The 57,671-nt window shown below is 47.6% G+C and carries 53 protein-coding genes and 3 riboswitches (1 of these 56 running past the window's edge); of the genes, 24 read left to right on the top strand and 29 right to left on the bottom strand.

From position 1 onward, the window contains the following. The first annotated feature begins 44 nt into the window (after positions 1 to 44). The gene (locus tag AADZ70_RS13830; protein WP_016937504.1) at positions 45 to 239 is read left to right on the top strand and encodes a YwbE family protein; all 195 of its coding nucleotides are present in this window, start codon (positions 45 to 47) and stop codon (positions 237 to 239) included. A 36-nt stretch (positions 240 to 275) separates the two neighbouring features. Here the strand turns inward: AADZ70_RS13830 and AADZ70_RS13835 are convergent, their stop codons facing one another. Next, positions 276 to 1,463: a class I SAM-dependent rRNA methyltransferase gene (locus AADZ70_RS13835; RefSeq protein ID WP_342007202.1), complete on the bottom strand. Its 1,188-nt coding sequence runs from the start codon at positions 1,461 to 1,463 to the stop codon at positions 276 to 278. Positions 1,464 to 1,547: 84 nt separating this feature from the next. Here AADZ70_RS13835 and AADZ70_RS13840 point away from each other — a divergent pair, with 84 nt between their 5' ends. Continuing rightward, a complete protein-coding gene (locus AADZ70_RS13840) occupies positions 1,548 to 1,931 on the top strand; it encodes a VOC family protein (protein ID WP_032875731.1) in 384 nt (127 codons plus the stop codon). 27 nt (positions 1,932 to 1,958) lie between these two features. Here the strand turns inward: AADZ70_RS13840 and celB are convergent, their stop codons facing one another. Then, the gene (gene celB / locus AADZ70_RS13845; RefSeq protein ID WP_342007203.1) at positions 1,959 to 3,293 is read right to left on the bottom strand and encodes a PTS cellobiose transporter subunit IIC; all 1,335 of its coding nucleotides are present in this window, start codon (positions 3,291 to 3,293) and stop codon (positions 1,959 to 1,961) included. A 161-nt stretch (positions 3,294 to 3,454) separates the two neighbouring features. On the opposite strand from celB, the gene AADZ70_RS13850 reads away from it, so the two are divergent. Beyond that, positions 3,455 to 5,203: a S8 family serine peptidase gene (locus AADZ70_RS13850; RefSeq protein ID WP_342007204.1), complete on the top strand. Its 1,749-nt coding sequence runs from the start codon at positions 3,455 to 3,457 to the stop codon at positions 5,201 to 5,203. A 53-nt stretch (positions 5,204 to 5,256) separates the two neighbouring features. Here AADZ70_RS13850 and AADZ70_RS13855 read toward each other — a convergent pair whose 3' ends face one another. The 3 genes from AADZ70_RS13855 to AADZ70_RS13865 all read right to left on the bottom strand — a co-directional run bounded on the left by AADZ70_RS13855 (position 5,257) and on the right by AADZ70_RS13865 (position 8,091). Beyond that, positions 5,257 to 6,117, bottom strand: coding sequence for a glycosyltransferase family 8 protein (locus AADZ70_RS13855; protein WP_016937499.1), 861 nt, complete (start codon positions 6,115 to 6,117; stop codon positions 5,257 to 5,259). Positions 6,118 to 6,395: 278 nt separating this feature from the next. Next, positions 6,396 to 7,028: a GTP pyrophosphokinase family protein gene (locus tag AADZ70_RS13860; protein ID WP_007407732.1), complete on the bottom strand. Its 633-nt coding sequence runs from the start codon at positions 7,026 to 7,028 to the stop codon at positions 6,396 to 6,398. A 121-nt stretch (positions 7,029 to 7,149) separates the two neighbouring features. Continuing rightward, positions 7,150 to 8,091: a 1,4-dihydroxy-2-naphthoate polyprenyltransferase gene (locus AADZ70_RS13865; protein ID WP_016937498.1), complete on the bottom strand. Its 942-nt coding sequence runs from the start codon at positions 8,089 to 8,091 to the stop codon at positions 7,150 to 7,152. Positions 8,092 to 8,534: 443 nt separating this feature from the next. Here AADZ70_RS13865 and AADZ70_RS13870 point away from each other — a divergent pair, with 443 nt between their 5' ends. From AADZ70_RS13870 to AADZ70_RS13895, 6 genes are all read left to right on the top strand, one after another. Beyond that, positions 8,535 to 8,684, top strand: a complete 150-nt coding sequence (locus AADZ70_RS13870; RefSeq protein ID WP_013354059.1) for a teichoic acid D-Ala incorporation-associated protein DltX — start codon at positions 8,535 to 8,537, stop codon at positions 8,682 to 8,684. 15 nt (positions 8,685 to 8,699) lie between these two features. Beyond that, positions 8,700 to 10,211 carry a D-alanine--poly(phosphoribitol) ligase subunit DltA gene (gene dltA / locus AADZ70_RS13875; RefSeq protein ID WP_342007205.1) on the top strand — a complete coding sequence of 504 codons (1,512 nt, stop codon included), beginning with the start codon at positions 8,700 to 8,702 and terminating at the stop codon, positions 10,209 to 10,211. Further along, positions 10,208 to 11,389: a D-alanyl-lipoteichoic acid biosynthesis protein DltB gene (dltB, locus tag AADZ70_RS13880; protein WP_016937495.1), complete on the top strand. Its 1,182-nt coding sequence runs from the start codon at positions 10,208 to 10,210 to the stop codon at positions 11,387 to 11,389. Before dltA ends, dltB begins: the two co-directional genes overlap by 4 nt. 16 nt (positions 11,390 to 11,405) lie before the next feature. Continuing rightward, the gene (gene dltC, locus AADZ70_RS13885; RefSeq protein WP_003150875.1) at positions 11,406 to 11,642 is read left to right on the top strand and encodes a D-alanine--poly(phosphoribitol) ligase subunit 2; all 237 of its coding nucleotides are present in this window, start codon (positions 11,406 to 11,408) and stop codon (positions 11,640 to 11,642) included. Continuing rightward, positions 11,643 to 12,827: a D-alanyl-lipoteichoic acid biosynthesis protein DltD gene (gene dltD / locus AADZ70_RS13890; RefSeq protein WP_342007206.1), complete on the top strand. Its 1,185-nt coding sequence runs from the start codon at positions 11,643 to 11,645 to the stop codon at positions 12,825 to 12,827. A gap of 184 nt (positions 12,828 to 13,011) precedes the next feature. Then, positions 13,012 to 14,103 (top strand): branched-chain amino acid aminotransferase, encoded by a 1,092-nt coding sequence (locus AADZ70_RS13895; protein WP_029575286.1) that lies wholly within the window; start codon positions 13,012 to 13,014, stop codon positions 14,101 to 14,103. 40 nt (positions 14,104 to 14,143) lie between these two features. Here AADZ70_RS13895 and licH read toward each other — a convergent pair whose 3' ends face one another. The 7 genes from licH to AADZ70_RS13930 all read right to left on the bottom strand — a co-directional run bounded on the left by licH (position 14,144) and on the right by AADZ70_RS13930 (position 20,479). Further along, on the bottom strand, positions 14,144 to 15,472 hold the full coding sequence (gene licH, locus AADZ70_RS13900) for a 6-phospho-beta-glucosidase LicH (protein WP_016937492.1): 1,329 nt from the start codon (positions 15,470 to 15,472) through the stop codon (positions 14,144 to 14,146). Beyond that, entirely contained in the window at positions 15,469 to 15,801 is a 333-nt protein-coding gene (gene licA, locus AADZ70_RS13905; protein ID WP_016937491.1) for a PTS lichenan transporter subunit IIA, read from the bottom strand. The genes licH and licA overlap by 4 nt, the downstream gene beginning before the upstream one ends. Before the next feature lie 18 nt (positions 15,802 to 15,819). Further along, positions 15,820 to 17,178: a PTS lichenan transporter subunit IIC gene (gene licC / locus AADZ70_RS13910; protein ID WP_095241146.1), complete on the bottom strand. Its 1,359-nt coding sequence runs from the start codon at positions 17,176 to 17,178 to the stop codon at positions 15,820 to 15,822. Between the two features lie 15 nt (positions 17,179 to 17,193). After that, the gene (licB, locus tag AADZ70_RS13915; RefSeq protein ID WP_003150863.1) at positions 17,194 to 17,502 is read right to left on the bottom strand and encodes a PTS lichenan transporter subunit IIB; all 309 of its coding nucleotides are present in this window, start codon (positions 17,500 to 17,502) and stop codon (positions 17,194 to 17,196) included. A gap of 98 nt (positions 17,503 to 17,600) precedes the next feature. After that, complete coding sequence (gene licR, locus AADZ70_RS13920; RefSeq protein WP_064779134.1) at positions 17,601 to 19,556, bottom strand: transcriptional regulator LicR; 1,956 nt, start codon at positions 19,554 to 19,556, stop codon at positions 17,601 to 17,603. Between the two features lie 146 nt (positions 19,557 to 19,702). Beyond that, the gene (locus AADZ70_RS13925) at positions 19,703 to 19,828 is read right to left on the bottom strand and encodes a hypothetical protein (RefSeq protein ID WP_265586273.1); all 126 of its coding nucleotides are present in this window, start codon (positions 19,826 to 19,828) and stop codon (positions 19,703 to 19,705) included. 60 nt (positions 19,829 to 19,888) lie between these two features. Continuing rightward, positions 19,889 to 20,479, bottom strand: coding sequence for a DNA-3-methyladenine glycosylase (locus AADZ70_RS13930; protein ID WP_047476042.1), 591 nt, complete (start codon positions 20,477 to 20,479; stop codon positions 19,889 to 19,891). Positions 20,480 to 20,721: 242 nt separating this feature from the next. On the opposite strand from AADZ70_RS13930, the gene AADZ70_RS13935 reads away from it, so the two are divergent. The 6 genes from AADZ70_RS13935 to katX all read left to right on the top strand — a co-directional run bounded on the left by AADZ70_RS13935 (position 20,722) and on the right by katX (position 27,142). Next, on the top strand, positions 20,722 to 21,720 hold the full coding sequence (locus AADZ70_RS13935; protein WP_045925630.1) for an iron ABC transporter permease: 999 nt from the start codon (positions 20,722 to 20,724) through the stop codon (positions 21,718 to 21,720). Next, positions 21,721 to 22,734 (top strand): iron ABC transporter permease, encoded by a 1,014-nt coding sequence (locus AADZ70_RS13940; RefSeq protein ID WP_047475966.1) that lies wholly within the window; start codon positions 21,721 to 21,723, stop codon positions 22,732 to 22,734. A gap of 16 nt (positions 22,735 to 22,750) precedes the next feature. Next, on the top strand, positions 22,751 to 23,647 hold the full coding sequence (locus AADZ70_RS13945) for an ABC transporter substrate-binding protein (protein WP_016937484.1): 897 nt from the start codon (positions 22,751 to 22,753) through the stop codon (positions 23,645 to 23,647). A 102-nt stretch (positions 23,648 to 23,749) separates the two neighbouring features. Continuing rightward, positions 23,750 to 24,100 carry a metalloregulator ArsR/SmtB family transcription factor gene (locus tag AADZ70_RS13950; protein WP_326123503.1) on the top strand — a complete coding sequence of 117 codons (351 nt, stop codon included), beginning with the start codon at positions 23,750 to 23,752 and terminating at the stop codon, positions 24,098 to 24,100. Between the two features lie 13 nt (positions 24,101 to 24,113). Further along, positions 24,114 to 25,412: an arsenic transporter gene (locus AADZ70_RS13955; RefSeq protein WP_342007207.1), complete on the top strand. Its 1,299-nt coding sequence runs from the start codon at positions 24,114 to 24,116 to the stop codon at positions 25,410 to 25,412. Between the two features lie 116 nt (positions 25,413 to 25,528). Then, positions 25,529 to 27,142 carry a catalase KatX gene (katX, locus tag AADZ70_RS13960; protein ID WP_342007208.1) on the top strand — a complete coding sequence of 538 codons (1,614 nt, stop codon included), beginning with the start codon at positions 25,529 to 25,531 and terminating at the stop codon, positions 27,140 to 27,142. Between the two features lie 39 nt (positions 27,143 to 27,181). Here the strand turns inward: katX and AADZ70_RS13965 are convergent, their stop codons facing one another. Then, entirely contained in the window at positions 27,182 to 28,168 is a 987-nt protein-coding gene (locus AADZ70_RS13965; protein ID WP_045925522.1) for a choloylglycine hydrolase family protein, read from the bottom strand. 315 nt (positions 28,169 to 28,483) lie between these two features. Here AADZ70_RS13965 and AADZ70_RS13970 point away from each other — a divergent pair, with 315 nt between their 5' ends. Next, complete coding sequence (locus tag AADZ70_RS13970; RefSeq protein WP_342007209.1) at positions 28,484 to 29,842, top strand: cytosine permease; 1,359 nt, start codon at positions 28,484 to 28,486, stop codon at positions 29,840 to 29,842. Between the two features lie 13 nt (positions 29,843 to 29,855). On the opposite strand, the gene AADZ70_RS13975 is transcribed toward AADZ70_RS13970, so the two are convergent. From AADZ70_RS13975 to AADZ70_RS13995, 5 genes are all read right to left on the bottom strand, one after another. Further along, positions 29,856 to 30,686, bottom strand: coding sequence for an NAD(P)H-hydrate dehydratase (locus tag AADZ70_RS13975; RefSeq protein WP_269774082.1), 831 nt, complete (start codon positions 30,684 to 30,686; stop codon positions 29,856 to 29,858). A 90-nt stretch (positions 30,687 to 30,776) separates the two neighbouring features. Further along, positions 30,777 to 32,507 (bottom strand): thiol reductant ABC exporter subunit CydC, encoded by a 1,731-nt coding sequence (gene cydC, locus AADZ70_RS13980; RefSeq protein WP_016937477.1) that lies wholly within the window; start codon positions 32,505 to 32,507, stop codon positions 30,777 to 30,779. Continuing rightward, a complete protein-coding gene (gene cydD, locus AADZ70_RS13985) occupies positions 32,504 to 34,207 on the bottom strand; it encodes a thiol reductant ABC exporter subunit CydD (protein ID WP_049627639.1) in 1,704 nt (567 codons plus the stop codon). Before cydD ends, cydC begins: the two co-directional genes overlap by 4 nt. After that, positions 34,207 to 35,223: a cytochrome d ubiquinol oxidase subunit II gene (cydB, locus tag AADZ70_RS13990; protein ID WP_016937475.1), complete on the bottom strand. Its 1,017-nt coding sequence runs from the start codon at positions 35,221 to 35,223 to the stop codon at positions 34,207 to 34,209. The genes cydD and cydB overlap by 1 nt, the downstream gene beginning before the upstream one ends. Then, a complete protein-coding gene (locus AADZ70_RS13995; protein WP_342007210.1) occupies positions 35,207 to 36,613 on the bottom strand; it encodes a cytochrome ubiquinol oxidase subunit I in 1,407 nt (468 codons plus the stop codon). The genes cydB and AADZ70_RS13995 overlap by 17 nt, the downstream gene beginning before the upstream one ends. Before the next feature lie 502 nt (positions 36,614 to 37,115). On the opposite strand from AADZ70_RS13995, the gene AADZ70_RS14000 reads away from it, so the two are divergent. Next, positions 37,116 to 38,459: a 2-hydroxycarboxylate transporter family protein gene (locus AADZ70_RS14000; RefSeq protein WP_045925528.1), complete on the top strand. Its 1,344-nt coding sequence runs from the start codon at positions 37,116 to 37,118 to the stop codon at positions 38,457 to 38,459. A gap of 35 nt (positions 38,460 to 38,494) precedes the next feature. Here the strand turns inward: AADZ70_RS14000 and AADZ70_RS14005 are convergent, their stop codons facing one another. The 4 genes from AADZ70_RS14005 to AADZ70_RS14020 form a co-directional block, all read right to left on the bottom strand. Next, positions 38,495 to 39,337, bottom strand: a complete 843-nt coding sequence (locus tag AADZ70_RS14005; RefSeq protein WP_342007211.1) for a polysaccharide deacetylase family protein — start codon at positions 39,335 to 39,337, stop codon at positions 38,495 to 38,497. 99 nt (positions 39,338 to 39,436) lie between these two features. Next, positions 39,437 to 40,537, bottom strand: a complete 1,101-nt coding sequence (gene ugpC / locus AADZ70_RS14010; RefSeq protein ID WP_342007212.1) for a sn-glycerol-3-phosphate ABC transporter ATP-binding protein UgpC — start codon at positions 40,535 to 40,537, stop codon at positions 39,437 to 39,439. 117 nt (positions 40,538 to 40,654) lie between these two features. Continuing rightward, positions 40,655 to 41,548 (bottom strand): helix-turn-helix domain-containing protein, encoded by an 894-nt coding sequence (locus AADZ70_RS14015; protein ID WP_342007213.1) that lies wholly within the window; start codon positions 41,546 to 41,548, stop codon positions 40,655 to 40,657. A 165-nt stretch (positions 41,549 to 41,713) separates the two neighbouring features. Next, positions 41,714 to 42,550: a YitT family protein gene (locus AADZ70_RS14020; RefSeq protein WP_016937469.1), complete on the bottom strand. Its 837-nt coding sequence runs from the start codon at positions 42,548 to 42,550 to the stop codon at positions 41,714 to 41,716. A gap of 65 nt (positions 42,551 to 42,615) precedes the next feature. After that, positions 42,616 to 42,717, bottom strand: a riboswitch (guanidine-I (ykkC/yxkD leader). A gap of 348 nt (positions 42,718 to 43,065) precedes the next feature. On the opposite strand from AADZ70_RS14020, the gene AADZ70_RS14025 reads away from it, so the two are divergent. After that, positions 43,066 to 43,605, top strand: coding sequence for a DUF4352 domain-containing protein (locus tag AADZ70_RS14025; protein ID WP_142354345.1), 540 nt, complete (start codon positions 43,066 to 43,068; stop codon positions 43,603 to 43,605). A gap of 46 nt (positions 43,606 to 43,651) precedes the next feature. Here AADZ70_RS14025 and galE read toward each other — a convergent pair whose 3' ends face one another. Beyond that, positions 43,652 to 44,668, bottom strand: coding sequence for a UDP-glucose 4-epimerase GalE (gene galE / locus AADZ70_RS14030; protein ID WP_342007214.1), 1,017 nt, complete (start codon positions 44,666 to 44,668; stop codon positions 43,652 to 43,654). 193 nt (positions 44,669 to 44,861) lie between these two features. Here galE and pepT point away from each other — a divergent pair, with 193 nt between their 5' ends. From pepT to AADZ70_RS14050, 4 genes are all read left to right on the top strand, one after another. Beyond that, positions 44,862 to 46,094: a peptidase T gene (pepT, locus tag AADZ70_RS14035; RefSeq protein ID WP_342007215.1), complete on the top strand. Its 1,233-nt coding sequence runs from the start codon at positions 44,862 to 44,864 to the stop codon at positions 46,092 to 46,094. A gap of 578 nt (positions 46,095 to 46,672) precedes the next feature. Continuing rightward, positions 46,673 to 46,840: a hypothetical protein gene (locus tag AADZ70_RS14040; RefSeq protein ID WP_003150808.1), complete on the top strand. Its 168-nt coding sequence runs from the start codon at positions 46,673 to 46,675 to the stop codon at positions 46,838 to 46,840. Positions 46,841 to 46,942: 102 nt separating this feature from the next. After that, entirely contained in the window at positions 46,943 to 47,419 is a 477-nt protein-coding gene (locus AADZ70_RS14045; RefSeq protein ID WP_047475994.1) for an LURP-one-related family protein, read from the top strand. Positions 47,420 to 47,503: 84 nt separating this feature from the next. Then, positions 47,504 to 47,590: riboswitch (SAM riboswitch) on the top strand. Between the two features lie 78 nt (positions 47,591 to 47,668). Further along, complete coding sequence (locus AADZ70_RS14050) at positions 47,669 to 48,805, top strand: 5-methyltetrahydropteroyltriglutamate--homocysteine S-methyltransferase (protein ID WP_269774072.1); 1,137 nt, start codon at positions 47,669 to 47,671, stop codon at positions 48,803 to 48,805. A gap of 34 nt (positions 48,806 to 48,839) precedes the next feature. Here the strand turns inward: AADZ70_RS14050 and AADZ70_RS14055 are convergent, their stop codons facing one another. Continuing rightward, positions 48,840 to 49,721: a methyltransferase domain-containing protein gene (locus AADZ70_RS14055; protein WP_342007216.1), complete on the bottom strand. Its 882-nt coding sequence runs from the start codon at positions 49,719 to 49,721 to the stop codon at positions 48,840 to 48,842. 363 nt (positions 49,722 to 50,084) lie between these two features. Beyond that, positions 50,085 to 50,185: riboswitch (purine riboswitch) on the top strand. A 139-nt stretch (positions 50,186 to 50,324) separates the two neighbouring features. On the opposite strand from AADZ70_RS14055, the gene AADZ70_RS14060 reads away from it, so the two are divergent. After that, entirely contained in the window at positions 50,325 to 51,518 is a 1,194-nt protein-coding gene (locus AADZ70_RS14060) for a NupC/NupG family nucleoside CNT transporter (RefSeq protein WP_047475999.1), read from the top strand. A 48-nt stretch (positions 51,519 to 51,566) separates the two neighbouring features. Here the strand turns inward: AADZ70_RS14060 and AADZ70_RS14065 are convergent, their stop codons facing one another. The 3 genes from AADZ70_RS14065 to AADZ70_RS14075 form a co-directional block, all read right to left on the bottom strand. Continuing rightward, on the bottom strand, positions 51,567 to 52,241 hold the full coding sequence (locus AADZ70_RS14065) for a DUF3298 and DUF4163 domain-containing protein (RefSeq protein ID WP_342007217.1): 675 nt from the start codon (positions 52,239 to 52,241) through the stop codon (positions 51,567 to 51,569). Between the two features lie 141 nt (positions 52,242 to 52,382). Then, on the bottom strand, positions 52,383 to 52,691 hold the full coding sequence (locus AADZ70_RS14070; RefSeq protein WP_016937459.1) for a hypothetical protein: 309 nt from the start codon (positions 52,689 to 52,691) through the stop codon (positions 52,383 to 52,385). 205 nt (positions 52,692 to 52,896) lie between these two features. Then, on the bottom strand, positions 52,897 to 54,948 hold the full coding sequence (locus AADZ70_RS14075) for a catalase (RefSeq protein WP_342007218.1): 2,052 nt from the start codon (positions 54,946 to 54,948) through the stop codon (positions 52,897 to 52,899). Between the two features lie 199 nt (positions 54,949 to 55,147). Here AADZ70_RS14075 and citH point away from each other — a divergent pair, with 199 nt between their 5' ends. Further along, the gene (gene citH, locus AADZ70_RS14080) at positions 55,148 to 56,428 is read left to right on the top strand and encodes a citrate transporter CitH (protein ID WP_342007219.1); all 1,281 of its coding nucleotides are present in this window, start codon (positions 55,148 to 55,150) and stop codon (positions 56,426 to 56,428) included. A gap of 41 nt (positions 56,429 to 56,469) precedes the next feature. On the opposite strand, the gene AADZ70_RS14085 is transcribed toward citH, so the two are convergent. Both AADZ70_RS14085 and AADZ70_RS14090 read right to left on the bottom strand, forming a co-directional pair. After that, positions 56,470 to 57,201 (bottom strand): glycoside hydrolase family 16 protein, encoded by a 732-nt coding sequence (locus AADZ70_RS14085; protein ID WP_188154275.1) that lies wholly within the window; start codon positions 57,199 to 57,201, stop codon positions 56,470 to 56,472. Between the two features lie 194 nt (positions 57,202 to 57,395). Next, on the bottom strand, positions 57,396 to 57,671 hold the final stretch of the coding sequence (locus AADZ70_RS14090; RefSeq protein WP_099744587.1) for a PRD domain-containing protein. Its footprint extends 558 nt past the window's final position; 276 of the gene's 834 nt are visible here — the last part of the coding sequence; the start codon falls outside the window, past its right edge; it ends in the stop codon at positions 57,396 to 57,398.

Here is a 57,671-nt window from a genome sequence, read left to right on the forward strand (position 1 = left end):
ATGATAAGACATGAAATGAAAAGACTGAAGAACGGATGTGTCATATGAACGGCCAGCAGCGAAACAGCATCAGAAAAGGGCTTGAAGTCGATATCGTCTTGAAAGCCGATCAGCGTTCAGGAAAACTGACAAGAGGAATCGTGAAAGATATTTTGACGAACTCAAGCTTCCACCCGCGCGGCATTAAGGTTCGCCTGGAGGACGGGCGAATCGGCCGGGTCCAGCAGATTATTGAATAGAAAAAAAGCCGGGGCTGCATGCCCGGCTTTTTTTGTTTATTTTTTCCGTAAGAAAACAACTTTCAAATAGTTCCCTTCTTTAAACGCGGGAATCGTTTTGAAATCTTCCGGAAGCGTATATTCTTCCAAAATGTCGTAACGCTCGTTTGTTTCTTTAAAGGCGGTCTCTATAAAGCCTTTAAATTTCTTCATATTGAAGGCGCTGCTGTTTGTCGATGCAACGATGATGCCGTTTTTTGCGGTGATGGCGATCGTTTCCTTCAGCAGGTTTTTATAATCTTTCGCCGCGCTGAACGTCCGTTTTTTTGTACGGGCGAAAGAAGGCGGGTCAAGGATGATGAGGTCAAACGCCAGCCCTTTTTTCTCCGCATAGCCGAAGTATTTGAAAACATCCATGACTTTAATATCATGTGCTTCGTAATCAATTCCGTTGGCGCTGAACTGTTCAATCGTTTTTGCAAGACTGCGGTTGGCGACATCGACACTGGTCGTTTTTTCAGCTCCTCCAAGCGCCGCCGCAACCGAAAATGCCCCCGTATAAGAGAACGTATTCAACACCCGTCTGCCGTTTGCATACTTGTCCCGAATCGCTTTGCGTACATGACGCTGGTCTAAGAAAATGCCCGTCATCGCCCCGTCGTTTAAATCCACCGCGTACTGTATGCCGTTTTCTTGAACAATGACCGGAAAGTCTCCTCTTTCACCTTTGACAAAGTCGTCGTCTTCCACGTACTGTCCGGCGGTATCAAACCGTTTCTTTTCGTAGATCGCCTTATAAGAGAGCCCCAGCCCGTCAATCGCCTCAATCAAACTGTCCTTATATGCATAAATGCCTTTGCTGTACCACTGAATCAGCAGATAACCGTCATAGACATCGATCGTGACGCCGCCGATGCCGTCGCCCTCACCGTTGAACAGACGGAACGCCGTCGTATCGGGCGCCTCAAACAGATGGGCTCTTGCTTCAGCCGCTTTTTTCAGCTTGTCCAGAAAGAAACGTCCGTCGATTTGTTCGTCTCTCGCACGGGACAGCACCCAGCCGACTCCTTTATTCTGCAAACCGTAATAGCCTTTCCCGATAAATTCGCCCTTCTCGGATGTCACATCAAAAAGATCGCCCTCTGTTAAGTGAGCCGAGCTTCCGGACAGAGCGTCTTTTTCAATCAGGGGGAATCCTTTTTTCAGCTTTCCGGCAAATGTATCTTTCACTGTAAGTAGCTTCATTGTGCATTCCTCTTTCGTTTTGCTTTCTCTTATCGTACCATAAAACATGCATTGTCCCGAAAAATTCAAAACAGGGGGAAAACCATGACAGCCAAAAGAATCGACCATACAGGCATTATGGTCAAAGATATTGAAACATCCATTGCTTTTTACCAAGACGTTCTCGGTATGCAGTTAAAGGATCGTATCACTCATACGAACGGCATTATTGAACTTGCCTTTCTCGGCTTTCAGGAAGGGCCTGAGACGGAGATTGAGCTGATTCAAGGCTACAGCAGCGAGCTTCCCGCAGAAGGAAAAGTGCATCATATCGCTTTATTAACTGAAGATATCGCGGCGGAATTCACGCATGCGAAGCGTCAGGGCGCCGTATTTATCGATGAAGAAATCACGACGCTTCCGAACGGATACCGCTACTTTTACATTGAAGGACCTGACGGCGAATGGATCGAATTTTTCCAGCGTTAAAAAAAACGGGCAGAAGCGCCCGTTTTTTTATATTTCTTCTGTGACGTTTTGTTCCGCTGCCCGTTCCTCTCTCCATTTTTGAAGATCCCACATTCTGAAAAACGGATAATAAATGATAAATGTAATCAGGAGGTTGATCAGCTGCATGACCGAACCGGAGATTTTCCCGCCCGTCGCCAGATAACCGGAAATCAGCGGCGGCATCGTCCACGGCACGGCGATTCCCGCCGGTTTTGCCACCATTCCCGTGCTCATCCCGATGTACGTCGCCGTAATGGTCAAGAGCGGTGCGATGATAAAAGGCACGATTAACAGCGGATTCATGACGAGCGGCATCCCGAAAATAATCGGCTCGTTAATGTTAAAGATCGCGGGTCCGATGCCGAGTCGGCCGAGCTGTTTCATCTGTTTGCTTCTGGATCGCACAAGCATGGTCAGCACAAGGGCAAGCGTCGCGCCGCTTCCGCCGACATTGATCCATATTTGAAAGAACTGTGTCGTAAAAATGCTCGGCAGCGCTTCTCCCGCCTGAAAAGCCAAACGGTTGGCGTCCATCGCCCCGTACCAGATCGGCGACATGACCCCGCCGATAATGGACGCGCCGTGTATGCCGCACGACCAAAGCAGCATTTGCACGAATTCGGCGACAAGACTTCCGCCGAGACTCCCGCCCAGAATAGACAGCGGAGTGCCCAGAAGGTCGCCTACGACATTGTGGAGGCTTTTAAAAGGAGTCATTTCAATAAACAGACGGGCCAGCCATACGAGCGTAATAATAAAGAAACCGGGGATGAGCGCAACAAACGATTTGCTGACCGCAGGCGGCACTCCGTCAGGCATCTTAATGACGATATTTCTTTGTACGATAAACCGGTACACTTCCGTAGACAGCATTGCAATGATCATCGCGACAAACAGACCTTTGCTTCCGAGCAGCGAAATCGGAATGCCGCCTCCCACCATAATCTCTGTTGACGAGCCGTCAGGGATAAACGGAATCTGATACGGCGTCGCCAATAAAAAGGCGGCAAGGGCAATGGCTCCCGACGACAGGGCATCCACCTCATAGCTTTCCGCAAGCCGGTAAGCAATCCCGAAGGCGGCGACAAGCGCCATAATGTCAAAGGACGCATTCACGGGATACCCGAGCTTTTCAACCCAATTTTCACCGAAAAGACCAGCCATAAAATCGGCATAACCGGGAATCGGAAGACTCGTCAGAATCAGAAAAACCGATCCGATGATAATAAGCGGCATAGTCAAAATAATGCCGTCCCGCAAAGCCCTTAAGTGCCTTTGGCCGGCGACTTTTCCGGCGACAGGCATGATTTTTTCTTCCATTACCCGATTAAACGTACTCATTTATCAAAAACCCCCTTTTTGAGTTCATTGCGCAGATGTCTTAAAGCATTTTCTCCATCATATTTTGGAAACGCTTACATTTGCATACAGAAATTTTCCTTATCCCTTAGGAAAAAAAGAATTCCGCACTGCCGATATATAAAGAAAAAGGGGGAATCACAATGTATCACACCCTGAAACCGATCATGGCCGCGGCCTTGTGCGTCACCCTGTTCGCAGCCGCGGCACCCGCTCACGCCGAGACGCAGGACCGGGACGTTATCGTGGTCTACAAAAATAATAACGGCAAGGAGTCCGCCATAGACAGCGGAGCGGATGTAGAACAGACCTATGAGCATCTTCCCGCAGTCGCCGTGTCGGCTGATTCGGAAACGGTGAAAGACCTGAAACATGATCCTGACATTTTATATGTTGAAGACAATGTATCCTTTCAGGCAGCAGGCGGTTCTGATATCCACCCGTTAACAGCGGCATCAAGCAGCAGTTACACGCTGCCGCAATGGGATATAGAGCCCACTCAGGTCAAGCAGGCCTGGAAAGAAGGCTTGACGGGAAAAAAGGTGAAAGTGGCTGTTATTGACAGCGGCATTTACCCTCACGATGACCTTTCCATTGCGGGAGGCTATTCCGCAGTCAGCTATACATCTTCATACAAAGATGACAACGGGCACGGTACGCATGTCGCCGGCATCATTGCCGCCAAACATGACGGATACGGCATTGACGGCATCGCGCCGGATGTCCGGTTATATGCGGTTAAAGCATTGGACAGAAAAGGTGCGGGAGATCTCAAAAGCCTTCTTAAAGCGATCGACTGGTCCATCGCCAACAAAATGGACATCATCAATATGAGTCTCGGAACTAACGCAGACAGCAAAATTCTTCACGACGCCGTCGACAAAGCATACAAAAAAGGCATTGTGATCGTAGCCGCCGCAGGAAACGACGGCAACAAAAAACCCGTCAATTATCCGGGCGCCTACAGCAGCGTAACGGCAGTCTCAGCGTCAACCGAAAAAAACGGTCTTGCGGCTTTTTCCACGACCGGAAAACAAATTGAATTTACCGCACCCGGCACCAATATTACGAGCACGTACCTGAATCAAATGTACGCCGTGGCTGACGGCACATCTCAAGCCGCGCCGCACGTCACCGGAATGTTCGCGCTGCTCAAGCAAAAATATCCGGAAGAAACAAATACACAGCTCCGACAGCAGATGCAGCAAAACATCAAAGATCTGGGCGCTCCCGGACGTGACAGCCAATTCGGGTACGGGCTGGTGCAATATCACGCAAAGCAAAAGAGCTTTGCCGAACGGGCCGTAATAAAAGCGGAAAAAACGAAAAAGCAGGCAGATATCAATCAAGCAAAAACGGCTGTCAGCAAGCTTTCCAAGTCAAAGGGAAAAACCGCCCTCGAGTCCCGAATCAATAAAGTTCAGACAGCAAGAAATGTGACGGACGCCAAAGACAAAGTCCGGACTGCCGAAAAACAAAAGAAAAAAACCGCCGTTAATGCGGCACAAAGCGCCATCCGGAAATTACCGGCCGGATCAGAGAAAAAAGGACTGCAAAAGCGGCTTGACGCTGTCAATTCAGGCCTTTTGAAAACGGCTGGGGCCAGCGTCAGACAGGCCGAAAAAAAGACCTCTGAGGCCAACGCCGCAAAAGCCAAAAAAGCAGTGAGCGAGCTTCAGCCGGGAAAAGAAAAAACCGCTCTGGAAAAACGGCTTGACCGGATAAAAGAGAAACTCAACCGGAAGCAGGCAAGGGACAAAGTGAAAACGGCCGAAAAAACCAAAACGAAAAAGGCAAAATCAGCGGCCCAAACGGCGGTCAGCCGGCTGAAGCCGTCTGCCGAAAAGACCAGCCTGCAAAAACGCGTGCGTGCGATTCGGGTGAAACATTAAAAAAACGCTTATGAGCCGCATCATGGCTTCATAAGCGTTTTTCTCCCATCTGCCTATTGGTTCATGGCCGGGCGATCGATCGTGTTCCATTTCGTAAAGGACATATATCGGAAATAATGATCACGGTACGGGTGCGCGGTGCCTGTATTCCAAGGCTTGTCTCCGCCGCAGAAATGGACGATGGCCGGTTCGGCCCGTGTTTCTCTGTAACGTATACGGTCGATCAGTTCAGGAGGCGTTTTCTCATTCATGATAATATGCGTCTGCGCGTTCCAGCGCGGATGCAGTTCATGCCATTGATCATATAAGACCGCGTTAAGCGCGTCCTGATCATGAAACACGAGAAAATCCTCCGAACTGTTTTCATTGATAAAATCAATCACTTTTTTGGAAATATTCTGTTTTCTCCAAGGTTCAAAATCTATAATCATAATGCCGGAATTGAAATACTTGGCCGTGTCGCTGATATTCATTTTTTTCAGTCTTTCATGCTGTCCGGCATCTTCTACTGCCGCAACTATTGCCGGGGAAATATCCAAATCCCATAAAACCGAAATATCTTCCATCACAATTGCATCGCAATCAATGTAAATCATCCGCTTTACGGACTCATCCTTAATTAAATCAGGAATGGAAATGCGGTAATAAGCCGCTTTTGTAATGTGGCTGCTTTCGACCGCATGTTTGTATTGATCAGCATCCACTTCTAAAAATTCAAGCGGCGTTCCGAATGACATCGCAGTCTGTTCAAGCTTGTCCTTGTTTTCGGCAGTAATTCCGCCGTCGATCACATATAATTTGGCATTCCTTGTTTTATCCATATTCATCAATAAAGAAGCGAACATCCCACCCAAATGACGAGCATAATTATCATCGGCACATGATACGATATGCATTGTTTCATTCTTTCCCACTGATATTCATCTCCCTTTTTGTTGTATCATTTTCTTTCCCTTTTTTTCAAAAGTAAACCTCGATCTCACACATTTTTTCTGCGGGAATGTGCTGTTTACGAGTTGATATCTTTCTTCTTTGTTTGGAGTGAGGAAAGAAAATGATCTTAGCGGCGAGGTCTATGTGAAGGGAGGCAAGACGATCAAGGCCGACAGCGAAAAACGGTGAGCGTCATTGGATAAACAAACAGCCGGACCGCTTTTATTTGCAGTCCGGCTGTTTATGATGCGCCAATCGGTTAATCGACTTCTTTCTTAATCCCAAGCATCTTTTCGTCTAAATAATGGGCGATGTCCGCCGCTTCCTTCAGCTCGTCAGTCAGATGCTTCGGGACTTCGTTATTTAATTTGTAATAAATTTTATGTTCAAGACTCGCCCAAAAATCCATGGCGATGGTGCGGATTTGGATCTCCGCCTTCACATATTCCACCCGATTCGTCAAATAGACGGGAATCTCAATAATCAAATGCAGGCTGCGGTAGCCGTTCGGCTTCGGATGTTTGATATAATCCTTCACCTTCACGATCTTCAGGTCCTTATGCTGTTTCAAAACCTCAGCGACATTATAAATATCTGATATAAAAGAACAGATAATCCTGACACCCGCGATATCATGAATATGCTCTTTCATTTCTTGCGTCGTCACATCGCAGCCTTTGCGCATCAGTTTATTGACGATACTCTCGAAACTTTTCACGCGTGATTTTGTATGCTCGATCGGGTTATGCCCGTGAATCAGATTATATTCCTGACTGATGATAGAAAACTTCGTATCCAGCTCATCTAAAGCGAATTTATAAACTAATAATTCATTTTTCCAATCTTCCATGACCGTTTTTAAATCATCCATATGGGCTGTTGACAAGTCCATTTTTTTCATCTCCTTGCTTTGCTGTCCACATATCAGACGGTTCGGTCGGCGGTCAGGTTCTTTACAAAATCGTGAAGATTATGTCATAAAAAAAGCAAATGCCGTTATGGCATTTGCCTTGTCATTTGATCAGGAAATAATTGATCAGGAGTCCGATGGAAAGCAGGAATCCGAAGAATGTATTGGTTTGCGCCGTTGATTTCATCGCAATAATCATGTTCATCGGCATTTCGTTTTTCACGAAGCCTTTCACGGCCTGAACGGGTTTCGGCACGCTCAAAAAGACCAGGAACAGCCACGGGCTTGTATATCCCATGATAACAAGACCGACGATCCAGATGTAAGCGATGGCAAAGGACGCGGCCAGTATCATGACGGCTCCCCTATGCCCCATCAAAATCGCCAGCGTTTTACGTCCGCCCTTTTTATCTTCTTCAATATCACGGATATTATTGGACAGGTTAATCGCGCCGACCAAGATGGCGATCGGGATGGAAATCAAAATGCTCTGTTCATTAATTCCGCCAGTCTGAATGAAGAAAGAAATAAGGACAAACACAGAGCCCATGCAAATGCCGGAGAACAGTTCACCGAACGGTGTATACGCAATCGGCAGCGGGCCGCCCGTATACAGGTAGCCGATCAGCATGCCGGCAAGGCCGATTGCCGCAAGCCACCAACTGCTGCTCATGCAGATATAAACACCGAGCACGAGGGCAATCGCATAAGAGCCGAGCGCCAGCTGCAGAATCGTTTTCGGCTTCATGCCGTGGCGGACGATCGCTCCGCCGATACCGACAGAATCCTCCGTATCTAAACCGCGTTTAAAATCGTAATATTCATTGAATAAGTTCGTGGCGATCTGGATCCAAAGGCAGGAAAACAGCATGGCCAAAAACAGCAGGAAATCAACCTTTACGTAAAACATCGCCAATACAGTGCCGAGAAGTACGGGCACAAACGATGCCGTCAATGTATGAGGGCGGGTTAACTGCCATAAAATGCGGCCCATGCTTTCTTTTTCAGGCGTCTTTTGGCTGCCTCCCATATTGTTTTGATTCATTTTCCTCTTCCTTTCTATTAAAAGGCTTTCACAGTCAGCCGATAACAGTAGTGTTGAATTGGGGTTTTTATGTTTTCTGCTACCTTATCTATCATAATAATTTCTTCCCCATTTCACAAGATGCGGCGCTCCATCAGCTTTGCTGCCGAAAACGGCTTTCCGCCCTTCCCCATTGGGGTTCGGCACAAGCCTGCGTAAGAAAAAGCCGCCGAAATTTTTTTACCTCATTTATATTTACGATAAGTTAAAAATCCCGCCTGAACATGCGCTTTTTTAGTATGATCATTTGCCAATTTATACATGCGTATTTTCCATCCTTTTGTTTCTCATTCATTTTTAAGGAAATTTTAAGCTTAGGATATTAGACATATTTTGAAACTTTTTGTTAATCTAATCGTCATATACTGGTGTAATTATTGAATACGCGGGGAAGGAATTTTAACATGATGCAAAAATTAAAACGTGCTTATGAAAATACATTGGTTAAATGGACGTTTCATACGGGCTTTTATTTTCTGATATTAGTATTGCTCTTTTGGATGTATGGATTTCATACAGCCAATACCGGCACTTATATTTACAACGATTTCTAATCGGGGAGGATAACTATGAAACTACTTGATGCTATAAAAACATATGCAGACGCCAAGCCTCAGGCAGAAGCGTTTCGTTCCTTAGATCATTCCCTCACTTACGGGGAATTATGGGATTTGTCGGAGCGGGTTGCGTCCGGCATTCAACAACATACGGCTGACGGTTCGAAAACACCTGTCCTGGTTTACGGACATATGGAGCCGAATATGATCGTTTCTTTCTTAGGAAGCGTCAAAGCGGGCCGCCCTTACATCCCTGTCGATGTGTCCATTCCGGCAGAGCGGATCGTCAAAATCATTGAAAGCTCAGGTGCAGAGCTGCTCATCAGCGTATCGGGCGATGCAGTCGATACGGGGAGCAATCTGATTAAAACCGTTACACCCGAAGAGCTTGCAGCTGACGGAGATGCAGACCTCAGCCGTGAGAACTGGGTAAAAGAACAGGACACGTTTTACATTATTTACACGTCCGGCAGCACGGGAAATCCGAAGGGCGTGCAGATATCAGCTGATAACCTGCAAAGCTTCACAGACTGGATCTGCAGGGATTTTCCTGTGGGCGAAGGCAAGACATTCTTAAACCAGGCTCCGTTTTCTTTTGATTTATCTGTCATGGACATTTTCCCGTCGCTTCAAACGGGAGGTACGCTGCACTGTGTAACGAAAGACAAAATCAATAAACCGAAAGTACTATTTGAAGAGCTGGAGAAATCCAAATTGAACGTCTGGACATCGACGCCGTCTTTCGTCCAAATGTGTCTGATGGATCCCGGCTTTACGCAGGAACTCCTGCCTGACGCAGAAGTATTTATGTTTTGCGGAGAAGCGCTTCCGGCTGCCGTGGCACAGGAACTGTTAAACCGTTTTCCGAAGGCCCGCGTATTCAATACATACGGCCCGACCGAAACAACGGTTGCCGTCACCTCCGTGGAAATTACGCAGCAGGTCATCGATGAAAATGAATCTCTGCCCGTCGGATTTGCAAAACCCGATATGAATATCTTCATCATGGATGAAAACGGGAATAGGCTTCCGGACGGAGAAAAAGGGGAAATCATCATTGCCGGCCCGAGCGTAAGCAAAGGGTATCTCGGCGAGCCGTCTCTGACGGAAAAAGCGTTTTTCTCTGTTGACGGACAGTGGGCATATCATACGGGTGATGCCGGTTATGCTCAAGAAGGTCAGATTTTCTGCCAAGGACGCCTGGATTTCCAGATAAAGCTTCACGGCTACCGAATGGAGCTTGAGGAAATCGAAGTGCATGTAAGGCAGTCTCAATATGTACGCTCAGCGGTTGTCATCCCGTATCAGCCTAACGGACCTGTCGAATATCTAATTGCCGCCATCGTGCCTGAAAAACATGATTTCGAAAAAGAATTCCAGCTGACAAGCGCTATTAAGAAAGAACTGGCCGCTTCGCTTCCGGCTTACATGATTCCGAGAAAATTCATTTATCAGGATCACATTCAAATGACTGCGAACGGAAAAATCGACCGTAAACGCATTGGCGAAGAGGTTCTTGTATGACGCCTTACAGCTCGTTTTTCTTCTTTATCTTACTTGGAATCCTTCTCTTGCCGACGATTATTTTAGGGCTGAACGGCAAGAGATTCCAAGGATACAACATGTTTATATCCATCATCGTATTGGCTTTGATTTTCTCGCATGATCTGCACGGCGTCATTGCATTATGTATCTTTACGCTGTGGCAGGTGCTGTTAATCAGGGGGTATCTCGCTTACAGACTGAAAGCCAACAGCGGCTTTGTCTTCAGCATGGCCGTGATCGCGTCCATTTTACCCCTGTTTTTATCTAAATTATGGCCGTTTTTCTTTCCGCCGGTGCCTCATCATCCGGTTCATAACCTGATCAGTTTCTTAGGAATTTCTTATTTGACATTTAAAGGCGTCCAGCTGATCATGGAAACGAGAGACGGGCTGATTAAAGAAAAAATGCCGCTTCACCGCCTCTTGTACTTTATTATGTTTTTCCCGACCATTTCTTCCGGTCCGATCGACAGATACCGCAGATTTGCCAAGGACGAACAGAAAGTATGGACAAAGGGAGAATATGCTGATTTACTGTATACCGGCATTCATAAAATTTTTATCGGTTTCTTGTACAAATTCATTATCGGATATGCGATTAACACGTATTTCATTATGAATCTGTCTCATATCACCCACAGCAAACTGTGGAGCAATGTGCTGTACATGTACGGATACAGCTTGTACCTGTTTTTCGACTTTGCGGGCTACACGATGTTTGCCGTCGGTGTCAGCTACATTATGGGTATCAAATCTCCGGAAAACTTTAATAAGCCGTTTATCAGCAGAAACATTAAAGACTTCTGGAACCGCTGGCACATGTCCTTATCCTTTTGGTTCAGAGACTACGTATTTATGCGCTTTGTTTTCTGGATGACAAAGAAAAAATGGATAAAGAACCGGATGGCCGTCTCGAACATCGGGTATTTCCTGCTGTTCATGCTGATGGGCGTCTGGCACGGGCTCGCCCTGCAATATATTGTGTACGGCCTGTACCATGCCGTGTTAATGACGGGGTATAACTTTTTTGAGAAATGGAATAAGAAATACAAGTGGCTGCCCGCCAATCGTTTTACGGCGTTTTTAGCCATCGTCATCACATTCCATTTCGTATGTTTCGGATTTTATATTTTCTCAGGAAAACCATTTCATCACTAAAGGAGATTGAAAACACATGGAATTTAAACAGGAAGTATTAGACGTATTAGCTGAAGTTTGTCAGGAGGACGCTGTGAAAGAAAATCCTGATATTGAAATCTTTGAAGAAGGACTGCTTGATTCTTTCGGAACTGTAGAGCTGCTTGTTGCCATTGAAAACCGCTTCGGCATTACAGTGCCGATCACTGAGTTTGACCGTGACGAGTGGAATACGCCAAACAACATTGTAAACAAACTGACTGAGTTGAAGTAAATGAAAAAGCGTTTCTTTGGACCAATTATTTTAGCGTTTGTCCTGTTTGTCGGAGCTATCGCAGTTCCGGCATCATGGCTTACGCGCTTCATTCCTGAAAAACGTGTCGAAGAGTCGGCAGCGGCCTTAAACCCGAATATGTTCCAAGGGCTCTATCTGCAAAACAAAATGTTCGAAGACTCGAAGTATCTGCCGATTTTCGGTTCTTCCGAGCTTTCAAGATTAGATGAGTTTCACCCATCCAACTATTTTCAAGTGAACAACCAAGGCTTTACGCCTTATCTTGTCGGTAAAGGCGGTTCACAATCTTTAATTCATGCCATTAATTTTGCCGCCCACGCTGACCAGCTCAAAGGCAAAAAAATGGTATTTATTATATCACCGCAATGGTTTACAAAACATGGTTCAAATGAGCAGCATTTTGCTCCCAACTTCTCATCTTTGCAAGCACTTGACTTGGCTTTTAATCAAGACATTGAGCCAAAACTGAAAAAGCAGATGATGAAGCGCATGCTGCACTACAAAGTTGTCCAGAACGATGCAGTCCTGTCTGAACTGTATAAAGCATCTGTCAAAGGCCAGACTTGGAAATTCAACGCCTTAACACCGGCTGCAAAGCTTTATTATAATATTTTAGAAAAAAAGGACCTTTATTATTCCATAGAAGAGCCGCAAGGACCAAAGCGTTTCATTAATAACAATCTAAAGGGAAAATCCTGGTCTCAGCTTGAAAAACTGGCTGCGCAGTATGGTAAGGATCACTCCCGTTCTAACCCGTTTTTTATAGACGACTCTGTATATAAAACGATTAAGAAGAAAGTTCCTAAAGCTAAAGGTTCGAACAAAGGCAGAACATATGCTTATAAAAAGTCACTGGAGTTCAGCGATTTTGAAGATATGCTCACTATTCTGAAGGATGCCGGGGCTAAGCCGATGTTCGTCGTCATTCCCGTAAATGGGAAGTTTTACGACTACACTGATTTCCCGAAAAAAGGCCGGACTGATTACTACAAAAAAGTCACAAAGCAAATTAAAGCGAAGGGCTTTCAGGTTGCCGACTTATCCGGGCACGAATATGATCCGTACTTTATGAAAGACACCATCCATATCGCCTGGAAGGGCTGGGTGTACGTCGATAAAGCGATGGAGCAGTTTTACAAAACCGGCAAAGTGACGGTTCACTGAGCACGGTGATGACCGAATACAGAAAAAACGAACACGCAGGGGGGATTCTTTCCCCTGCTTTTTGTGTGATTTGATTTTTTCACAAATTTGAGGAAAACTATTGCGAATATTTGTTGAAGGTATACAATAGAATATAAATTATTTTCAAATAAGTTTGACAATAACACCAATAGGGAGACAGAACATTATGAAACAAGACATTCGTGTTGAATTGACTTCAGCCAAAAAACCTAAACCGGACCCCCATAACCTTGCGTTCGGCCGAATTTTCACCGACCATATGTTTGTTATGGATTACGATGCGGATCAAGGCTGGTACGATCCGAGAATTATCCCTTATCAGCCCTTCTCAATGGATCCTGCGGCTATGGTTTATCATTACGGCCAAACCGTTTTTGAAGGGCTTAAAGCGTATGTAACGAAGGATCAGGAGGTGCTTCTGTTCAGACCGGAGAAAAATATGGAGCGCCTGAATCAGTCAAATGACCGTCTTTGCATCCCGCTCATTGATGAAGAGCTTGTTCTTGAAGGCCTGAAACAGCTCGTAGCCATCGACAAAGACTGGATTCCGAAAGCGGAAGGCACTTCCCTTTATATCCGTCCGTTTATCATTGCGACCGAGCCTTTCCTCGGTGTAGCGGCATCCCATACGTACAAGCTATTTATCATTCTGTCGCCGGTCGGCTCTTATTACAAAGAAGGCATTAAACCGGTGAAAATCGCCGTGGAAAACGAGTTCGTGCGCGCTGTCAAAGGCGGTACGGGAAACGCGAAAACGGCCGGCAACTACGCTTCAAGCCTGAAGGCGCAGCAGGTTGCGGAGGAGAAGGGCTTTTCCCAGGTGCTATGGCTTGACGGCATTGAGAAAAAATACATCGAAGAAGTCGGCAGCATGAACATCTTTTTCAAAATCAGCGGCGAAATTGTGACGCCCGAGCTGAACGGAAGCATTCTTGAAGGAATTACGAGAAATTCCGTCATCACCCTGCTCAAACATTGGGGATTGACTGTGTCTGAGCGGAAAATTTCGATCGATGAAGTCATTCAGGCGCATCGTGACGGCCGATTGGAAGAAACGTTCGGAACCGGTACGGCGGCGGTCATTTCTCCGGTCGGCGAACTGATCTGGAATGATGAAAGTCTTGTCATCGGCAGCGGTGAAACCGGAGAGATCTCGAAGAAACTGTATGATACCATTACAGGCATTCAAAAAGGCGCAGAAGCCGACGTGTTCGGCTGGACGACGGAAGTCGCCTCATTAAGCGAATCAAAATAAACAAAAAACCCGGAATCGCTTCCGGGTTTTTTTGGTGCTTTTATGCTTCAATTGACTTAAAGAAATGAGGCAGGTGTTCCTTGTGCGCTTCAAGCATTTCATCCAAAATGGCCTTTGCCACGGAGTCTGACGGGACGAGAGGATTGATTGTCATCGCAAGGAGCGCCGTTTGATAATCTCCCGTGACGGCTGCTTCAGCGGCCACGCGTTCAAATGATTTGATTTGCTGGACGAGCCCGCGGACGGATACCGGCAGATCACCGACGGCGATCGGTTTCGGTCCGTCTTTCGTTATGACACAGTTCACTTCGACTGCTGAGTCATTCGGGATGCTGGCGATCGCGCTGTTGTTTATCGTATTGACGGGCTGGATATCATGTTTGTCGTTATAGATGGAGCTGATCAGGTTGCAGGCCGCGTCACTGTAGTACGCTCCGCCCCGTTTCTCAAGCTGCGGCGGTTTGATGGCGAGATCCGGATCTTTATACAGTTCGAACAGTTCTTTCTCAACCTTCTGCACGACTTCGGCGCGTGTGCCCTCCGTCTGTGACGCTTCTATTTCATGCTCGAGCATTTCTTTCGTTTTGAAATAATAGCGGTGGTAGCCGCAAGGAATCAGATCGAGCGCTTTCAGGAATTCAGGCTCCCATTCCGCTCCGGAAATGTTCTTCATCGTCATGGCGTTTTCCGGGTCTCCCATGGCTTCGATGACTTTATCCTTCACGCTGACGCCGTCTAAGAAAACATCTAATCCGAAGACCATGTGATTCAGCCCGGCAAATTGCACCTCGATCCGGCTGACATCGACATCCAATGCTTTTGCGACGCCCATTTTAATGCCGATCGGCACATTGCAGAGGCCGACGACTTTTGTAAGATTCGAGTAGCGGAGCAAGGCCTCGGTAACCATGCCGGCAGGGTTTGTGAAATTCACGAGCCATGCATTCGGACAAAGCTCTTCGATGTCTTTTGCGATTTCCAGAATAACCGGAATGGTGCGCAGCCCTTTGAATAAACCGCCCGGACCGTTTGTCTCCTGCCCGATTACGCCGTATTTTAACGGAATCCGTTCATCTTTGGCGCGGGCCTCAAGAAGACCGACGCGGAATTGAGTTGTTACGAAATCCGCATCCTTCAAGGCTTCTCTCCGGTCAAGCGTCAGGTGAACCTCTATCGGAACCCCCGCTTTTTCGACCATGCGTTTTGCAAGCGTGCCGACGATATTGAGCTTTTTCTCGCCTTCAGGAATGTCGACGAGCCATAATTCTCTGACAGGCAGTTCATCATAGCGCTTAATGATGCCTTCCACAAGCTCCGGTGTATAGCTTGAACCTCCGCCGATCGTTACAATTTTAATTCCTTTTGTCATATTTTTGCTCCCCCTTGCAGACTCACTTTTTCATAAATCTCGACTAACTCTGCGGCCAAGTCTTTCACGGTCATGGCATTCATTAAATGGTCTTGCGCATGTACCATCAAAAGCGTCATGTCTGTTTTTTCTCCGCCGGCTTCATTTTGGATCAGTTCGGTCTGATAATGATGGGCTTCAGTCAGTTCCCTTGCGGCTTCCTGAAGCTTTTCTTCCGCCAGGGCTCTGTCTCCCCGCTTTGCGGCGGCAATGGCCTCCATTGATGCGCTTCTGCCATTGCCGCCATGCAGGATGATCTGAAAAATGGTCTGTTCCATTTTCTCATTCATGTCTTTCACTCCCTTTCTCTAAAGCACGGCTTTTTCGTCTCCCTGTACGGCTGGCGCCTGCGATTGTTCAAGTTCGTTTTCTTCTTTCAGCTTTTGCGAATCCCACATTCTGAAGAACGGATAGTACACGATAAAGGCTGCGATGATATTAATCGCCTGCATGACAGCCCCTGATATTTTTCCGCCTGTGGCCAGATAGCCGGAGAAAATCGGCGGCATCGTCCACGGGACGGCAATGCCGGCAGGTTTGGCGACGAGGCCTGTGCTCATGCCGATATAGGTAAGAGTCAGTGTGACAAGCGGTGTGATGATGAACGGGATGAGAAGCATCGGGTTCATGACGATCGGCATTCCGAAAATAATCGGCTCATTAATATTAAAGACGGCCGGCCCGATGGCGAGTTTCCCAAGCTGCTTCATCTGCTTGCTTCGCGCGCGGAGAAACATGGTGACCACGAGCGCCAGTGTCGCGCCGCTTCCGCCGATGTTGATCCAGATTTCAAAGAACTGCTGGGTGAAAATATTCGGCAGCGCATCGCCCGCCTGAAATGCAATCCGGTTGGCATCCATCGCTCCGAACCAGATCGGCGCCATGACGCCGCCGACAATGTTCGCCCCGTGTAATCCGCACGCCCACAAGAGCATTTGAACCGCTTCAGCTATCAGGCTTCCGCCGAGACTTCCGCCAAGAATCGAGAGCGGCGTCCCCAGTACAACGCTTACAATATTATGAAGGCTTTCAAACGGCGTCGCTTCGACGATTAAACGCGCACCCCAGATGAGAAAGACGACGGCAAAACCGGGAATTAAAGCGACAAACGATTTGCTGACCGCCGGAGGCACGCCGTCCGGCATTTTGAAGACGAAATTCCGCTGGATGATCAAGCGGTAGATTTCCGTCGACAGCATGGCGATGATCATTGCGACAAACAGCCCTTTGCTTCCCATGAGAGAAAGCGGAATGCCGCCGCCGACCATGATTTCCTCTTTTGCGCCGGACGGCAGAAACGGAACTTTGTACGGCGTTGCCAAGAGAAACGCCGCCAGAGATATCGCACCGGCCGATAAAGCGTCCACCCCGTATTTTTCGGCCAGACGGTAGGCGATTCCAAAAGCGGCGACAAGGCCCATGATTTCAAAGGTCGCATCAACCGGATATTGCAGTTTTTGAGACCACGCGCTTCCGAACGTCTTTGCCATGAAATCCGCGTATCCCGGAATCGGCAGGTTGCCGATGATCAGAAAAAACGAACCGATGATGATAAGCGGCATGGTGAGGATGATCCCGTCACGTAATGCTTGCAGATGCCGCTGGGAAGCAATTTTCCCGGCAATGGGCATGACTTTCTCTTCTAAAAACTGATTCACCTTATTCACACGGCCCGCCCCTTTCTACGATGCGTTTCCGAGCTGTTCTGCTGATTTCAGAACCTCCGCTCCGTTGCATGTGCCGTAATGGACGGTATTAATGACTTCAACCGGCACTCCTTTTGATTCACCCAATTTTTTCAGCTGCGGAAGCAAATAACGGACTTGAGGCCCAAGCAGCAATACGTCCGCTTTATCTATATGCTGGTTGACTGAATCGCCTGACACAGCCCAGATTTTATATTCTTTTCCTTGTTCCTGCGCGCTTTTTTCCATCTTGGTGACGAGTAAGCTTGTTGACATCCCTGCTGCACAAACGAGTAATATATTCATGTAAAAGACCTCCTGAAAGTTTGATATTTTGTATGTCTCGGTGTTAGTACCATCATATTATGAAATCGCTTTCAGAACTACTCAGGCTTTTTCCGCTGCTAACGGAAAAAAGGTGTATCCCGGTCTTTCTCTGATCGTTTGTCTCTGAATACTTGTAAAACCTCGTGATAGGCTGTGCATTTTAAGAGACGGCTCACCGCAGCCGGATCATCTAACATGCCCCCTAGCCATTTGTACATATGCTGGAGGTCGGCTTTGCTCTCTTTCTCGACGCAAAGCAGGCAGACAAATTGGACACGCTTATCCGCCCAGTCAATCGGTTTCTTCAGCGTGCACACCGCCCAAAACGTCGTGTCTGTCTGCGGAACGAGCGGATGCGGAATCGCCGTGAGATTGCCGAAACTCGTAGGAGAAATTGCTTCCCTTTCAAAAATAGAATCGGTCAGAGTATCAGAAGCGAGGCCGGCTTTTGCAACCTGATGTCCGAGAAAACGGATGACGTCCTCCTTCGTCTCCAGATCCTGCTGCAAAAATACCAGCTCCGGTTTCAGAAAGTTCAATTGTTCCCGCTTTTCTTCCAGCATGGCGTCGATTTTTGTAAAATCCCCGCCGCCCAACAGTGTATGAACCTTTAATACGGGAACGGGCAGGTCTTTTTTGATCGGCACTGTGCTGACCACAAAATCAATCGACTCAAAAGAAAGCTGGTCAAGGCTGCAGTAATCAGCTGTGCCGACGATTTCAAGGCGCTTTGCGAACCGTGAACGCAGCTTTTCTCTTAAAAGCTGCGCGCTGCCGGCGCCGGACGCACAGACAATCAAGCAGCGCTTAGGCGGCCGTTCTGTCTTTCTCCTTTCGATGGCGGCCCCGAAATGAAGCGCCAAATACCCGATCTCATTTTCATGAATATCAATGCCGGTTTGCTCCTTAATCACGATTCCCGCAATCACTCCCGCTTCAAATGCTAGCGGGTAATTTTCCTTTATGGCGGAAAGCATCGGGTTTCTCAGGTTCATTCCGTACCGGTTTCGGTTAATCGCCGGCTTGATATGGAGCGCAAGACCTGCTTTCAGCTCATTGTCGTCCGTGATTCCGAGCTTCAGCTCCCGCTCAATGGCTTCAATCATCGCCTCTGTCAAACGGCTGGTCTCCCCGTCTATCAGCCTTGTAAGCTCTTTTCCTTCCATTTGTGACTGGGTCATGCGTTTTGTCCCGAGCAGGTGAATGGCGATATAGGCGGTTTCCTGTTCGGGAAAGGTGACGGATAGCGCCGATTCAAGCTCTTTGACGATGGCTTCCGCTGACTGATATTCTGTTTCAAGCTTAATATCATGAAGATCCTCCGGAATGAGAGATACATAGTTTTCTGTCCGGATTCGTTTGCAGGCAATGGCGATATGGATGATGAGATTGTTCAGGCCGAAGAAAGAAAGCGGGATCTTATGGTTTCGAACCTGCTTCATAATGGCTGATCGGATCACTTGAATGTCGTCTTTCGGCAGAATACCGGCCTTCTCACTCAGGAGATCAGGCTCAGGCTCGCGGTCGTCCACTAAGTATTCCGCCATACAATAACGGAGACGGAGCTCTTCGCCGCGCAGTTTAAAGCCGTAGTTCGGCCTTGTTTCCAAAATGATGTCATAGGGGCGGAGCCGTTTTTTTACTTCTTTCAGATCGGATTGAAGTGTGGATTTACTGATGAACAATTCTTCTGCCAAGTCATCCAGCTTGAGGTAGCCGTCGGTCAGAAGCAGTCTTTTCATCAGATAATTTATCCGTTCTTCGGGAAAAATCGGCACGGCGCTGTTCTGCTGGAAATTGTCCTGAAGCCAGTTTTTAAACGGCTGCTCATCCCGGATCAGCAGCTTATAGCCGCTCCCTCTGACAGATTGAATGGAAGCGCCGTGTTTTTCGACAATGGTTTGCAGTTCCTTTATGTCATTGCGGACCGTCCGCGTCGTTACCTTTACTTTTGCAGCGATGACTGAGCTTGTAACCGGTGTTTCAGCAGCTAAAAGCAAGCGCAGAAGTTCACGAAGCCGCCCATGAAGCATGAGAAAAACCTCCTATCAGATCAGATGCAGACGTAAAAAATAGGCAAAAAGGATGAAAAAGGGGTAAATGTATGTAAATTCTATAATGGGGAGGTTTTCAAGTCAATGCAGCAGCCTGAGGCAAAGCCCGTAAAAAAACAGCCGGATCAGCCGGCTGTTCGGGAAGCGGACATGCGGTTTCGCTTAGATGACTTCCGTTCTTTTACGATTTTTCTGATGATCGGATAGATGACGGGCGCCCATTTGATAATTGTTTTGAAAAATTTTTTCAATGTTTGAATCCCCTTTCTTTTACCTTGTCTTTCCCCTGTTATCAGCGGCTGTAAACATGGTCAGCGTGAGACATACCGGTTCCCCGTCACCCAATAGCGCCACGGATAATCCCGAGCTTCTCCGCTGTTGTCAATCCCGATTCTCGGGCCTGTTGATATATGCTCCGGTGTAAAGCCTTCCGTAATATACAGCGGCTGTTCCGTGATCATGCCGCCGTAGTCGTTCATTGAAATGCCCATCGCCTTCGTCAGCTTCCCCGGGCCATTTGTCCACTCTCTCGGGGGTCTGTCCGGTCTCCTGCGCTCCATCAGGAACTGACCTTCATGGGGCTCTGCCGCCCTGATTAACACGGCCTGCGGAATGCCGATGTCAGCGGCGACGACGTTCATTAATGTATGGGTGTGCATGACGTATGTATAAATGCGGCCCGCCTCGTGGAACATAATTTCCGTCCGTTTCGTGCGCCGGTTGCCGAAGCTGTGCGCCGCCCGGTCATCCGCTCCCATATAAGCTTCCGTTTCCACGATAAAGGCTGAAGCCGTTCCCTCATCCGTCTCTTTTACTAAGAGACAGCCGAGCAATAAAGGAGCAAGCTCTACTGACGGTCTTTGGTAAAATTCAATCGGCAAAGGCTTTCGTTCTCCCGCCATTTGTCTCCCCCCTTTCTGATTATATTCAATTCCCTCTTTCACGTTTTTCACTTCTTTTTTACAATATAAACATGAAAGAAAAAAGGGCATCATTGTTGAACACTCTATTGCGTTTTGAAAATCGGCTGGTTATAATATGATGGTTCAAATGAAAATGATTCTCATGTTCAATAAATACCGGACAATGATCATAAAAGTAGGTGAATTGATTTTTGAGCGATTCTGTCACGTCCGCAAGCCGTCTGATCAGCATCTTAAAAAACGGGGTTTTCTTCCTGATCGCGGTAATCGGACTGCTTGTGTCTATTTTTTTCGCCGTCTCATTCGGCGCGAAAGACATTACTTTACATACGGTTTGGTCGGCGATTGCTGATTACAATCCAAACATGACGGGCCAGCAGATCATTCATGAATTGCGCCTTCCGAGAGTGCTCGGCGCGGCCGTTACAGGCGCCGCCTTTGCAGCAGCCGGCGCCCTCATGCAAGGTGTCACGAGAAACCCGCTTGCCGATTCGGGTGTCTTAGGCGTAAATGCAGGAGCCATGTTTGTTGTTGCGCTCAGCTTTGCTTTTTTCCCTCATTTGTCATACGCCCTGCTGATGGTGATGTCGTTTTTGGGCGCACTGGCAAGCACAGGCTTGATTTTCTTTATCAGCGCGGCGGGAAAAAGCAGCATGACACCTTTAAAAGTGACGCTTGCCGGGGCGGTTGTAGCCGCTCTATTACATTCACTCAGCACAGGTGTGGCGATTTATTACGATTTAAGCCAGGATTTGGCCTTCTGGTACGCCGGCGGGGTCTCAGGAATCAAGTGGGCTCATTTACAAGTCCTTGCTCCCGTGATTGCGGTCTTCATCATTCTCGCGACATTCATGGGCCGGTCCGTCACCCTTCTCTCAATGGGAAATGACGTTGCGGCGAATTTAGGGGTGAACACCGCTCTGACGCGAGCCGCGGGATTAATGATCGCCGTTGTTCTTGCCGGTGTGTCTGTTTCCGCTGCCGGTGCAATCGGCTTCGTCGGGCTGGTCATCCCCCATATCGCCCGCAAGATCGTCGGCGTTACGTACAGGCTGATTATTCCGATGTCCGCGTTGCTTGGGGCGATTCTTTTGATTTTGGCCGACTTGGCCTCGCGCACGGTCAGTCCCCCGAGAGAATTGGCAATAGGCATCATGGTCGCACTTGTCGGTGTCCCTTTCTTTCTTTATATTGCCCGCAAGGAAGGGAGAGAATTATAAATGAAGGTGCAGAAGGAAACCAAAAAAGCGGCGGCGGCAGGCCTCATTCTGCTGATCATCGCTATTTGCATTATTCTGATCGGGCTGCATACGGGCTCATTCCGGCTTTCTCCCTTTACGGTGGGAAAAACGCTGTTCGGATACGGCACGTTTCAAAGCACAACCGTTTTATTCGATTACCGGCTCCCCCGGATACTGGTGACGATGCTGGCCGGTATCGGCTTAGGCGTGTCGGGCGCTATTTTGCAGGGCGTGTCCCGGAATCCGCTTGCCGATCCGGGTATCCTTGGGCTTCATGCCGGGGCTTCGTTCGGTCTGATGATGTATATCACGTTCTTTCATTCACTCGAGGCGCAGGCGTCAATGTTCATCCCGTTATTTACGTTTGCGGGCGGAACCCTCGCCGCTCTGCTGATCGTAGTGCTCACGTACGACAGGCTGAACGGCTTTTTAACGATCCGCATGCTGTTAGTCGGGATCGCCGTTTCCGCGGGCTTCAGCGCCGTTACATTGTTTATGTCGCTGCGTCTGAATGAAGAAACCTATACATTCGCTTCCCGCTGGCTGGTAGGAAACGTCTGGGGCAGGGACTGGATTCATGTATGGTCGCTATTGCCCTGGATCGGCATTCTCGCACCGCTTGCATGGCTTAACGCCCGGTCTTTGAACATTTTAATGCTCGGTGACCAGGCCGCCGCAGGACTTGGCGCACACGTGCAGAGAAAAAGGATCATGCTGATCGCCATAGCGGTCGGCCTGTCTTGCGCGAGTGTGGCGATGGCCGGCGGAATCGGCTTTATCGGCTTTGCCGCCCCTCACTTGGCGAGACGGCTCGTCGGCACCATGCATCAGCATATCATCCCGATTGCGGGGTTAATCGGCCTTGTCATTCTTGTCGCGGCAGATACCATCGGCCGCTCTCTGTTTCAGCCGAACGCCATTCCGGCCGGGGTGGTTGCGGCAGCCATCGGCGCGCCGTATTTTCTCTATCTGGTTATGAAAATCAAAACATAAAACAAGGAGTCTTCTCATGAAAAAAATAATTGCCCTCGTCAGTTTCATGTGTATTTTTTTATTGGCAGCCTGCCAATCCGATTCAACACAGCCAGAGACAAAAAAGGCATCCGGTGATCATAAAATCGCTTCGATGTCCATTCACCTGACAAATGACCTGCTGGCTCTCGGCATTACACCGGCCGGTTCCGTCGTGGGCGGAGAATTAAAAGATTTTCTCCCTCATGTAAAAAATCAGCTGAAAGACACGAAAAAACTCGGCCCTGCCTCAGATCCGGATATGGAAGCGTTACTCGAACTGAACCCTGACAACATTTATCTTGATAAAGAATTTGCAGGAAAAGATGTGTCAAAATACAAGAAAATCGGAAACACACACGTTTTCGACCTTGATAAAGGCACTTGGCGCGATCATTTAAAAGACATCGGAAAAATCGTCAACCGTGAAAAAGAAGCGAAAACCTTTATTCAAGATTACGAAGATGAAACAAAACAAGTCAAATCTATGATCGATAAGGAATTAGGGAAAAACGCCAAAGTCATGGCGATCCGCGTGAATGCAAAAGAACTTCGCGTCTTCAGCACACGCCGCCCGATGGGTCCGATTCTGTTTGATGACCTGAAACTGAAGCCTGCTGACGGCATTAAAGACATGAACACCTCCCGCCCTTATGAGGTCATTTCTCAAGAAGTGCTGCCGGATTACAACGCAGATGCGATTTTCGTGGTCGTTAACAGAGACGACAAGTCACAGCAAGCTTTTAAAGAATTGCAAAAAAGCGCTGTATGGAAAGGGCTGAAGGCCGTGAAAGCAAACCACGTCTATAAGATTGCCGATCAGCCTTGGCTTGATTATTCGGCACTGGGAAATAAATTAGCAATGGATGAAGCGAAAAAGCTGTTCCAAAAATAAACATGAGCCGGTTTTGCAAAACGTGCAAAGCCGGCTTTTTTATATTGTTATTTACTTATATAAACAGATGCTTATATAATGATGTAAAAAAGGAGTGAGAGCATGCAACGGCAGCATAACGCCTTAAGTTCCGAAGCGGTCAGCCAATGCCTCAAACTTCTCAGCGACACGACAAGGCTTTTGATGCTGAAGTTTCTGAAGGAGAAAGAATACTGTGTCTGTGAGCTGACGGCCATTTTTGGCATGAGTCAGCCCGGCATCAGCCAGCACTTGCGGAAATTAAAGAACGCCGGGCTTGTGCGGGAAAGGCGGGAAGGCCAGTGGCGGTACTATGCCATTCATCCGTCCGGTCCGGAATACGCGCTGGTCCGCTCCATTCTGCAGCAGATAGATGAAAAAGACGGCGTTTTACAGACATTGCGGCAAAAAGAAGCCACTGTTTCATGCCGATAAGGAGGATATATTCTTGGGAATTGCGGTTTTATCAGCACTGATTTTTGTGCTGACACTTGTATTTGTCATTTGGCAGCCGAAACACATATCAATCGGCTGGTCTGCCTGCGGCGGAGCGGTCCTCGCTTTGATTGCGGGGGCAGTCAGCCTGCATGATATCGCGGAAGTGACGGGAATCGTCTGGAATGCGACACTTGCCTTTATCGCCATTATTATCATTTCATTGATTCTTGACAGCATCGGATTTTTTGAATGGGCCGCGCTGCATATGGCCATGGCGGCCAAAGGCAGCGGGCTGCGGATGTTTCTCTATGTTTCCGTCTTAGGGGCTGTGGTCTCCGCCCTGTTTGCCAATGACGGAGCGGCGCTCATTTTGACGCCGATCGTACTGGCGATGGTGCGGGCTTTAGATTTACCTGAAAAGCTGATTTTACCGTTTATTATCGCCGGAGGGTTCATCGCCGACACTACCTCGCTCCCGCTCGTGGTCAGCAATTTGGTCAATATCGTATCCGCGGATTACTTTCATATCGGATACATTGAATATGCATCACGTATGCTGGTGCCCAACCTCTTTTCTTTGGCGGCAAGCATTTTGGTGCTGTATCTCTATTTCAGAAAAAACATTCCGAAACGGTTTGACACCGGCCTTGTGAAACATCCTGCATCCGCCATTAAGGATGAGCGCCTTTTCCGGTTATCATGGGGTGTCCTGGCCGTTTTATTGATCGGGTATTTCGTCAGCGCGCTGCTGTCGATCCCTGTGTCCTTCGTTGCCGGCTCCATCGCGGTTATTTTTCTCATTCTGGCGCAGCGAAGCCCCGCCGTCCCTGCAAAACAAGTCATCAAGGACGCCCCGTGGGCCATCGTGTTTTTTTCTGTCGGCATGTATGTTGTCGTGTACGGCTTGCGGAATGCCGGACTGACGGATCTTCTTTCTCAGCTTATTCAGAAAGCGGCGGATCACGGACTGTTGGCGGGGACGCTCGGAATGGGTTTTATCGCTGCGGTTCTGTCCTCCGTTATGAATAACCTGCCGACGGTGATGATTGACGCCATAGCCATCAGCGGAACGGACGCTCACGGACTGATGAGAGAAGCATTGATTTACGCGAATGTTATCGGTTCGGACCTCGGGCCGAAAATCACGCCGATCGGGTCGCTGGCGACATTGTTATGGCTCCATGTGCTGAGCCGGAAAAACGTGAAAATTTCCTGGGGAATGTATTTCAAAACAGGTCTGATATTAACCGTTCCGACGTTATTCATCACCCTGATCGGGCTTTATTTATGGCTGTTATGGCTGGCCTGAGTATAGAACGGCGGATCTTTAACGCCGATTGCGGAATAACCTCTTCTTTTGAAAACCGGTTTTAAAAAATGGCTCTGCTGGGCATATTGATACCGTTCAAAAAGGAGGGTTCAGCAATGGAAAATAACAAAGACAGCGAAGAAGCGCTTTCCAGTAAGACGACCGGTAAAGGCGAGTCAGAAGACACGCTGACAAACCGGCAGGGCCATCCGGTCACTGACAACCAGAATGTCAGGACAGTCGGCAATAGAGGGCCGACGACATTGGAGAATTATGATTTTTTAGAGAAAATCAGCCACTTTGACCGTGAACGGATTCCGGAGCGCGTCGTTCACGCGCGCGGCGCCGGCGCACACGGATACTTTGAGGCATACGGAAGTTTTGGAGACGAGGAGATTTCAAAATACACAAGGGCGAAGGTGTTCCAAAAGAAAGGAACGAAAACACCGGCGTTTGTTCGCTTCTCAACCGTCAATCACGGAAAGCACTCGCCGGAAACACTGCGTGATCCCCGGGGTTTTGCCGTTAAGCTTTATACGGAAGACGGCAACTGGGATCTGGTCGGCAATAACTTGAAAATCTTTTTTATCCGTGATCCGCTGAAGTTTCCGGATCTTGTTCACGCATTTCAGCCTGATCCGGTTACGAACATACAGGACGGTGAGCGTATTTTCGACTTCATCTCCCAATCACCGGAAGCGACTCATATGATCACTTTCTTGTTTTCGCCATGGGGCATCCCGGCCAACTATCGGCAGATGCAGGGCTCAGGCGTCCATGCGTACAAATGGGTCAATGAAGAAGGAAAAGCCGTGCTCGTCAAATATCACTTTGAACCGAAACAGGGCATCCGCAACCTGACACAGAAGGAAGCGGAAGAGATTCAGGGGAAAAACTTTAACCATGCGACACAGGATTTGTATGACGCGATTGAAAAAGGCGATTATCCTGAGTGGGAAGTGTATGCGCAAATCATGAATGATGACGAGCATCCCGAACTGGATTTTGATCCGCTTGACCCGACAAAACTGTGGTATAAAGACGATTTTCCTTGGAAGCCGATCGGCAAATTGGTTCTGAACAAAAACCCGGAAAACTACCATGCGGAAGTGGAACAAGCCTCATTCGGAACGGGCGTGCTTGTGGACGGGCTTGATTTTTCAGATGACAAATTGCTTCAAGGGCGGACATTCGCCTATTCAGATACCCAGCGGTACCGCGTCGGCGCAAATTACCTGCAGCTTCCGATCAACTCGCCGAAAAAGCATGTCGCCACCAACCAGGAAGGCGGGCAAATGCAGTATCGGGTCGATCGGGCAGAAGGGCAAAACCCGCACGTCAACTATGAGCCGTCTATTATGGGCGGACTGAAAGAAGCGAAGCAGGATGGTAAAGACCATACGCCTCATGTCGAAGGAGACGTAAAGCGGGAAGCAATCGACCGGTCGAATAACTTCGGCCAAGCCGGAGAAACGTACCGCCGCTTTTCGGAATTTGAACGGAACGAATTGATCACAAACTTGGTCAATACGCTCTCTTCCTGCCGGAAAGACATTCAGGACCAAATGATTGAGAATTTCACAAAAGCTGATCCGGACTACGGTAAACGCGTGGCGGAAGGGCTGAAAAAAGCCTCCGAAAGCAACAGCGGCGGGCCGATCGGCACTACGGATGCGGCACAGGCCGCAAAGCAGGCTGAACGGGAAAGCCATCCGTCAGATCCGTATTAAACAAAAAAACAGGACAATCGCGTCCTGTTTTTTTTTGAGCTAATTAAGCTCCTGTATATTCTGCTCCGCCACAGCCGCAAATACTTTCGGCTCCGGACGGTCAAGATCTTCATGGAATAAACTTACTTTATGGATCTGCCGGTTGTCGTACAGATGAAAGTAATAGCTCCCCGTGTCACAGCACATGACGGACGTATACTGCGTATAATCAATTTCATTCTCCTCGGTGATCACCGCGCCTTTTGGAATATTCATATTGGACAGCACGTGAAAAGCGGCCGTAACGCCATCTGTTTCATGAGCGGCAGGCTCTAAATGCTCTTTCAGGTAAGCGGCCCTGATGAATCGGGATGGCGGCGTGTAGTCACCGGGAAGCCCGATCGTTCCAGATCCTTGGCCGAATGCGGTTAATGTCATTCCGCCCAATGTTTTGCTTTCTGACTGCTGCGGCCTGATTCCGATATAATGGCGCAGATTGGTCACATGCCAAGGAAATTCAGGACTGTTGGTCATCACTCCGGGTTTGTTGTCATAGACTTTCATACCTTCCGGCGTCGGCTCGATCACAATGCAGCCCCCCGTGCGGTCTGATAAAATCCAATGAAGGGGCAGCACCGTATCCAATAACATTAACTTCTTCTCTACAATTGTCAGTGAAGCGAGCTTTTCCTTTACGTCTTCAAGAGATTCACAGTTTGATAAGGCCCATGTGACGAACTCATGAGGAGCGATGTGGCACGTGCCCTCCCGTTCCGCTTTCTCGTATCCCGCAAAGCCCGGAAAATACAGCGTCGCACAAGACAGCCCTTTTTCATTCACGCCGTCGGCAAACAGAATATTGCCGAGATTTCTCCCCATGCCGATAAATGCGTATTTCGTCTTATGCAGCCTGCCGTCAGCTTCGCTTTTCCAGCTGTACTGACGAGGGTACAGCATGACGTCGGTGTCGAGCTGAAAAGCAAAATCCATCGTTCGCGCCAATAGGTGATTACCATCTGCCGTTTTCAATGTAAGACTTGTACACATATCATCAATCCCCTTTTCGTTTATGAAATTTACACAAAGTAAACTATTCTTAAAGCTTAGCGAATAATAGCTCCATTCGTCAAAAGATTGACACATTTCTCCTTCATACATATTAGTCCGTAAGCATCTCCATGCCTTTTAAACCCCGGTAAATCGTTTTGGCGGCAGTGTCTGTTCAGTTTCACAAAAAATCTCAGAACGGCTGTCAGCGAGGCTTTACAATGTTTTTCCTGTGTACTGGAATTTGTAAACGGTAAGTCAATCTGTTAAGCTATGACTTTATGTTAAAAGAAGACATACGGAGGAGATTATCTATTGAAAGTAGAAAGGCGAACGATTGAACATATTCCGCATCACGAAAGACACGGAAAGGCCAAAGATTTATTCCCCGTTTGGTTCGGGGCGAATATGCATATAACGACGTTAGTCACAGGCACACTGCCCGTTACAATGGGACTCGATCTCTTTTGGAGTATCGCCGCCATTATGATCGGAACCTTTATCGGCGCAATCTTTATGGCGTCTCATTCCGCACAAGGACCTCAGCTCGGAATTCCGCAAATGATTCAAAGCCGCGCGCAATTCGGCGTGATCGGAGCGATTCTGCCCCTCTTTTTGGTCATGTTTATCTACCTGGGCTTCTTTGCGAGCAGTACGATTCTCGCAGCCGGTACACTGAGCAGCTTTGTACCGATTCCGGCTTCATGGTGTATTATCGGCTTAAGCGCCATCTGTTTTTTACTCACGATCTACGGTCATGATCTGATTCACAAAATGCAGAAAATCCTCTCTTGGACCTCCTTTGCCGTTTTTTTTGCTGCAACGATTCTTATTTTTCAACTGCCGATTCCCTCAGGAAGCTGGGCGCCCGGCTCATTAGATCTGCCTGTTTTCTTAGTGGCGGTCAGCGCGGTGGCCACATGGCAGCTGGCATACGCGCCATATGTCGCAGATTATTCCCGTTATCTTCCGGTCAAAACACCGGCATCGCATACCTTTTGGTACAGCTACGCAGGTACGTCAGTCAGTTCTATCTGGATGATGCTTCTCGGCGCTATTTTGACGACGGCGCTCCCGGGATTCACTGCTAATGCCGGAAATGAAATTGTCCGATTGTTCGGCCCGTTTTCCTTTATTATGCTGATCATCGTCCTGTTCGGACAAATGGCGATCAACGTCTTTAATTTATACGGAGCCTTTATGTCAACCACGACCACCTTGGAGCCGTTTTTAAAACTGAAGGTGACGCCTAAAACGAGAGTGGTAATGATCCTTTATGTGACGGCAGCGGGTACTGTGTTAAGTCTTCTAGGCCAAAGCAATTTCATGGAACTGTTTTTAAATTTCATCTTTTTTATCAGTTATTTCTTAATTCCATGGACAGCGATCAACCTCGTGGATTACTATTTTGTCCGCCGCGGAAAATACCACGTCAAATCGATGTTTGACGTCAACGGACAATACGGCAGGGTCAACTGGATTACAGCGGCCGCATTCGTTTTGTCGATCATATTAGAAATCCCGTTTATCAATACGTCCTTTTACATCGGGCCGCTCGCTGAAATATTCGGCGGAGGCGACATCGCCTGGGTCGTCGGGCTGGCCGTTCCGTCGCTGTTGTATTATGTTCTGATGAAATCAAGGTTAAAACAAAAAGAGGCGCCTTCCCTATGAAGACGCCTTTTCTTTATTCATATTCCTTCCATACACGCGGCAGCAGTTCGGAAAGTTCGTGCGCCAATAAGGTATGTGCGGAGCGCTCTTCCGTCCATAACTCCGCACATTCGCCGTGAAGGCGGACGGCGTTCAATACGGCATGTTTCGGGTCTTGATGACAGCACAGCATACCGAGGATCATTCCCGTCAGCGTGTCGCCGGTCCCGCCTTTTGCAAGCGCACCGTTTCCGGTTGTATTCCGGCGGCACTCCCCGTCAGGAAAAGCGATAATGGTTTCGTTTCCTTTCAGGACAATCGTGACATGAAGCCGCTCCGCCCATTCCGCGGCATATGCCGCTCTGTTCTGCTGAATCTCTTGAATCGGAAGGCCTGTCATCCTTGAAAATTCGCCGGGGTGAGGCGTCAAGATCACCGGGGCTTTCCTTTCCGGATAGGTTCTTTTCGTTATGGCGCCCGCATCCAGTATGACGGGATAATCGGCAGAAAGCAGCTGGTCAGCCGCCTGCTGCACTTCGTCCGTTTGGGGAAGCCCCGGCCCGATGGCCGCGGCCCGGATGGTTTCTTCCGGCTGACCCGCCGCGGCTTTTTTCCACCCGTCCCGCCAGTACGTCGCTTCCGGCAGCACCGGGACAATGAGCGGGATGACGCCTGCCGATGTACCGATGACGAGCTTGCCGACACCGCTTCTCATCGCGCCCAAACCTGCAAGAAGGGCGGCTCCCGGCATGTCATCGCTTCCGGCCAGCAATAACGCCGTCCCGAACGTCCCCTTATGGCTGTCTGCCTCACGCTTTGGCAATGTATCTTTCACATCCCGTTCCGTCCAATCCAGTATGTTCATCTCTGTACCTCCTCTTCTGTCTCTTATTTATATTCCAAACAAGAAGAGATTTTAAACCGCACAAAAAAACAGCCGCACGTTTGCGGCTGTTTATGTTCTGATCGGAACATCAAGACGGTAAAGCTTCCGGTACCGTTCGTTTTCTGCAAGCAGCTCTTGATGGGTTCCTTCCATTTCTGCTTTTCCATTTTCTAAAAAGACAATCTTATCAGCTGTTTCCACACCTGCTAGATGGTGTGTAATCCAGAGAATCGTTTTCTCTTTAAAGACGTCAAAAATCGTATCAAGCAATTCGCGTTCAGTGACCGCATCAAGGCCGACCGTCGGTTCATCAAGAATAATGACCGGCGTATCCTGAAGCAGAATACGGGCAAGCGCGATCCGCTGCCGTTCCCCGCCTGAGAAACGAATCCCCGTCTCCTGCACGGACGTTTCATACCCGTCAGGCAGTGATTCAATATAGTCGTGCAGCTTCACTTGCCGCGCCGCACGCTTAACATCTTCATCACTCGCCTTGCCGTTTCCGAGCCGGATATTGTTCATAATGCTCGTATTAAAGAGATGAGGCTTCTGATTCAAAACGGCTACCGCTGAGGAAATCTGATCCTGTACGGCCGCAGTTTCCAGCCCGTTCAGTGTCACTTTGCCTGAATCGGGAACTAAGGCGCCTTCAATTAAAGCGAGAGAGGTCGACTTACCGGAGCCGCTCCTGCCGAGCAACGCCATTTTTTCACCCTGGCGGAGAGTGAAGGAAAAGCGGTCAAGCACATGACTGTGCTGATCATAAGAAAATGACACGTTATCAAACGCCAGTGTCACATCAGTGACATCCAGTTTCTCATCTGACTGCTTCACCTCACGCCCCCGCAGCTCCGGAGCCGCCTTACTCATTCTTCTGATCGAATCCTGATAAGAAGGTACTTCCGTCAGCGCATCCGAAAGGGGCAAAAACGCCTCCGTCAATGGAAATACAACAAGCACAAAGGCCGCGATCATCGTGTTGGCGATGCTGCCGTCCGCATACTGACCTGCCGTCCAGAACAGCATGATCAATATGAAGCCGCCGACAAGGCATTGTGCGGCGAGATCGCGCAGCCTCGTAAATCGCTGACGTTTGCTCTCGAGGTCAAACCATGCCTTTTCTTTCTCTTCATAAGAGGAAATAAAGGCGGCCTGACGTCCCGAGAACATCCAGTCGCTCACGCCGAGCACGGCATCTGTCAGCCGGCTGTAGAGCGTATTCCGTCCGCTTTTCAGCCTCATGTTTTTCGCTCTCGTCACAAGAAGCGACACAACCGGAAATAAGACAACCAATACAAACAGGTAAATCGCCGCAAGAGCGGCAAACGGCCAGGAAAAAAAGCCGAGCCCGATAACGGATGCCGCATAGAGCAGCAAAGCGGAAACCCCGGGGAAAATCGTTTTTAAAAACGCATCCTGCAAATGCTCAATATCCTCAGCCAAAATGCCGAGCATGTCGCCCGTCCGGAAACGGGAAGAGAGCATGAGAGAGGCCGGCTCCAGCAGATTGTAAAGCCGCACCCGCATGTCGGACACGATTTTCAAAATGATATGATGCCCCGTCAGACGCTCGGCATACCGGGAAACTGAACGGGCGATCCCGAAGGTGCGCACGGCCACAATCGGAACGTACACCAGCAGGATATTCTCAGGCCTAGTTGCTGACTTTGAGATCAAAAAACCGGAAGTAAACATGAGAAAGGCCGCCGAAAAAATCGTCACCGCGCCTAAAAAAATCACAAGAACAAACAAACGGGCATTTTGCTTAATATACGGCAGAATCCATTCTTCTTTCCTCATGTTCTTTCCCCCAGTTGCGCCTCTACAAGTTTGGCGTATACGCCTTGTTTCGCCATCAATTCGTCGTGGGTGCCGATTTCCGCCACTGCGCCGTCATCAAGCACGATAATTTCGTCCATTTCAAGCATCCAGTGAAGACGATGAGTGGCCAGAAAAACAAGCTTATTTTCAAACAGGTCTTTCATCGTTTCTTTTATTTCATACTCTGTTTCAATATCAAGGTGAGCGGTCGGCTCATCCAAAAGGAGAATCGGACGGTTTCCTAAAAAGGCTCTGGCCAGCGCGACACGCTGAGCCTGCCCTCCGCTGAGCGCCCGCCCGCCCTCACCGATCCGGCCGTCAAGACCGCCGGGCAGATCACGAATCAGTTCGGAAAGACCCGCCGAAGCAGCGGCCTGCGCCGTTTCCTCACGGGAAGCATCAGGATGATAAAACCGGATATTATTCAAAAGCGTGTCATCAAAAATGTACGGATGCTGCGGAATATAGAGCAGCTGCTTCTGCCAGCCGTCCGACTGCAGATGCGAGCGGGATTCACCGTTTACCTTGATTTCACCGGACGCAGGCTCTAAAAAGCCGCCCAGCACATCAATGAGAGTCGATTTTCCCGCGCCGCTTTCCCCGATAATCCCGATTTTTCTCTTCCCTTTAAAGGACAGATTAAATTCAGACATCGATTCACGGACGGACAAACGCGTAAGCTGTAATTCATCTCCGTCAGTCCACGTATCAAGCTCGAGCGGCTTTTCTTCTTTAAAACCGGGCTGCGCCAAAATCGCCTGAATGGTTTTTCCCGCTTCCTGCCCGTTTAATGTCGCGTGGTAATCATTTCCCACCTCGCGAACCGGGAGAAAGTATTCAGGCGCGAGAATCAGCGCGGTCAATGCCGGGCCGAGCAGAATCTGTCCGTCTATCAGCCGCAAGCCGAGGAACACCGCCACTGTCGCCACCGACAGCATCGTGAAGAAATCAAGGGCGAATGATGATAAAAACGCAACCCGGAGCGTGCTCATCGTCGCCTTGCGGTATCTCTCACTGACATGAAAAATATTTTTGCTGTGTGATTTGCTTAATCCTAAAAACCGCAATGTCTCCAGTCCGCGGAGCGAATCCACGAAATGATTGGAAAGCGTCTGATAGGACTTCCATTGGCGATCAGCTTTTTTCTGTGCGACAAGTCCGAGCAGGATCATAAATACAATCAAAATCGGAAGCGCAAGAATCAGAATCAAAGCCGATGTTTTATCCTGAAAAAACACGTAAATGACAACGGCAGCCGGCACGATCGCCATGCTGACCATTTTCGGCAGAAACAGCTCTAAGTAGCGGCGGAACTGGCTGATGCCTTCCATCGCCAGCGTCACCATCCGGCCTGTCCCCTCTTTTTTCGCAAAGCGGGGGCCGAGACGGAACAATTGCTCAAGAAATCTTTTTCTTAAGTCTGCGCCGGTTTGCGCGGCATATTGGTACACGATTTTCTGCCGGACCGTTGTCACCGCGTGCCGGACCAAAAACGCAAGCAGGAAAAAGCCGATAACCGGATAAAGAGAAGCAATCCGCTTCCCGTTAAATAATCCGGTTACCGCCTGGCTCAGCCATTCCGCCTGCAAGATAATGGCGGCCGTTTGTATGATCGTTAATCCCGTAATGATCGCAAGAATCCGCTTCATTCCTTTATAAAGAAACAGGTCTTTTCCCATTAATAAGTCATAGGCTCCTTATGGCTGACGCGTTTCCGGAAGACATAATAGCTCCAGATCTGACTGCCGATGACAAACGGCAGCAAAGTCAGTGCGACAATTGTCATGACTTTAAGTGAATAATCACCGGAAGACGCGTTAGCTACTGTTAAGTCATACGCGCTTTTCAGCGAGCTGACCATGACGCGCGGGAACAGGGAGATAAAAATCATCGCGACTGTCAAAGCGAGACCCGCGCCGGTCATACCGAATGCCCAGCCGTCTTTTTTCTTGCTCATGAACACAATGGCAAGAACGTTGCAGATGACAATCAGCACGAATATTGGAATCGTGATGTTTGCCCGGCGTGTAAACATATCCGTATCGTATGCAGACATCGCAAAGAAAGCAAGTACAACAAGAAAGATAACACCGATTACGCGTTTTGCCATTTTTCTCGCACGCTCTTGTAAATCACCGATCGTGCGCAAGGTGATAAACATTAAACCGTGCAGGAATGAAAGAAGGGTGACGGCTGCTCCGCCAAGAACGGAATACACGTTCACAATATCTGAAAAACCTGCGTGAATGTTCATGTGTCCGTCAATCGGCACACCGCGGAACAAGCTTGTAAAGATAAGGCCGAATAAAAACGGCGGGATAAGGCTTCCGAAGAAAATCACCCAGTCCCATGTTTTGACCCATTTCAGATTGTTCACTTGCCCGCGGAATTCAAATGCCACGCCGCGGCCCATCAAGGCAAGAAGAATGATGATAAACGGAATGTAATATCCGCTGAGCATCGTTGCATACCAGTTCGGGAATGCCGCGAAAATCGCTCCCGTACCTGTGATCAGCCACACCTCATTCGCATCCCAGAACGGGCCGATGGTGTTAACCAGCACTCTGCGTTCTAATTCATTATGGCCAAGAAATCGGGTCGAAATGCCGACACCGAAATCAAAACCTTCTAAAAAGAAAAATCCGACAAACAAAATCGAAACGAGTATAAACCAAAGATCATGAAGTGACCCCATGGTAGACCTCCTGACTGAACGGATCTGTTGATACAGGAACATCCTTGTGATCATCATGGTCCGCACCTTTTTTAATTTCACGAACGAATAGGAAAACAAGCAGCGCGCCTAAAATCAAGTACATGACGCCGAAGCTGATAATTGAAAACAGCAGAGATCCCGTCGTTACGTTAGGCGAAACGGATTGTGCGGTCGTCAATTGCCCCATGACCGTCCACGGCTGGCGACCGATTTCAGTCATAATCCATCCGGCAGAGTTCGCAATGAACGGGAATGCGATCAGTGCGATCATGCCCCGTAAATACCACTTGCTCGTATGAAGCTTTTTGCGGCGGTTCAGAATAAAGCCGGCAATCGCGGCAAAAATCATAAGCGCGCCTGCACCCGCCATAATGCGGAAGCTCCAGAACGTCGTTTTAACAGGCGGGATATAGTCGCCTTTTCCGTACGTTTTTTCGTATTCTTTTTGAAGAGTTTTCATCCCTTTAACACTGCCGCTGAACTTCTGATAAGCCAAGTAGCTGAGTGCGTAAGGAATTGAAATTTCTGATGTGTTTTTTTCTTTATTCGTATCAATGTTCGCAAAAGCCGTCCACGCGGCAGGATCACCGCTGTCATCCCAAAGCGCTTCACTGGCGGCCATTTTCATCGGCTGCGATTCCATTAAATGCTCAGCCTGCATATGTCCGCTGAACGCAACGCCGATACCGGCGATCAGACCGACAATCATAGAAAGCTTGAAAGATTTATGGAAGAAAGGCACTTCTTTTTTCTTCAATAATTTATATGCGCTGATACCGGCGATAAAGAAAGCACCAGTTGCAAGCGCCCCGAAAATAACGTGAGGGAATTCAACCCAAAGCTGAGGGTTTGTCAAAAGCGCCCCGAAATCATTCATTTCCGCGCGGCCGTTTTTAATCGCAAAGCCGACCGGCTCCTGCATGAATGAGTTTGCCGTCAAAATCCAGAAAGATGACATAATCGTCCCGAGGGATACAAGCCAAATGCAAAGCAAATGCACTTTTTTAGATAAACGGTCCCAGCCGAAAATCCATAATCCGATAAAAATAGATTCCATAAAGAACGCCAAAAGCGCTTCAACCGCAAGCGGAGCGCCAAATACGTCTCCGACAAAACGGGAATAATCAGACCAGTTCAATCCAAACTGGAATTCCTGAAGAATCCCTGTGACGACGCCGACAGCAAAGTTAATTAAAAAGAGATGTCCCCAAAATTTAGCCATTTTGAGATAGGTCTCTTGTTTTTTGACAACATAAAGCGTCTCCATCAAAGCAACCATAAACACAAGCCCGATAGACATAGGCACAAACAGGAAGTGAAACAATGTTGTAGATGCAAATTGTATGCGGGCTAAAACCAACTCACTCATGATGTTTTTCCTCCAATCTGGTAAATTGCTCAACATTTCACAAACAAGACAAAACCATTGCTCGGTATTTCACAAGAAATGATATATTTGCTCAACGTTTCACAAATTTGTCAAAACTAATGAATTATCAGCCTGCACTCCCTGGGGGGCAGCCGGCTGTCATAGAAATGATTCAATATCATTACTTTACAACGATTCCGCCTAAAAAAAAAGATCGATATACCTAAAAATAGGCTGAAATTGTGACCGATTAATGTCGAATTTGTAGAGATTTTATGTCGGCATCTAGGATTTTTGTCCCTTCCATATCGTACCTCTTTTTTATTCGTGTGGCGAACAAAATGCTTTATTCAGCGGGAAAGGCCGCCAAATCGCCTTTTTAAGAAAGAAAATGAGTTGAAAGTATGTTTTCTAGTAAATTCTTAATATATGAACAATTTAAATTTTTTAGTATACTTTAAATGGGGATATTTTTCACTACATAACGACTGGGGGAACAAGCATGGGAGAACTTCAACCAAATTTGCAAACGGATTCAATCCCAAAACAGCAACGGACTGATAATTGGTTTGCCAGAGCAATGAATATTAGAATCGGCATTATTCCTCTTCCTATCTATATCCTGCTCTTCTTGCTTATTACGGTGTTTGTCATGAAACACGATGTAAAAAGCGACATCCTGACATCGATTGCCGTCATGAGTTTTTTCGGATTTACCTTCGGCCAGATCGGAAAATCCATTCCGATCGTGCGTTCCATCGGCGGCCCTGCGATCCTCGCAACCTTTATTCCGTCCGCTGTCGTCTACTACCACCTGCTTCCGAAAGACATTATTACATCAACAACAGAATTCACGGAAAACTCTAACTTTCTCTATCTATTTATTGCCGGTATCGTTGTCGGCAGTATTCTGGGGATGAAAAGAGAGACTCTCGTCAAAGCTTTCGTCAAGATTTTCATTCCGCTGATCGCCGGCTCGATCGCGGCCGCCATCGTCGGCTTATGCGTCGGGACGCTTCTCGGGCTCGGTTTTCAGCACACACTGCTTTATATTGTCGTCCCGATTATGGCGGGAGGTGTCGGCGAGGGCGCGATTCCTTTATCCATCGGCTACTCCGATATTATGCCGATGTCCCAGGGAGACGCCTTTGCGCTTGTGCTGCCGTCCATCATGCTCGGCAGCCTGTGCGCCATTATGTTATCGGGTTTGCTGAACGTCATCGGGAAACGCAAGCCGGAATGGACGGGCAATGGGAAGGTTGATAAGTCTGATCAATCCGCTCCTGTATTGGAACAGCCGGCCAATGACAATGCGTTTAATCTGTCTTTTTTCGCTTCGGGGGGGATTTTAGCGGTTTCCCTGTATTTGGTCGGCATGCTGGCGCATGATTTCTTTCAGCTTCCGGCTCCTGTCGTGATGCTCGTCCTTGCCGTGCTTATTAAGCTGTTCAGGCTGGCGCCGGCCTCGATTGAAAACGGAGCTTTCGGCGTTTCGCGTTTTTTCTCGACAGCCGTGACCTATCCGCTCTTATTTGCGATCGGCGTTTCAATGACACCGTGGGACAAACTGATTGCGGCGTTTAATATCAGCAATATCATTACCATTTTATCCATCGTCATTACAATGATAGCCGTCGGTTTTCTGACCGGTAAATGGCTGAACCTGTACCCGATTGAGACGGCGGTCATCAATGCCTGCCATTCCGGTCAGGGCGGCACAGGCGACGTCGCGATCTTAAGCGCCGCTGAACGGCTTGAGCTTATGCCGTTTGCCCAAGTATCGACCAGAATCGGCGGGGCGATTACCGTGAGCGTCACCCTCCTATTGCTTCATCAATTCTATTAAACGGGAAAAAGCCTCCGCCATATGCGGAGGCTTTGTTATTTCATCACATTTTGGATATAAGAGCCGAATGCCGTACCGGACATGCCCGGCGACACACGGACACGGTGAAGCGCATAAAGCCCCTGATCTCTCGATGCCGCTCCCGGCTCCGTCGTGACCGCCATACGGTAGCCTGCAGCAGGTGCGGCTTTTAATGTTTCCTTATTATATCGTCCGACAGGGTAACTGATTACAGACGTCCGCTGCCCGAACATTTGATCAAATAAACGCTTAGAGTCCGCCATTTCGCGTCGCTGCTGCTGAGGCGTGAGCCCGTTCAATTCGAGATGGTTCATCGTATGGCTTTGAATGGAAATGCCGTGTGCGGCCATCTCCTTCATCTGCTTCTCAGTCAGGTGATTTTTATGTCCGATAAAGTTACCAATCATGAAGATGGTCGCTTTCATCTTATATTTCTTTAAAATAGGATACGCCGCTTTCACATTGTCGGTATAGCCGTCATCAAATGTGATCAGAACGCATTTCTCACGCGGCTCTCTATCCTCCGTCAGCATCAGATAGGCTTCTTCCGGAGTCATCGTATAATAGCCGTGATCATGAAGCCACTTCATATGCTGCTGGAATTCTTCCTTAGGCACACGCAGGCTGTTTCCCTCAGAAATGCTGTGGTACATCAGAATCGGCAGTCTCGCCGTTCCTTTCGTTTTAACCCAGGCGGACGTATCCGGCTTTTTTTTGATTTGGCGCTTTACAGACTTTTTATCGTGGTGCGCTTCTGCCTTCGGAATGCTCTCTTCGGCACTTGCCTCATGGTCAGAACAGGCGGCAAGCGTTAACAGAGCAGCCAAAAGGCACATACACGTAATCATGCGTTTCATGGTTTTCCTGCTTTCTGTCTGCTATTTACTTTTTATATCGGTCGACGGGCAAAAATTGTTACATCAAAAAAGCCGGACATCCAGCTGTCCGGCTTTGCGTTATGAGCGGATTCTGATTTCTGTTTCACTGTCGAAAAAATGAGCTTTATTCATGTCGAAAGCCACAGTCAATTCCTCACCGGCATGAATGTCGTGGCGGGCATCAATCCGAGCGATAAAATCCTGATCCCCGATCCGGGAATAAACCATAATTTCTGACCCGAGCAATTCCGCGACATTGATCTTAGCTGTGATGGATGAATTCTTATAGGATTCTACCACAATCAGCTCGTCATGTATGTCTTCCGGGCGGATGCCGAAGACCACATCTTTGCCGGCATACCCCTTTTCCCGGAGCATTTTCATTTTCCCTTCCGGCACGCTGAGAGCGGCTGAACCGATCTGAATGGCGCCGTCTGTCAGCTTTCCTTTAAAAAAGTTCATCGCGGGGGAGCCGATGAACCCGCCGACAAAAACGTTTTCCGGATGTTCATAGACTTCTTTCGGCGTGCCGATCTGCTGAATTTTCCCATCCTTCATGACTACAATGCGTGTCGCCATCGTCAGCGCTTCTGTTTGGTCGTGAGTCACATAGATGGTAGTTGTTTGCAGTCTTTGATGAAGCTTAATAATTTCAGCCCGCATCTGCACCCGAAGCTTTGCGTCCAGATTTGACAGCGGCTCATCCATTAAAAACACTTTGGCGTCCCTGACGATCGCCCGTCCTAATGCAACACGCTGCCGCTGCCCGCCGGAGAGCGCCTTCGGTTTGCGGTGCAGATACTCTGTGAGCCCCAGCATTTTCGCTGCTTCTTCGACCCGTTTTTTAATCTCCGGTTTCGGCATCTTCCTCAGCTTCAGACCGAAAGCGATATTATCATAGACCGTCATATGCGGATACAGCGCATAGTTTTGGAACACCATGGCGATATCCCTGTCTTTAGGAGCGATATCATTCACCCTCGTGTCTCCGATATAAAAATCGCCCTTCGAGATGTCTTCCAGCCCGGCAACCATCCGCAATGTTGTCGACTTTCCGCATCCCGACGGACCGACAAACACGATAAACTCTTTATCTTTAATATGAAGGTTAAAATCATCGACAGCCGCTTCTTTTTGATCGTAATACTTATAAATATGCTCGAGCCGAAGTTCCGCCATGTATATCCCCCTTTATTTGTAAACGCTTTCTTAAATAGGATTGTAACAGCGTCCGGCGGCGGCGTGTATAGGCAATGTTCATAAAAAAAGCCAGCAGCCTTCGTGCACTTTTCCCATTTAATGTGATTTTTCATACTGCAGGCAAATGAAATAAGCCAGCAGGGCGCCCCGATATGTCTTAATATCAATACCTGAGCGTTCCGCAAATTTATCAATCCGATATTGAAGACTGTTGCGGTGCAAATGCAGTTTTTTCGATGTGAGCGACATGTTTGAGTTATGTTCAATAAAAGTCTGAATCGTATGCTTCAGCTCCGGTTCTTTCTGAAACAGCAACACCGCCTCTTCGTGAAGCAATGCAGAGAGCTTTTCTCTGCTTTCTTCCGAGAGCATGGCCGGAAATACCGTTTCCGCGGTCAGCGTGCTCAGCTGCGGGAGATGACGCCTTCCAATCTGAAAATATTGCTGTTCTCTCCGATAATGAAGGCGCAGACGTTCCCCAGCACCGTAATACCTCCCGATGAAGAAACGGACACTGAAATAAAAATCACATTCAGAAACCTTCACAAAAGATGCGATATCACCCGGATCAGGGGCTTCAAGCTTTTCTTCTTCTACAATCACGCCCTGATCCCTTCCCGTCCGGACAACGGTATACGGAATCGGCCAGAAATGACGCAACGATTCTGTAAACGCCCCCCAGTTCCGTTCCCCCATTAAGTCATAATGAATAAAACGGACACGAGACTCTTTGACGTCAGGAACCAGGCCCTCTTCCAGCAGAAAGCGCCGCCATCTCTTTGCTTCTGCCGTCTCCGCAAAAAAAACGCCTTTCTCTTCAGCAGGTGTCAAAAACGATTCCAGAAGCAGTTTCTCCTTCGGGGTGATATCCTCCTTCGGAATGGCGACATAGACCCGCCTCGTCTCATCATAAAAACAAAAGACATCCTCTGCCGTACAGCACGTATCAGACAGCACAGCCCTCGGGTAAATTGCCAATAACGGGTTCATATGCGCTCCTCTCTATCGCTCTATCATATTTTCAGTATAAAACGTCCGGCGGATTGTATCTACTTCATTTTAGAAACAGCTTTCCGGCTATTTCCCGGGAAACGGATCATTACCGTTTCTCCCCGGCATATAAAAAAACCCTCCGCACCGGCAGAGGGATCTTTTTTATTTAGAGATATCGACGAAGCCTTCACCAAAGACGTCCCGCACATCGTGAACAATGACAAATGCCTTTGTATCACAGCTTTTAATAATTTTCTTGAGCATGGAGAGCTCTTGTTTCTGGATGACGATGTATAAAATTTCTTTCGACTGCCCCGTGTAATTCCCTTTACCCGACAGCAGCGTCACCCCTCTGTCCATAAGCGTGTTGACCTGCTCAGCGATTTCGTGCTTATGCTCAGATATGATCGTCACCGCTTTTTTCGTATTCAGCCCTTCAATGATAAAGTCCATCACCTTCGTTCCGATATACAGCATCACAATGGTAAACATCATTTTTTCTGCACCGATAATGAAATAAGAACTGAAGACGACAATCAGATCAAAGAACAAAAGCGCATAGCTGATATTCCAATCGAGATATTTGTTCGCAATCCTCGCCAAAATGGCGGATCCCGCAGTCGTGCCTCCGACTCGGATAATGATTCCGATTCCGACACCGGCAAACACACCCGCAAAAATAGTATTAATAATGAGTTCATGTGACGGCGAGTGCCAGTCATGCGTCAGATGCAGAAACAGCGAGTTGGCGACAACGGTAATGATCGTATAAAGCGTTGTTTTACCGTCTAAAAACTTATATCCGATGATCAATAAGATCCCGTTCAAAATGATATTCGTCACCCCGGGCGACCATTCAAACACATAATACAAGATCAAGGTAATCCCCGTTACCCCGCCCTCTCCAAGATCATTCGGAATGGCGAATAAATTAACGGCCAATGCGAAGATAAAAGCCCCAATCATCAGCATCAGCACATCCAGCAACCTCTTTTTCATCCCAGACACTCCCTTTTTATAAAATCAAAAAAGCCCGGGAGAGCACTCTTCATCAAAAGAGCAGAAACTCCCGGGCTTTTATCCCACCGTGTCACAGCAGGAACCTGCTGTGTGTTTTCTCTCGGTCCAGACCAATACAGCATTGCGGAACCCTAGAAAACCACTGTTTTTTATGTTCAGTTTTTATATTTCTTTCAAGATTATACGGGAAATCACGAACATGTTCAACCACTCTTTTTTCCATAAACCTATGAAAAATTCGAACGGCCTGCCGATACTAATAAAGGCCCTTATAAAATATATGACTAAAAAATCATCAAAATACTATTTTTCTCAAAATTGTATTGACTATAGGTTATTTTACAGGCATTATAGTATGTAGTTTTTAAGAAATAGTTTACATAGGAGGAAATATTATGGCAGGCAACTTAGTGTCTTGTAAGGCATGCGGCAAAGAAATCGCTAAAGGCGTTAAAAAATGCCCAAACTGCGGTAAAGATCAGAGAAACTTTTTTATGAGACATAAAATCATCACATTGCTTCTGGCAGTAGTGGTTATTATCATTCTCGTAAATATCGGCGGCGGAGGCGATTCTTCATCATCTAAAACTGCGTCCTCAAAAGCTGCGGAGTCCAAGGAAAAACTGTATAACATCGGTGATACTGTTAAGACAGAAAAAACAGAAGTGACTGTGACGAAAGTGGAAAAAAGAGATTCAGTAGGCTCTCAATTTGTCGAGAAAAAAGCGTCTGACGGCGGCGTTATCGTAGCTGTTCAATACACAGTTAAAAATGTGTCAGACAAGCCGTTAAGCTCTTTCTCCATTCCAAGAGCGAAATTAGTAGATTCTAAAGGAACATCCTATGATTCAGATATTGATGCTTCTTCAAGCTATGCAACAGAAACAAAAGTAGACAACAGTAAAATTTTAAGTGACTTGAACCCGAACATTAAAGTTACTGACGTAAAAGCTTTTGAAGTTGATAAAAACGCATACTCTAAAGGCACTTGGAAATTAAAATTCAGCAACGATGTTGAAGTAAAAGTTAAATAATGATCATAGCAAAAGAGACCTTCATCATTTGAAGGTCTCTTTCTTTTTACACCTTTTGGTACCCGTTCACATTGGAGGACTGCCACTTCCAAGAGTCTGCGCACATTTCTTCAAGGCCGCGCTTTGCTTCCCAGCCCAATTCTGCCCTCGCTTTTGCCGGGTCTGCGAAGCATGCGGCAATGTCTCCCGGGCGCCGGTCGGCAAAACGGTACGGCACTGCCTTTCCTGATACTTTTTCAAACGCCTTGACCATTTCAAGAACGCTGTAGCCTCTTCCCGTGCCGAGATTATAGGCATCGGCGCCCGTTGTGTCCAGCACCTTTTCAAGCGCTTTGACGTGGCCCTCGGCAAGATCAACGACATGGATGTAATCCCGCACGCCGGTGCCGTCCTTTGTCGGATAATCATTGCCGAACACCTGTAATTGCTCAAGCTTGCCGACAGCGACTTGGGCGACATACGGCATTAAATTATTCGGGATGCCGTTCGGGTCTTCTCCGATCCGGCCGCTCGGATGCGCGCCGAACGGATTAAAGTAGCGGAGCAGCGCAATGCTCCATTCAGGGTCCGCCTTATGCAGATCGCGCAAAATCTGTTCCAGCATCAGCTTGGTCTGCCCGTAAGGATTGGTCGCGCTTAACGGAAAATCTTCGGTGATCGGCGTTGTTTCCGGAACGCCATAAACCGTTGCTGATGAGCTAAAGACGATTTTTTTCACACCGTGTGCCTGCATGGCTTCACATAAAATAAACGTCCCCGTCAGATTATTATGATAATAACGGAGCGGAACAGCCACAGACTCACCGACCGCTTTTAAACCCGCAAAATGAATGACGGCTTCAATCTCATTTTCAGCAAACACCCGGTGAACGGCATCACGGTCAAGGAGATCCGCTTCATAAAACACAAGCCCTTTTCCGGTAATGTCTTTCACACGCTCCAATGCTTCCGGTGAACTATTTGACAGATTATCCAGAACCACGATGTCATAGCCGCTGTTTAACAGCTCGACACATGTGTGGCTTCCGATATAACCCGCTCCGCCTGTCACTAAAATCGCCATGAAGAAAGCCTCCCTATTGAATGAATTGACCATATTATATCGATTTTTTCTTCCTCAATCATCCATTTTCAGAAAGTTTAATCGTTTAGTCATCGTTTCTTCATATTTTGTTTTCATTCGCGTAATTCAAACGGGTTGTGAAATAGAAATCCCTCCCCCGCACATGGTAAGATAAGACAAAGGAGATGACGGTATGAAAAACGAAATCATTGAACGCTTTACTTCTTATGTAAAAGTCGATACACAGTCTGACGAAAACAATGAAAACTGTCCATCCACCCCCGGACAGCTGACATTGGCCAACATGCTGGCAGATGAATTAAAGTCGATCGGCATGAAAGAAATCACAGTCGATGACAATGGATACGTCATGGCGACTCTTCCGGCAAATACGGATAAAGACGTGCCGACGATCGGTTTTCTGGCCCACGTAGATACAGCGACTGATTTCACCGGAAAAAATGTGAATCCTCAGATTATTGAAAGCTATGACGGACATGATATCGTTCTGAATGACAAACTCAACGTCATCCTGTCGCCTGAGCAATTCCCGGAGCTTTCCCGCTATAAAGGCCAGACTCTGATTACAACCGACGGCACGACGCTGCTCGGAGCCGACAACAAAGCGGGCATTGCCGAAATCATGACGGCAATGGCGTACTTGATCAAACATCCGGACATCAAACACGGGACGATCCGGGTCGCATTCACGCCGGATGAAGAAATCGGCAGAGGGCCTCACAAATTTGATGTCGGCCGCTTCAACGCCGCATTCGCCTACACGGTAGACGGAGGCCCCCTCGGCGAACTGCAATATGAAAGCTTTAACGCAGCCTCCGCAAAGCTTACTTGTTACGGAAAAAGCGTTCACCCCGGAACGGCGAAAAACAAAATGGTCAACGCTTCAAAAATCGCGATGGAATTTCATCACGCGCTGCCGAAAGAAGAAGCGCCGGAATATACGGAAGGGTATGAAGGCTTCTATCACTTAAATTCAATGAACGGAGACGTTTCTGAAGCCGCCCTGTCGTACATCATCAGAGACTTTGACAGAGACCGCTTTACAGAACGAAAAGAATTTATGCAGAAAACCGCCGACGCGCTTGCGGCTAAATACGGCAAGGAAAGCATCAAGCTTGAACTGCATGATCAATATTACAACATGAGAGAAAAAATCGAACCGGTCAAAGAAATTGTCGACATCGCCTATCAAGCCATGAAAAACCTCGGCATCGAACCGATTATCGAACCGATCCGGGGCGGAACTGACGGATCACAGCTCTCTTACATGGGACTGCCGACACCGAACATCTTCACGGGCGGCGAAAACTTCCACGGAAAATATGAATACATTTCCGTCGACCATATGGAAAAGGCGGTAAACGTCATTATTGAGATCGCCAGACTGTTTGAAGAACGCGCGTGAAACCAAAGCTCCCTGCTTTGGTTTTTTTCTTTCACATGAAACCTTTCCTTCTTTCTTTCCGTATATAAGGTATGAATTGGAAGGAAGGAGTGAAGACTATGGCAAGAGGCACTGTAGCAAGAGAATTGAAAAAAACCTTAAAAGACCCCCGCGTTCTGGAGACGAAATCGAACCCTTTTAAAAAGCTGCGAAAAATGTTCAGACGATTTTTTGTAAGATAACATCTCGTTTTCTTACAAAAAATAAGGAAAGCGCTATCAAATCATAATCTTCCGTTAGAAGCAGTTATTTTGCATATCGCAAGGTTTTTTAGGGTACTGAATAACACAAGGCAAACGAAAACAATGTATTAGTTAATTCGACACTGTCAAAAAATAGTGAAAAAGTTATATAAACGATAATCACTCAGCAGCCGATACAATCTATAGAACCACAACAAGAGCAAAATCAATCGCAGATCATAGTCATTTTTACGGAAAATGTCTTTATTTTTTAAAAAAGTGACAATTGTTTGAATACTTTTCGTTTGTTTTTTCGTACAATAATAATACCAAAACTTTTTTTGGGAGGTATGTAAAATGATGCTACTTATTTTTGCTGCTTTGACAGGATACCTGGTTTTCTCTTTCAGTAAGGACAACCGCCGGAAAACGCCAAAGACAAGCCCGCTGGTGACAGCTGCCGACACGAATAACATCATTGATTTAAATGCGATCCGTCAGAAACGCCGGATGCCGCTATCATAAAAACGACAGCTGCCGCAAAATCGGCAGCCTTTTTTTGTGCACCCCTCGAATATGAAACCATCCGTCTCCTTTTTACGTACAACATAAAAAAGGAGTTTTTTTATGTATCATTTTTATATCAAAGAGCGGATGTTTACGTTTAAGAATCGGTTTCAAGTGTTTCTTGAAAGCGGTAAAGAAGTCTTCAATGTGGAGGGAAAGCTGTTTTCTTTCGGTGACGAACTGAAGCTGTCTGATTTGGACGGCCGCACGCTCGCCAGTGTCAGTCAGAAACTGATGTCGCTCGTTCCCCGTTACGAAATTTCCGTCGGCGGCAAGCCTGTATGCCAAGTCATCAAGAAAATGACGTTTTTCAAACCGAAATTTGAAATTTCCGGAGTCGGCTGGGATATTACCGGCGATGTGTGGGGACGGAATTTTCAAGTGACAGACGGGAAATCAAACCGGATGACCGTCACCAAATCTTGGATGAGCTGGGGCGATTCTTATCATTTGGAGATTGAAAATGAAGAGGATATTGTTCTTTGTCTTGCGATCGCAATCGTGATAGATATGATTCTATTTGAGGGTGATAAATAAAAATATTTATCGAAATATATTGACAATATAAGATAATATACTAAGATTAAGAGTATTACAGTTTATTCTGAAAAATAGCATATTTCCTTATCAAGAGAGGTGGAGGGACTGGCCCTATGATACCCGGCAACCGCTGTTCAGCAGAATGGTGCTAAATCCTGAAGATAAGGTTGAGATTTGCGGACGCAAGCTCTTCCCTATCCAAGGGAAGAGCTTTTTATATTTCATTGAGGAAAGAAGGAATCGTTCATGTCACAGCAAAACACAGAACAATCATTGCACACTCTTCTTAGAAAAAACCCGCCGTTTCGCGCGGATCAGGTCGGAAGCCTGCTCCGGCCGGCGGCTGTGAAGCAAGCCCGCCTGCAAAGAGCGGCGGGTGAGATTTCGGCAGAACAGCTGCGCGAAATCGAAAACAAAGAAATCATCCGCAGCGTGAAAAAGCAAAAAGAAACCGGCCTCAATGTCGTGACTGACGGCGAATTCCGCCGGGCCTGGTGGCATTTTGATTTTCTCGAAAACTTAGACGGCGTCGAAGCGTTTACGCCTGAAAGCGGCATTCAGTTTCACAATGTACAGACGAAAGCGCGCGGCATTAAAGTAACGGGAGATATTGATTTTTCTCAGCATCCGATGCTCGAAGATTATAAATTTCTTCACAGCATTGCCGGCGATGCTGTTCCAAAAATGACGATTCCAAGCCCGAATATGCTGTTTTTCCGCGGAAAATTGGAAAAAGCGGCGTATCAGAATGATTACAAACAATTTCAGCATGATGTATCAAAGGCGTATAAAAAAGCGATTCAAGCTTTCTATGACGCCGGATGCCGCTATCTTCAACTCGATGACACCGCATGGGCCGTTTTCTTATCTGAAGCGGGGCTTCGCCAGATTGAAGCATTCGGAACGACGCCGGATGAGCTGCGCAGGCTGTTCGCAGCTTCTATTAATGACGCCATCAAAGACCGTCCTGCCGACTTGAAGGTTACGATGCATATCTGCCGCGGCAACTTCCAGTCCACATGGACGGCTGAAGGCGGATATGATGCGGCGGCGGAAACGATTTTTGACGGGCTTGACCTTGACGGATTGTTCCTGGAATATGATGATTCCCGCTCCGGCGGCTTTGAACCGCTCCGTTATGTCAAACGCTCCGATCTTCAGCTTGTGCTCGGTTTGATTACGTCGAAACACGGCGATCTCGAAGACAAGGACGCGGTTAAACGCCGGATTGAAGAAGCTTCTCAATATGTCAGCCTGGATCAGCTTTGCCTCAGCCCGCAATGCGGATTCGCTTCCACTGAGGAAGGAAATCTGATCACAGAAGAACAGCAATGGGCAAAACTGCGCCATGTCGTCGATATTGCCGGTGAAGTCTGGAAATAAAAAAAAGACACGCTAATCGCGTGTCTTTTCCGTTTTACAGCGGATCGGTCCCGATTAAAATTTCGATATCTATCGTGATATCAGCCGCTTTCCGGCCGATAAACCGCTGAATGCTTTCTTCAGTGCATTTCCATGTTAGGGGCGTCATTTTCACAAGCCGTTCAAGATCAGGCTGCGATAATGTCTTCGTGTAACGCAGCCGTTTGCGCTCAAAGGTTTGAAAGCCCGCTTGGAAACGGCAGGCCGCTGAAACGGCGGTGTCATTCCGCCGGGGACTGTCTCCGAAAAAGAATTCCCTTACTTCCTTCAAATAATCACGCCGCGGCACCGCTTTAATGACTGTGCCGCCCTTTCGTAAAAGCCTGCTGCATTCCTTGTAATTCCAAGGCGATAAAACAGACATCACGACATCAAAACAGCTGTCATCAAACGGCGCATTCGCCACATCAGCGACGGCAAAAACCATTTGATCTCCGAAGGCCTTTGCCGCATGCAGCACACCTTCTTTCGAGATATCAATGCCGATTCCCGTCACAGAAAAAGCGGGCTGCAGCAATCGGCATACGGCGGCTAAATGGGAGCCCTCTCCGCATCCCGCATCCAATACCGCCGCCTGTTTTTGCGGAGATTGCGTACGGCTGATGATGGCGGCGATCTCTTTTTGAACCGGCGCAAAAAACTCCCGGCTGTCAAACAGCTCGCGTCTCGCTTCAAACAGTTGCCTGTCATAGCGTGTTTTGACCGCTTTATTGAGGAAATTCACATATCCTTGTTTTGATATATCAAATGTATGCCCGTTTCCGCATATCAAGCTTTGATTTTGTGAGACCGCCATGGCCGTACGGCATAGCGGACACCTGAATACGGACTGGCATGATTGCAGTAATTCAGCGCGTTTTCTTTTCATCGACGCCAAAAAAACACCTCATTCATTCGTTATTTTGATGAAATGAAAAAGGCATAGACAAATAAACCTTGCCAAATTGGAAGGTTTAACCTATTTATCTATACCTCTCATTATCTGTAACGAATGAACTGGATGATCACGAAAATGACCCCTTTTCTGCCGCCTTTTGAAGGCTGTGCCCTCAGATCCATTTTACCAGCTGCATCCAGTCTTTACAATGAACCGGACCGATTTTTTAGGGACATGTTATACCTTTATTATCCAATTACTTTTACATATCCTTTATTTTCTTTATTTATAATATAAATTTATTATTTTGAAAATATCTAAAAAGGTTGATTTTCAAAAATTGAAACGATAAAATACTGCTATCTCATGTAATATCGTTATTCTTGTATATGATCAGTAATATGGTCTGATTGTTTCTACCTAGTGCCGTAAAAGACTAGACTACAAGAAAGTTTGCATAAATTTGAACGAGTGAAAAGCATATGATGCTGTCAGTCTATTCTTTTCTTTTGGCTCTTATTTATCACACTTTCTGGCTTTCAGGAATTTGTGACGAATAAGAGCTTTTTTTATTTCCATAATACCCTTATAGGAGTTGCTCACATGTACTTTTTATTGAACATTGTCGGTCTCATTGTTGTCATGGCTGTTGTTTTCTTATGCTCTCCCAACAAGAAGAAGATTAAATGGCGCCCGATTGTCATGCTCCTCGTCTTTGAGTTTCTGATTACTTGGTTTATGTTAGGGACAAAAGTCGGCGGCTTTGTCATCGGGAAGATCGGCGCGTTCTTTACATGGCTGATTTCCTGCGCCAGTCAAGGAATTGCGTTCGCTTTTCCATCTGTCATGGCCAATCCGACGGTTGATTTTTTCTTCAGCGCACTGCTGCCGATTATCTTCGTCGTGACCTTCTTTGATATGCTGTCGTATTTCGGTATTCTGCCATGGCTCATTGATAAAATCGGCTGGCTGATTTCTAAAATATCCCGTCTGCCGAAGCTGGAGAGCTTTTTCTCCATTCAGATGATGTTTTTAGGAAATACGGAAGCCTTAGCCGTCATCCGCCAGCAGCTTGCCGCCGTCAACAACAATCGGCTTCTGACATTCGGGCTGATGAGTATGAGCAGCATCAGCGGCTCGATCATCGGATCGTACTTGACGATGGTTCCGTCCACTTATGTGTTTACAGCCATCCCGCTGAATTGCTTAAATGCGCTTTTAATCGCAAATATGCTGAATCCCGTGGACGTTTCTAAAGAGGACGATATCATTTACGTACCTTCAAAAGCGGAGAAAAAGGATTTCTTCTCCACGATTTCTAACAGTATGCTTGTCGGCATGAACATGGTGATTGTCATTTTAGCGATGGTGATCGGATATGTGGCGTTAACCGCCGCATTAAACGGCGTGCTCGGACTGTTCGTGCACGGTTTGACCATTCAAAAGATTTTCTCATACATCTTCAGTCCGTTTGCCTTCCTTCTCGGATTAGGCGTACATGACGCGATGTATGTCGCACAGCTGATGGGCATCAAGCTCGCGACGAACGAGTTTGTGGCAATGGCCGATCTGAAAGGGCAGCTGAATTCATTGCCGCCGCACACGATCGCCGTTGCGACGACATTCCTGACATCATTCGCAAACTTCAGCACCATCGGTATGATCTACGGATCTTATCAATCTCTGCTTGATGGTGAAAAATCAGCCATCATCGGGAAAAATGTCTGGAAGCTGCTTGTCAGCGGAATTGCCGTTTCCTTATTGAGCGCGGCGATTGTCGGATTGTTTGTCTGGTAAAAGAAAAAAAGCGATACCGCTCCGTTTTGGAGCGATATCGCTTTTTTTTTATTGATAGACGGATGCAGGCACGAAAACATCCCGGATTCCTGCCGCATACGGCCCGAGATCGTATTGTCCGAACACAACGGCAATGCCGTTTTTCGTAAAGAAGAAAGGTCTTTCGTTGTTCAGGATGATCTCCTGTTTTTTGACGTCCTGATCGAACAGATCGTCATGTTTCTTGATGTAGCCGTAAAGATAGTCTCTCGTTTTGTTACCTTTCGTTTTCGTATTCAGCACATCATGGAGTGTGACCCGTTTTTTTGCGGCCAGGTCGTAATTAAAGGTCTGAACGGATGTCAGCCCGTGTGCGCCGCCTGTGTAAATGTAGTTTTCCGTCAGAATGCTGAGCTTTCCGCCTTGATTATACTTCACCTTGAAGTCTGCTTGGTATTCCGCTTTATAGCCTTGTTTCTCACCGTCTTGTTTGTTTTTCACATATTCTTTGTACGAGTTTTCAATATAGCGTTTGAAGTCCTGATTGATTTTCTTTTCAAAAGATGCGTTTCCCGTATTTGTGACCTCAGGGTATGTCAGCTGCTTTACATGCTTATACGTATGGCTTTTGACAATGGGCTTGGCGGTTTGTGCAGCTTCGGCTGAAGGGGCGAAACCTCCGAACGGCGCGGCTGTCAGCACTGCCAAAAGCACAGCCGCCATCATTTTGAATGTCTTTTTCATCACAACTCCTCCTTTTCATTTACCCGTTCCCTTTTTGAAAACGGGTTACACACTATAGACAGCGCAGATCAGGAAATTGTTTCTGGGCCTTCCCTCACATTTTCTCCATAAAAAAAGAGACATGGATCATCCATGCCTCTTTTACCGTGAAGGTCTTTGCGCAATGGCTTCATAAACAGCCTCCGCCAGATCGGAGTTGCCGAACATCTCCAAAACGCCGATGACGGTTTGATCAGGAATCGGTTCTGATTCCTCCTTCGGCACGACAAGCTCTTCAGCCGTTTTTCGCAGCTCTTCGTTTAAAGGCTGTCCGGGGTAGGCCCTGCTGTAAATCGCCATCGGATCAAGATCATGATTGACGCACCATTGGGCAAACACCAAAATCATCATGTTTTCGTCACGCCGGTAATATTCTTCGAGTTGTTTTTCGGTAAACGGCTTCACTATCATTCGCTCCTCCAGAAAATCTATCCCTAAGATACACAAACACAGAGCGGAAGTAAACCAAAGAGGGTGAAACATATTATTTCACAGCGGAAGGTGCGGATGTGCACGGAAGCGATTTTCGTTTTCTTCCAATATTAATGCTTCGTTCCGATCGTTCACTTTCACAAGAAAAAAAGCGCCCCTCTCATAAAAAGGCGCTTTTTCATTCTTATATTTTCCTGTCCCAATGCCGATGCGCTGCCACGGCTTTCAGAAATTGTTCGCAGTTTCCGTCCGGAACAAGGCCGGGGCCGTTTTCGGTTCCGGCGGCGAGGGCGAGAAGTTCTTTTCCTTCACCGGAGGCGCCGATCGCTTTGTAATGGCTGAAGGCTTCACTGACGAAATCTTTAGCCGGTTTTTTGGCTTTGAGGCTGTCAGTGCTTTGTTGTCCGCCCGGAATGAAAACAGCGTCATACAGGACGGAATCCGCTGTCAAGAAAGTGGCTGACGCTTCGAGCTCCGTGCCGTTTTCTCCCTTGATCGTTCCAAGCACAGGACTGATGATATCGGCTCTGACTCCCGCCTGTTTGCATGCGGCCAGCACTTGTTTGACTTCCTCATCGGCAAACCCGTGGTCGGCTAAAACCGCGACCTGCCTTGTGGCTGCCGTCTTTACCGTATTTTCCTGGCTTAAGGCCGGAGAAGTGAAAGTTTCATCAGATTCACGGTCCTTTGGCGGCGGGTTCACGCCGATTCCTTTCGCAACGCGCTCGGCAAGATCAGCGTCGACGTGACTGAAGACATCAATCACCTGCTGCTGCACATCCTTGCTTTTCACTTTTCCTACCTCAAAACTGAACGCGGAGATGATATGTTCCTTCTCGGCGGGAGACATGCTGTTCCAGAACATCTTCGCCTGAGAAAAATAGTCATTGAAGCTCTCACTGCGCTGGCGGATTTTTCTGCCTTCTACTTTTTCCTGATAATGAACGTATCCGCCTTCTTCTTCTGAGGCCGGCGACGGATCATTGTTCTGCAGAGAGTTTTTATGATAGGCGACAGGGCCCTTATTGATCGTCATCCGGTGGTAGCCGTCGTATTGGTTGTTATGGAACGGGCAGACCGGCCGGTTGATCGGAATCTCGTGAAAATTCGGTCCGCCAAGACGGATGAGCTGTGTATCTGTATAAGAGAAAAGCCGTCCCTGCAGGAGCGGGTCATTGGTGAAATCAATGCCCGGTACGACATTCCCCGGATGGAATGCGACCTGCTCCGTTTCCGCAAAGACATTGTCCTGATTGCGGTTGAGGGTCATTTTTCCGATCAGCTTGACGGGAACCAGTTCCTCCGGCCACAGCTTCGTCGGATCAAGGATATCGAAGTCAAATTTAAATTCATCTTCTTCATCAATCATCTGAACACCGAGCTCATATTCGACTTTGCCGCCGTTTTCAATGGTCTCCCACAGGTCGCGGCGATGGAAATCGGGATCTTTCCCGGCAATTTTCTGCGCCTCATCCCATACGAGAGAATGCACGCCGAGAACCGGCTTCCAGTGGAATTTCACGAAACGCGCTTTTCCTTTCTCGTTGACGAAACGGAATGTATGCACGCCGAAGCCCTCCATCATCCGGTAGCTTCGCGGGATGCCGCGGTCAGACATCGTCCACATGACCATGTGCGCGGATTCAGGATTGTTGGCGACAAAATCCCAGAACGTATCATGAGCCGTCGCTGCCTGCGGCATTTCATTGTGCGGTTCCGGTTTAAAGGCATGGACGAGATCCGGGAACTTGATCGCGTCCTGAATGAAGAATACCGGAATATTGTTTCCGACGAGATCGTAATTCCCTTCTTCGGTATAAAACTTAGTCGCGAATCCTCTGGCGTCACGGACTGTGTCGCCTGACCCTTTGGAGCCCGCCACTGTTGAGAAACGGACGAAGACAGGCGTTTTGACAGACGGATCCTGTAAAAATTTCGCCCGTGTATATTCCGTCATCGGTTCGTACACCTGAAAATGCCCATGAACGCCGTATCCGCGGGCATGAACGACCCGCTCCGGAATCCGCTCGTGGTCAAAATGCGTCATTTTTTCACGAAAATGAAAATCCTCCATCAGCGTAGGGCCGCGGACACCCGCTTTTAAAGAATGCTCATCCTCAGACACACGAAGTCCCTGATTGGTCGTCATTTTCTTCCCGCTGTTATCAGACCTGTACTGCTCAAGCTGCTCGTCTTTTGAGTGCTCATTTACTCGTTTGTTTTGATCATCACTCATGTCAGTTCCCCCTTTTAAAACGAAACATTCTACAGCACATTTACCCGCGGTGTTCCCTATATAAACTGCTGATCGGCTCAATAGGATTTTAGGTCTATATATAAATATGCGGTCATACACATTTGAAATAAGCCTTCGTGACAGAAAGAAAACATGGAAGCGCTTACCAAAACATCCGTTGAAAAAGGGAGGTCCTATCGTGCTTGCCATACTCGGTTTTGTGATGATCATTGTTTTTATGTACCTTATTATGTCTAACCGGCTTTCCGCTCTTATTGCCTTGATTGTCGTTCCTGTTGTGTTTGCCCTGATCAGCGGATTCGGCAAAGATCTCGGCGGGATGATGATTCAGGGCGTGACAGACCTCGCTCCTACCGGTATCATGCTGTTATTCGCCATCCTTTATTTCGGCATTATGATTGACTCAGGTCTGTTTGACCCTCTCATTGCCAAAATTTTATCATTTGTCAAAGGAGATCCGTTAAAGATCGCCGTCGGCACAGCGGTCCTGACGATGACCATTTCGCTCGACGGAGACGGGACAACGACCTATATGATTACGATTGCGGCGATGCTGCCTCTTTATAAACGGCTCGGCATGAACCGTTTGGTATTAGCCGGAATTGCGATGCTCGGTTCAGGGGTCATGAATATTATTCCGTGGGGCGGACCGACGGCGAGGGTTTTGGCTTCCTTGAAATTGGACACGTCAGAGGTCTTCACTCCGCTGATTCCCGCCATGATTGCCGGCATTCTTTGGGTGATCGCCGTTGCTTATCTCCTCGGAAAGAAAGAACGGAAGCGGCTCGGCGTCATTTCGCTTGATCACGCGCCGTCCTCCGATCCGGATGCGACGCCGCTCAAGCGTCCCGCTCTCCAATGGTTTAACCTGCTGCTGACTGTCGCTCTGATGGCCGCTCTGATCACCAGCCTGCTCCCGCTCCCTGTTCTTTTCATGACCGCGTTCGCCATCGCCTTGATGGTTAACTATCCAAATGTCAAAGAGCAGCAGAAGCGGATCTCGGCGCATGCGGGGAACGCGTTAAACGTTGTGTCCATGGTATTTGCGGCAGGCATATTCACAGGTATTCTCTCCAGTACAAAAATGGTGGATGCGATGGCGCATTCTCTCGTTTCACTCATTCCTGATGCCATGGGCCCGCACCTGCCGCTGATCACTGCGATTGCCAGCATGCCGCTCACCTTTTTCATGTCAAATGACGCCTTTTATTTCGGTGTCCTTCCCATCATCGCAGAAGCCGCTTCCGCTTACGGAATAGACGCCGCTGAAATCGGAAGGGCCTCCTTGCTGGGCCAGCCGGTGCACCTGCTCAGCCCGCTTGTGCCTTCCACCTATCTATTGGTCGGAATGGCGGGCGTCAGCTTTGGCGACCATCAAAAATTCACTATTAAATGGGCCGTGTGGACAACGATTGTCATGACAATTGCGGCGCTTTTGATTGGGATTAGCTCGTTTTAATCAGAAAAGGATTTCCGCTGGCGGAAATCCTTTTCTATACATTATTTTTTTGTATAACGCACCCAATCGTAATGTGCGTATAGCGGATTTACGCCATTATAGGAACCGAGCCAGTCATCGACACCCGTACCATTCCACAAATTCATCATGATTTTCCCCGGTACTGACGGAATTTGGGTGGTCGCAGTATGTTTTAATTGCCCATCGACATACCATTTAATAGAGTTTGGCTGCCAATCGAACGCATACGTATGATAGGCATTGGCTGCATCAAATCCGAGATCCGCCAGCTTCTCATGATTTCCCGCGCCATTTGTATAATAGTTAAATTGAACCTTTGTTGTGTCTTTTCCTAAAAACTCGATATCAATCTCATCCCAAGGAGTCCCATCCGTTGGACCTGTATAAGTAAAGAACGATGAAACAATCCCTGTGTTTTTAGCCGGTTTCATTCTGACTTCATAAAGTCCATAGCCATATGTTTGAGCCGAACGGTTTTCCCCGCAGTCAAACTTGTTATAAGACGGACTTGTCAGCGCTAAACGCATTTCACCTGATGACGTCACGGATACGTTATTTGCACGCCAAGTGCAGTTAAACATATCTCCATTCGAGTAACCATTTGCTTTTTGCCATAATCCGGAGTTATAGCTGTTAAATGGTTCAAAAAACGATCCGCCTGTTTGAGCCGAAGCACTAGAAGTGACCGCACACAAACTCATAAACAATCCAGTGACAAGAAGCAGCAGCACCCGTTTCATACGATAAGGCATGTCGGTATTCCCCTCCCTTTATTCGAAAGCGTTTTCTCTTCTGATCATACATCATTCTTTTAAAGGGAACATCGGTCAGAATAATGATAATAATCAATCTTAAAAAACCTAAATTACATTAGCACAGTAAGAGATAATCCGCACTCATTGTAATTTAGGCTCATATGTAAAATGAATAAATGATAACGCTCTCATTATGCTTGTTTGACTACCCTTTCTATATGAATCGTTAAATACAGCAGCTCGTCACTGGTGAGCTTGTGCTCATACTTTCTCTCAATCCAGGTTTGGATTTTCTTCGTGCATTCATACGCCCGATGGTATTTTTCTTTCACTGTCTCCAGCAAAAAATCGTCACGGCTTTCCATGTGCGTGCCGTTAAAAAGACGCTGTGCGAAAAATTTTAAATGCGTGACAAACCGATAATAGTGAAGCGATTCTTCATTGAATTCAATCTTAAAATGGTATTT

The sequence above is a fragment of the Bacillus sp. YBsi01 genome (assembly GCF_038406745.1).
In the GTDB taxonomy this organism is placed as follows: domain Bacteria; phylum Bacillota; class Bacilli; order Bacillales; family Bacillaceae; genus Bacillus; species Bacillus siamensis.

What these genes read in the sequence shown, in the direction of transcription:
- AADZ70_RS13830 (WP_016937504.1), top strand. Translation starts at nt 45, where the DNA reads ATGAACGGCCAGCAGCGAAACAGCATCAGAAAAGGGCTTGAAGTCGAT.
- AADZ70_RS13835 (WP_342007202.1), bottom strand. Translation starts at nt 1,463, where the DNA reads ATGAAGCTACTTACAGTGAAAGATACATTTGCCGGAAAGCTGAAAAAA.
- AADZ70_RS13840 (WP_032875731.1), top strand. Translation starts at nt 1,548, where the DNA reads ATGACAGCCAAAAGAATCGACCATACAGGCATTATGGTCAAAGATATT.
- celB (WP_342007203.1), bottom strand. Translation starts at nt 3,293, where the DNA reads ATGAGTACGTTTAATCGGGTAATGGAAGAAAAAATCATGCCTGTCGCC.
- AADZ70_RS13850 (WP_342007204.1), top strand. Translation starts at nt 3,455, where the DNA reads ATGTATCACACCCTGAAACCGATCATGGCCGCGGCCTTGTGCGTCACC.
- AADZ70_RS13860 (WP_007407732.1), bottom strand. Translation starts at nt 7,028, where the DNA reads ATGGACTTGTCAACAGCCCATATGGATGATTTAAAAACGGTCATGGAA.
- AADZ70_RS13865 (WP_016937498.1), bottom strand. Translation starts at nt 8,091, where the DNA reads ATGAATCAAAACAATATGGGAGGCAGCCAAAAGACGCCTGAAAAAGAA.
- AADZ70_RS13870 (WP_013354059.1), top strand. Translation starts at nt 8,535, where the DNA reads ATGATGCAAAAATTAAAACGTGCTTATGAAAATACATTGGTTAAATGG.
- dltA (WP_342007205.1), top strand. Translation starts at nt 8,700, where the DNA reads ATGAAACTACTTGATGCTATAAAAACATATGCAGACGCCAAGCCTCAG.
- dltB (WP_016937495.1), top strand. Translation starts at nt 10,208, where the DNA reads ATGACGCCTTACAGCTCGTTTTTCTTCTTTATCTTACTTGGAATCCTT.
- dltC (WP_003150875.1), top strand. Translation starts at nt 11,406, where the DNA reads ATGGAATTTAAACAGGAAGTATTAGACGTATTAGCTGAAGTTTGTCAG.
- dltD (WP_342007206.1), top strand. Translation starts at nt 11,643, where the DNA reads ATGAAAAAGCGTTTCTTTGGACCAATTATTTTAGCGTTTGTCCTGTTT.
- licH (WP_016937492.1), bottom strand. Translation starts at nt 15,472, where the DNA reads ATGACAAAAGGAATTAAAATTGTAACGATCGGCGGAGGTTCAAGCTAT.
- licA (WP_016937491.1), bottom strand. Translation starts at nt 15,801, where the DNA reads ATGAATGAGAAAATGGAACAGACCATTTTTCAGATCATCCTGCATGGC.
- licB (WP_003150863.1), bottom strand. Translation starts at nt 17,502, where the DNA reads ATGAATATATTACTCGTTTGTGCAGCAGGGATGTCAACAAGCTTACTC.
- licR (WP_064779134.1), bottom strand. Translation starts at nt 19,556, where the DNA reads ATGCTTCATGGGCGGCTTCGTGAACTTCTGCGCTTGCTTTTAGCTGCT.
- AADZ70_RS13930 (WP_047476042.1), bottom strand. Translation starts at nt 20,479, where the DNA reads ATGGCGGGAGAACGAAAGCCTTTGCCGATTGAATTTTACCAAAGACCG.
- AADZ70_RS13940 (WP_047475966.1), top strand. Translation starts at nt 21,721, where the DNA reads ATGAAGGTGCAGAAGGAAACCAAAAAAGCGGCGGCGGCAGGCCTCATT.
- AADZ70_RS13945 (WP_016937484.1), top strand. Translation starts at nt 22,751, where the DNA reads ATGAAAAAAATAATTGCCCTCGTCAGTTTCATGTGTATTTTTTTATTG.
- AADZ70_RS13950 (WP_326123503.1), top strand. Translation starts at nt 23,750, where the DNA reads ATGCAACGGCAGCATAACGCCTTAAGTTCCGAAGCGGTCAGCCAATGC.
- katX (WP_342007208.1), top strand. Translation starts at nt 25,529, where the DNA reads ATGGAAAATAACAAAGACAGCGAAGAAGCGCTTTCCAGTAAGACGACC.
- AADZ70_RS13965 (WP_045925522.1), bottom strand. Translation starts at nt 28,168, where the DNA reads ATGTGTACAAGTCTTACATTGAAAACGGCAGATGGTAATCACCTATTG.
- AADZ70_RS13975 (WP_269774082.1), bottom strand. Translation starts at nt 30,686, where the DNA reads ATGAACATACTGGATTGGACGGAACGGGATGTGAAAGATACATTGCCA.
- cydC (WP_016937477.1), bottom strand. Translation starts at nt 32,507, where the DNA reads ATGAGGAAAGAAGAATGGATTCTGCCGTATATTAAGCAAAATGCCCGT.
- cydD (WP_049627639.1), bottom strand. Translation starts at nt 34,207, where the DNA reads ATGGGAAAAGACCTGTTTCTTTATAAAGGAATGAAGCGGATTCTTGCG.
- cydB (WP_016937475.1), bottom strand. Translation starts at nt 35,223, where the DNA reads ATGGGGTCACTTCATGATCTTTGGTTTATACTCGTTTCGATTTTGTTT.
- AADZ70_RS13995 (WP_342007210.1), bottom strand. Translation starts at nt 36,613, where the DNA reads ATGAGTGAGTTGGTTTTAGCCCGCATACAATTTGCATCTACAACATTG.
- AADZ70_RS14000 (WP_045925528.1), top strand. Translation starts at nt 37,116, where the DNA reads ATGGGAGAACTTCAACCAAATTTGCAAACGGATTCAATCCCAAAACAG.
- AADZ70_RS14005 (WP_342007211.1), bottom strand. Translation starts at nt 39,337, where the DNA reads ATGAAACGCATGATTACGTGTATGTGCCTTTTGGCTGCTCTGTTAACG.
- ugpC (WP_342007212.1), bottom strand. Translation starts at nt 40,537, where the DNA reads ATGGCGGAACTTCGGCTCGAGCATATTTATAAGTATTACGATCAAAAA.
- AADZ70_RS14015 (WP_342007213.1), bottom strand. Translation starts at nt 41,548, where the DNA reads ATGAACCCGTTATTGGCAATTTACCCGAGGGCTGTGCTGTCTGATACG.
- AADZ70_RS14020 (WP_016937469.1), bottom strand. Translation starts at nt 42,550, where the DNA reads ATGAAAAAGAGGTTGCTGGATGTGCTGATGCTGATGATTGGGGCTTTT.
- AADZ70_RS14025 (WP_142354345.1), top strand. Translation starts at nt 43,066, where the DNA reads ATGAGACATAAAATCATCACATTGCTTCTGGCAGTAGTGGTTATTATC.
- galE (WP_342007214.1), bottom strand. Translation starts at nt 44,668, where the DNA reads ATGGCGATTTTAGTGACAGGCGGAGCGGGTTATATCGGAAGCCACACA.
- pepT (WP_342007215.1), top strand. Translation starts at nt 44,862, where the DNA reads ATGAAAAACGAAATCATTGAACGCTTTACTTCTTATGTAAAAGTCGAT.
- AADZ70_RS14040 (WP_003150808.1), top strand. Translation starts at nt 46,673, where the DNA reads ATGATGCTACTTATTTTTGCTGCTTTGACAGGATACCTGGTTTTCTCT.
- AADZ70_RS14045 (WP_047475994.1), top strand. Translation starts at nt 46,943, where the DNA reads ATGTATCATTTTTATATCAAAGAGCGGATGTTTACGTTTAAGAATCGG.
- AADZ70_RS14050 (WP_269774072.1), top strand. Translation starts at nt 47,669, where the DNA reads ATGTCACAGCAAAACACAGAACAATCATTGCACACTCTTCTTAGAAAA.
- AADZ70_RS14060 (WP_047475999.1), top strand. Translation starts at nt 50,325, where the DNA reads ATGTACTTTTTATTGAACATTGTCGGTCTCATTGTTGTCATGGCTGTT.
- AADZ70_RS14065 (WP_342007217.1), bottom strand. Translation starts at nt 52,241, where the DNA reads ATGAAAAAGACATTCAAAATGATGGCGGCTGTGCTTTTGGCAGTGCTG.
- AADZ70_RS14070 (WP_016937459.1), bottom strand. Translation starts at nt 52,691, where the DNA reads ATGATAGTGAAGCCGTTTACCGAAAAACAACTCGAAGAATATTACCGG.
- AADZ70_RS14075 (WP_342007218.1), bottom strand. Translation starts at nt 54,948, where the DNA reads ATGAGTGATGATCAAAACAAACGAGTAAATGAGCACTCAAAAGACGAG.
- AADZ70_RS14085 (WP_188154275.1), bottom strand. Translation starts at nt 57,201, where the DNA reads ATGCCTTATCGTATGAAACGGGTGCTGCTGCTTCTTGTCACTGGATTG.